General features: G+C 72.9%; 51 protein-coding genes and 1 riboswitch (2 of these 52 cut by a window edge). Of the genes, 27 read left to right on the top strand and 24 right to left on the bottom strand.

Features of this window, described 5'->3' with window-relative positions:
- The 11 genes from araD to ACIRPX_RS31650 all read left to right on the top strand — a co-directional run.
- On the top strand, nucleotides 1–1,432 hold the 3' portion of the coding sequence (gene araD, locus ACIRPX_RS31700; RefSeq protein ID WP_404201678.1) for an L-arabinonate dehydratase. It extends 305 nt beyond the left edge of the window; only the last 1,432 of its 1,737 coding nucleotides appear in the window; its start codon lies off the left edge, out of view; it ends in the stop codon at nucleotides 1,430–1,432.
- Nucleotides 1,433–1,527: 95 nt separating this feature from the next.
- Nucleotides 1,528–2,460: a carbohydrate ABC transporter permease gene (locus tag ACIRPX_RS31695; RefSeq protein WP_404201662.1), complete on the top strand. Its 933-nt coding sequence runs from the start codon at nucleotides 1,528–1,530 to the stop codon at nucleotides 2,458–2,460.
- Entirely contained in the window at nucleotides 2,457–3,341 is an 885-nt protein-coding gene (locus ACIRPX_RS31690; RefSeq protein ID WP_404201660.1) for a carbohydrate ABC transporter permease, read from the top strand. The genes ACIRPX_RS31695 and ACIRPX_RS31690 overlap by 4 nt, the downstream gene beginning before the upstream one ends.
- Nucleotides 3,338–4,483, top strand: a complete 1,146-nt coding sequence (locus tag ACIRPX_RS31685) for a Gfo/Idh/MocA family protein (RefSeq protein WP_404201658.1) — start codon at nucleotides 3,338–3,340, stop codon at nucleotides 4,481–4,483. The genes ACIRPX_RS31690 and ACIRPX_RS31685 overlap by 4 nt, the downstream gene beginning before the upstream one ends.
- On the top strand, nucleotides 4,483–5,328 hold the full coding sequence (locus tag ACIRPX_RS31680) for a PmoA family protein (protein ID WP_404201656.1): 846 nt from the start codon (nucleotides 4,483–4,485) through the stop codon (nucleotides 5,326–5,328). Before ACIRPX_RS31685 ends, ACIRPX_RS31680 begins: the two co-directional genes overlap by 1 nt.
- An 85-nt stretch (nucleotides 5,329–5,413) precedes the next feature.
- Entirely contained in the window at nucleotides 5,414–6,751 is a 1,338-nt protein-coding gene (locus ACIRPX_RS31675; RefSeq protein WP_404201654.1) for an ABC transporter substrate-binding protein, read from the top strand.
- A gap of 157 nt (nucleotides 6,752–6,908) precedes the next feature.
- Complete coding sequence (locus ACIRPX_RS31670; protein ID WP_404201680.1) at nucleotides 6,909–7,145, top strand: hypothetical protein; 237 nt, start codon at nucleotides 6,909–6,911, stop codon at nucleotides 7,143–7,145.
- 17 nt (nucleotides 7,146–7,162) lie between these two features.
- On the top strand, nucleotides 7,163–8,476 hold the full coding sequence (locus ACIRPX_RS31665; RefSeq protein WP_404201652.1) for a polysaccharide lyase family 1 protein: 1,314 nt from the start codon (nucleotides 7,163–7,165) through the stop codon (nucleotides 8,474–8,476).
- A gap of 82 nt (nucleotides 8,477–8,558) precedes the next feature.
- Nucleotides 8,559–9,686: a pectinesterase family protein gene (locus tag ACIRPX_RS31660; RefSeq protein ID WP_404201650.1), complete on the top strand. Its 1,128-nt coding sequence runs from the start codon at nucleotides 8,559–8,561 to the stop codon at nucleotides 9,684–9,686.
- 192 nt (nucleotides 9,687–9,878) lie between these two features.
- Nucleotides 9,879–10,676 (top strand): HAD family acid phosphatase, encoded by a 798-nt coding sequence (locus tag ACIRPX_RS31655; protein WP_404201648.1) that lies wholly within the window; start codon nucleotides 9,879–9,881, stop codon nucleotides 10,674–10,676.
- A gap of 303 nt (nucleotides 10,677–10,979) precedes the next feature.
- The gene (locus tag ACIRPX_RS31650) at nucleotides 10,980–12,431 is read left to right on the top strand and encodes an NCS2 family permease (protein WP_404201646.1); all 1,452 of its coding nucleotides are present in this window, start codon (nucleotides 10,980–10,982) and stop codon (nucleotides 12,429–12,431) included.
- 13 nt (nucleotides 12,432–12,444) lie between these two features.
- On the opposite strand, the gene ACIRPX_RS31645 is transcribed toward ACIRPX_RS31650, so the two are convergent.
- From ACIRPX_RS31645 to ACIRPX_RS31635, 3 genes are all read right to left on the bottom strand, one after another.
- Nucleotides 12,445–13,896 (bottom strand): peptidoglycan D,D-transpeptidase FtsI family protein, encoded by a 1,452-nt coding sequence (locus ACIRPX_RS31645; protein ID WP_404201644.1) that lies wholly within the window; start codon nucleotides 13,894–13,896, stop codon nucleotides 12,445–12,447.
- 367 nt (nucleotides 13,897–14,263) lie between these two features.
- On the bottom strand, nucleotides 14,264–14,734 hold the full coding sequence (locus tag ACIRPX_RS31640) for a GNAT family N-acetyltransferase (RefSeq protein ID WP_404201642.1): 471 nt from the start codon (nucleotides 14,732–14,734) through the stop codon (nucleotides 14,264–14,266).
- Between the two features lie 35 nt (nucleotides 14,735–14,769).
- On the bottom strand, nucleotides 14,770–15,543 hold the full coding sequence (locus tag ACIRPX_RS31635; RefSeq protein ID WP_404201640.1) for an IclR family transcriptional regulator: 774 nt from the start codon (nucleotides 15,541–15,543) through the stop codon (nucleotides 14,770–14,772).
- Between the two features lie 120 nt (nucleotides 15,544–15,663).
- Between ACIRPX_RS31635 and ACIRPX_RS31630 the strand changes: the two genes are divergently transcribed.
- Both ACIRPX_RS31630 and ACIRPX_RS31625 read left to right on the top strand, forming a co-directional pair.
- Nucleotides 15,664–17,193, top strand: coding sequence for an aldehyde dehydrogenase (NADP(+)) (locus tag ACIRPX_RS31630; protein ID WP_404201638.1), 1,530 nt, complete (start codon nucleotides 15,664–15,666; stop codon nucleotides 17,191–17,193).
- Between the two features lie 91 nt (nucleotides 17,194–17,284).
- On the top strand, nucleotides 17,285–17,893 hold the full coding sequence (locus ACIRPX_RS31625) for a DUF1349 domain-containing protein (RefSeq protein ID WP_404201636.1): 609 nt from the start codon (nucleotides 17,285–17,287) through the stop codon (nucleotides 17,891–17,893).
- Nucleotides 17,894–17,950: 57 nt separating this feature from the next.
- Here the strand turns inward: ACIRPX_RS31625 and ACIRPX_RS31620 are convergent, their stop codons facing one another.
- Complete coding sequence (locus ACIRPX_RS31620) at nucleotides 17,951–19,300, bottom strand: MFS transporter (protein ID WP_404201634.1); 1,350 nt, start codon at nucleotides 19,298–19,300, stop codon at nucleotides 17,951–17,953.
- Between the two features lie 70 nt (nucleotides 19,301–19,370).
- Between ACIRPX_RS31620 and ACIRPX_RS31615 the strand changes: the two genes are divergently transcribed.
- The 4 genes from ACIRPX_RS31615 to ACIRPX_RS31600 all read left to right on the top strand — a co-directional run bounded on the left by ACIRPX_RS31615 (nucleotide 19,371) and on the right by ACIRPX_RS31600 (nucleotide 22,812).
- Nucleotides 19,371–20,354 carry a GlxA family transcriptional regulator gene (locus tag ACIRPX_RS31615; protein WP_404201676.1) on the top strand — a complete coding sequence of 328 codons (984 nt, stop codon included), beginning with the start codon at nucleotides 19,371–19,373 and terminating at the stop codon, nucleotides 20,352–20,354.
- Complete coding sequence (locus ACIRPX_RS31610; RefSeq protein ID WP_404201632.1) at nucleotides 20,351–20,857, top strand: GNAT family N-acetyltransferase; 507 nt, start codon at nucleotides 20,351–20,353, stop codon at nucleotides 20,855–20,857. The genes ACIRPX_RS31615 and ACIRPX_RS31610 overlap by 4 nt, the downstream gene beginning before the upstream one ends.
- A 75-nt stretch (nucleotides 20,858–20,932) precedes the next feature.
- Nucleotides 20,933–21,649 carry a DsbA family oxidoreductase gene (locus ACIRPX_RS31605; RefSeq protein ID WP_404201630.1) on the top strand — a complete coding sequence of 239 codons (717 nt, stop codon included), beginning with the start codon at nucleotides 20,933–20,935 and terminating at the stop codon, nucleotides 21,647–21,649.
- Nucleotides 21,650–21,762: 113 nt separating this feature from the next.
- Nucleotides 21,763–22,812, top strand: a complete 1,050-nt coding sequence (locus ACIRPX_RS31600) for an aminotransferase class V-fold PLP-dependent enzyme (RefSeq protein WP_404201628.1) — start codon at nucleotides 21,763–21,765, stop codon at nucleotides 22,810–22,812.
- A gap of 188 nt (nucleotides 22,813–23,000) precedes the next feature.
- On the opposite strand, the gene thpD is transcribed toward ACIRPX_RS31600, so the two are convergent.
- The 4 genes from thpD to ectA all read right to left on the bottom strand — a co-directional run bounded on the left by thpD (nucleotide 23,001) and on the right by ectA (nucleotide 26,230).
- On the bottom strand, nucleotides 23,001–23,888 hold the full coding sequence (thpD, locus tag ACIRPX_RS31595) for an ectoine hydroxylase (RefSeq protein ID WP_404201626.1): 888 nt from the start codon (nucleotides 23,886–23,888) through the stop codon (nucleotides 23,001–23,003).
- Between the two features lie 6 nt (nucleotides 23,889–23,894).
- Nucleotides 23,895–24,299, bottom strand: coding sequence for an ectoine synthase (locus ACIRPX_RS31590; protein WP_404201624.1), 405 nt, complete (start codon nucleotides 24,297–24,299; stop codon nucleotides 23,895–23,897).
- Between the two features lie 51 nt (nucleotides 24,300–24,350).
- Nucleotides 24,351–25,622, bottom strand: coding sequence for a diaminobutyrate--2-oxoglutarate transaminase (ectB, locus tag ACIRPX_RS31585; protein ID WP_404201622.1), 1,272 nt, complete (start codon nucleotides 25,620–25,622; stop codon nucleotides 24,351–24,353).
- Nucleotides 25,623–25,714: 92 nt separating this feature from the next.
- Nucleotides 25,715–26,230 (bottom strand): diaminobutyrate acetyltransferase, encoded by a 516-nt coding sequence (gene ectA / locus ACIRPX_RS31580; protein WP_404201620.1) that lies wholly within the window; start codon nucleotides 26,228–26,230, stop codon nucleotides 25,715–25,717.
- A 548-nt stretch (nucleotides 26,231–26,778) separates the two neighbouring features.
- Between ectA and ACIRPX_RS31575 the strand changes: the two genes are divergently transcribed.
- The 5 genes from ACIRPX_RS31575 to ACIRPX_RS31555 all read left to right on the top strand — a co-directional run bounded on the left by ACIRPX_RS31575 (nucleotide 26,779) and on the right by ACIRPX_RS31555 (nucleotide 31,528).
- Nucleotides 26,779–27,627 (top strand): transporter substrate-binding domain-containing protein, encoded by an 849-nt coding sequence (locus ACIRPX_RS31575; RefSeq protein WP_404201618.1) that lies wholly within the window; start codon nucleotides 26,779–26,781, stop codon nucleotides 27,625–27,627.
- A gap of 5 nt (nucleotides 27,628–27,632) precedes the next feature.
- Nucleotides 27,633–28,466 carry an amino acid ABC transporter permease gene (locus ACIRPX_RS31570; RefSeq protein ID WP_404201616.1) on the top strand — a complete coding sequence of 278 codons (834 nt, stop codon included), beginning with the start codon at nucleotides 27,633–27,635 and terminating at the stop codon, nucleotides 28,464–28,466.
- Nucleotides 28,463–29,272, top strand: coding sequence for an amino acid ABC transporter ATP-binding protein (locus tag ACIRPX_RS31565; protein ID WP_404201614.1), 810 nt, complete (start codon nucleotides 28,463–28,465; stop codon nucleotides 29,270–29,272). Before ACIRPX_RS31570 ends, ACIRPX_RS31565 begins: the two co-directional genes overlap by 4 nt.
- Nucleotides 29,273–29,299: 27 nt before the next feature.
- A complete protein-coding gene (locus ACIRPX_RS31560; RefSeq protein WP_404201612.1) occupies nucleotides 29,300–30,391 on the top strand; it encodes an amidohydrolase family protein in 1,092 nt (363 codons plus the stop codon).
- Nucleotides 30,392–30,622: 231 nt separating this feature from the next.
- On the top strand, nucleotides 30,623–31,528 hold the full coding sequence (locus ACIRPX_RS31555) for an SCO1860 family LAETG-anchored protein (protein WP_404201610.1): 906 nt from the start codon (nucleotides 30,623–30,625) through the stop codon (nucleotides 31,526–31,528).
- A 57-nt stretch (nucleotides 31,529–31,585) separates the two neighbouring features.
- Here the strand turns inward: ACIRPX_RS31555 and cobC are convergent, their stop codons facing one another.
- From cobC to cobM, 6 genes are read right to left on the bottom strand one after another with little or no spacing between them, the layout of a single operon-like run.
- The gene (cobC, locus tag ACIRPX_RS31550; protein ID WP_404201608.1) at nucleotides 31,586–32,653 is read right to left on the bottom strand and encodes an Rv2231c family pyridoxal phosphate-dependent protein CobC; all 1,068 of its coding nucleotides are present in this window, start codon (nucleotides 32,651–32,653) and stop codon (nucleotides 31,586–31,588) included.
- Nucleotides 32,643–33,554, bottom strand: coding sequence for a sirohydrochlorin chelatase (locus ACIRPX_RS31545; protein ID WP_404201606.1), 912 nt, complete (start codon nucleotides 33,552–33,554; stop codon nucleotides 32,643–32,645). The genes cobC and ACIRPX_RS31545 overlap by 11 nt, the downstream gene beginning before the upstream one ends.
- On the bottom strand, nucleotides 33,551–34,141 hold the full coding sequence (locus ACIRPX_RS31540) for a precorrin-8X methylmutase (RefSeq protein ID WP_404201604.1): 591 nt from the start codon (nucleotides 34,139–34,141) through the stop codon (nucleotides 33,551–33,553). Before ACIRPX_RS31540 ends, ACIRPX_RS31545 begins: the two co-directional genes overlap by 4 nt.
- A complete protein-coding gene (cobJ, locus tag ACIRPX_RS31535) occupies nucleotides 34,138–35,829 on the bottom strand; it encodes a precorrin-3B C(17)-methyltransferase (protein WP_404201602.1) in 1,692 nt (563 codons plus the stop codon). The genes ACIRPX_RS31540 and cobJ overlap by 4 nt, the downstream gene beginning before the upstream one ends.
- Entirely contained in the window at nucleotides 35,826–37,064 is a 1,239-nt protein-coding gene (gene cbiE, locus ACIRPX_RS31530) for a precorrin-6y C5,15-methyltransferase (decarboxylating) subunit CbiE (protein ID WP_404201600.1), read from the bottom strand. Before cbiE ends, cobJ begins: the two co-directional genes overlap by 4 nt.
- Nucleotides 37,061–37,879, bottom strand: coding sequence for a precorrin-4 C(11)-methyltransferase (gene cobM / locus ACIRPX_RS31525; RefSeq protein ID WP_404201598.1), 819 nt, complete (start codon nucleotides 37,877–37,879; stop codon nucleotides 37,061–37,063). The genes cbiE and cobM overlap by 4 nt, the downstream gene beginning before the upstream one ends.
- A 95-nt stretch (nucleotides 37,880–37,974) precedes the next feature.
- On the opposite strand from cobM, the gene ACIRPX_RS31520 reads away from it, so the two are divergent.
- The gene (locus ACIRPX_RS31520) at nucleotides 37,975–38,703 is read left to right on the top strand and encodes a ZIP family metal transporter (protein ID WP_404201596.1); all 729 of its coding nucleotides are present in this window, start codon (nucleotides 37,975–37,977) and stop codon (nucleotides 38,701–38,703) included.
- Nucleotides 38,704–38,720: 17 nt separating this feature from the next.
- On the opposite strand, the gene cobI is transcribed toward ACIRPX_RS31520, so the two are convergent.
- The 10 genes from cobI to ACIRPX_RS31470 form a co-directional block, all read right to left on the bottom strand.
- Nucleotides 38,721–39,452, bottom strand: a complete 732-nt coding sequence (gene cobI / locus ACIRPX_RS31515; protein ID WP_404201594.1) for a precorrin-2 C(20)-methyltransferase — start codon at nucleotides 39,450–39,452, stop codon at nucleotides 38,721–38,723.
- A complete protein-coding gene (locus ACIRPX_RS31510; RefSeq protein WP_404201592.1) occupies nucleotides 39,449–40,798 on the bottom strand; it encodes a cobyrinate a,c-diamide synthase in 1,350 nt (449 codons plus the stop codon). The genes cobI and ACIRPX_RS31510 overlap by 4 nt, the downstream gene beginning before the upstream one ends.
- Entirely contained in the window at nucleotides 40,792–41,391 is a 600-nt protein-coding gene (gene cobO / locus ACIRPX_RS31505; RefSeq protein WP_404201590.1) for a cob(I)yrinic acid a,c-diamide adenosyltransferase, read from the bottom strand. The genes ACIRPX_RS31510 and cobO overlap by 7 nt, the downstream gene beginning before the upstream one ends.
- Entirely contained in the window at nucleotides 41,391–43,376 is a 1,986-nt protein-coding gene (locus tag ACIRPX_RS31500; RefSeq protein WP_404201588.1) for a putative cobaltochelatase, read from the bottom strand. The genes cobO and ACIRPX_RS31500 overlap by 1 nt, the downstream gene beginning before the upstream one ends.
- Nucleotides 43,373–47,026 (bottom strand): cobaltochelatase subunit CobN, encoded by a 3,654-nt coding sequence (gene cobN, locus ACIRPX_RS31495; protein WP_404201586.1) that lies wholly within the window; start codon nucleotides 47,024–47,026, stop codon nucleotides 43,373–43,375. Before cobN ends, ACIRPX_RS31500 begins: the two co-directional genes overlap by 4 nt.
- Complete coding sequence (locus tag ACIRPX_RS31490; RefSeq protein ID WP_404201584.1) at nucleotides 47,023–48,534, bottom strand: cobyric acid synthase; 1,512 nt, start codon at nucleotides 48,532–48,534, stop codon at nucleotides 47,023–47,025. The genes cobN and ACIRPX_RS31490 overlap by 4 nt, the downstream gene beginning before the upstream one ends.
- A complete protein-coding gene (locus tag ACIRPX_RS31485; protein ID WP_404201582.1) occupies nucleotides 48,531–49,472 on the bottom strand; it encodes a cobalamin biosynthesis protein in 942 nt (313 codons plus the stop codon). The genes ACIRPX_RS31490 and ACIRPX_RS31485 overlap by 4 nt, the downstream gene beginning before the upstream one ends.
- A gap of 100 nt (nucleotides 49,473–49,572) precedes the next feature.
- Nucleotides 49,573–49,715: riboswitch (cobalamin riboswitch) on the bottom strand.
- Nucleotides 49,716–49,852: 137 nt separating this feature from the next.
- A complete protein-coding gene (locus ACIRPX_RS31480) occupies nucleotides 49,853–50,080 on the bottom strand; it encodes a hypothetical protein (RefSeq protein ID WP_404201580.1) in 228 nt (75 codons plus the stop codon).
- Between the two features lie 34 nt (nucleotides 50,081–50,114).
- Nucleotides 50,115–51,365 (bottom strand): anion permease, encoded by a 1,251-nt coding sequence (locus tag ACIRPX_RS31475; RefSeq protein ID WP_404201578.1) that lies wholly within the window; start codon nucleotides 51,363–51,365, stop codon nucleotides 50,115–50,117.
- Nucleotides 51,366–51,517: 152 nt separating this feature from the next.
- The gene (locus tag ACIRPX_RS31470) at nucleotides 51,518–52,267 is read right to left on the bottom strand and encodes a lysozyme (RefSeq protein WP_404201576.1); all 750 of its coding nucleotides are present in this window, start codon (nucleotides 52,265–52,267) and stop codon (nucleotides 51,518–51,520) included.
- A gap of 196 nt (nucleotides 52,268–52,463) precedes the next feature.
- Here ACIRPX_RS31470 and ACIRPX_RS31465 point away from each other — a divergent pair, with 196 nt between their 5' ends.
- From ACIRPX_RS31465 to abc-f, 4 genes are all read left to right on the top strand, one after another.
- Nucleotides 52,464–53,195 carry a class II aldolase/adducin family protein gene (locus ACIRPX_RS31465; RefSeq protein WP_404201574.1) on the top strand — a complete coding sequence of 244 codons (732 nt, stop codon included), beginning with the start codon at nucleotides 52,464–52,466 and terminating at the stop codon, nucleotides 53,193–53,195.
- 113 nt (nucleotides 53,196–53,308) lie between these two features.
- The gene (locus tag ACIRPX_RS31460) at nucleotides 53,309–54,427 is read left to right on the top strand and encodes an alpha/beta hydrolase (RefSeq protein WP_404201572.1); all 1,119 of its coding nucleotides are present in this window, start codon (nucleotides 53,309–53,311) and stop codon (nucleotides 54,425–54,427) included.
- Nucleotides 54,428–54,618: 191 nt separating this feature from the next.
- Complete coding sequence (locus ACIRPX_RS31455; protein ID WP_404201570.1) at nucleotides 54,619–56,010, top strand: hypothetical protein; 1,392 nt, start codon at nucleotides 54,619–54,621, stop codon at nucleotides 56,008–56,010.
- Nucleotides 56,011–56,197: 187 nt separating this feature from the next.
- Nucleotides 56,198–56,361 carry the 5' end (the start) of a ribosomal protection-like ABC-F family protein gene (gene abc-f, locus ACIRPX_RS31450; protein WP_404201568.1) on the top strand. The gene runs 1,435 nt beyond the window's last position, so only the first 164 of its 1,599 coding nucleotides appear in the window; it begins with the start codon at nucleotides 56,198–56,200; its stop codon lies off the right edge, out of view.

The raw sequence follows: 56,361 nt of genomic DNA, 5'->3' as shown, positions 1-56,361 counted from the left end.
CTACCGCAACCTGCTCGCGATGGAGACGGAGGAGCTGCTGCGGTCGTATCCGGTGGACGCGGCCGTGCTGCTCGGCGGCTGCGACAAGTCGACGCCCGCGCTGCTGATGGGCGCGGCCTCCGCCGACGTGCCGTCGCTCTTCGTGCCCGCCGGGCCGATGCTGCCCGGGCACTGGCGCGGGCAGACCCTCGGGTCCGGCACCGACATGTGGAAGTACTGGGACGAGCACCGCGCGGGCAACCTCACCGACTGCGAACTGCGCGAACTCCAGGGCGGTTTGGCGCGTTCCCCCGGGCACTGCATGACCATGGGGACCGCGTCCACGATGACCGCGGCCGCGGAGGCGCTCGGCATGACGCTGCCCGGCGCCTCCTCGATCCCCGCCGTCGACTCCGGGCACGAGCGGATGGCCGCCGCCTCCGGGCGCCGCGCCGTCGACGTCGCCTGGAGCGGGCTGAAGCCGTCCGCGATCCTCACCCGCGAGGCGTTCGAGGACGCCGTCACCACCGTGCTCGGGCTGGGCGGCTCCACCAACGCGGTCATCCATCTGATCGCGATGGCGGGACGCTGCCAAGTGCCGCTCACCCTCGACGACTTCGACCGCATCGCACGGACCGTGCCGGTGCTCGCCAACGTCCGCCCCGGCGGCCGGACCCACCTCATGGAGGACTTCTGGTTCGCCGGCGGCCTGCCCGCCTTCCTGTCCCGGATCACCGACCTGCTGCACCTGGACCGGCCGACGGTGAACGGCACACTGGGGGAGCAGCTGGCAGGCGCCGTCGTCCACGACGACGACGTCATCCGCACCCGCGAGAACCCGGTCGCGGCGGAGGGCGGAGTCGCCGTCCTGCGCGGCAATCTCTGCCCGGACGGCGCCGTGATCAAGCACATCGCCGCCGAGCCGCACCTGCTCGAGCACACCGGCCCCGCGGTCGTCTTCGACGACTACAGGACCATGCAGCGCACCGTCGACGACCCCGGGCTGGGCATCACCGCGGACAGCGTGCTGGTGCTGCGCAACGCGGGGCCCAAGGGCGGACCCGGCATGCCCGAGTACGGGATGCTGCCCATCCCCGGCCACCTGCTCAAACAGGGCGTGCGGGACATGGTGCGGATCTCCGACGCCCGGATGAGCGGCACGAGTTACGGCGCCTGCGCGCTGCACGTGGCGCCCGAGTCGTACGTCGGCGGGCCGCTGGCGCTGGTCCGCTCCGGGGACCTGATCACCCTCGACGTCGAGGCACGCTCCCTCCATCTCCACGTGGACGACGCGGAGCTGGAGCGGCGCAGGGCGGACTGGACGCCGCCGCCGGCCCGTTACGAGCGCGGCTACGGCGCGCTCTACAACGAGCAGATCACCCAGGCCGACACCGGCTGCGACTTCGCGTTCCTGGCCCGCCCGGGCAAGGCCGCGGACCCGTACGCGGGCTGACCCCACCGACAGCGGAACCGCGCGTCACCACGTACCCGGAGAAAGCGCTTCACCCCAGACCGCACACGACCCACCGCAAGCGAACGGAGAAAGTCATGGCCCAAGCCGCAGCCGTGGCGAAACCGCCCGCGCCGGCCCGGCGGCGCCGTGCCTCCGGCTCACTACGCAGGCTCCCGTACCTGCTGATCGCACCGGCCGCCCTGCTGATGCTGGGCTTCATCGCCTACCCGGTCCTCAGCGTCTTCTACTACAGCCTGCAGAACTACAACCCCACCAAGCCGTGGCGCAACGGCTTCGCGGGCCTCGCCAACTTCACCGGGATCTTCACCAGGGACCCGCAGTTCTGGGACACCCTGACCTTCAGCGTCAAGTGGGTCCTCGTCGAGGTCGGCCTGCAACTCCTGTTCGGTCTCGCGCTCGCGCTGATCGTCAACCAGACCTTCGCCGGGCGGGCGCTGGGACGCGCCCTGGTCTTCTCCCCGTGGGCCGTCTCCGGCGTGCTGACCTCCGCGATCTGGGTGCTGCTCTACAACTCCCAGACGGGCATCACCCGTTACCTCGCCGACGCCGGGATCGGCTCGTACGGCACCAGCTGGCTCTCGGACACCTCGACCGTCTTCCCCGCGGCGATCGTCGCCGACCTGTGGCGCGGCGTCCCCTTCTTCGCGATTCTCATCCTCGCCGACCTCCAGTCCGTCTCGAAGGACCTGTACGAGGCCGCCGAGGTCGACGGGGCGAGCCGCCTCCGGCAGTTCTGGCACATCACGCTGCCGCACCTGAAGGACGCGATCGTGCTGTCGACCCTGCTGCGCGCGGTGTGGGAGTTCAACAACGTCGACCTGCTCTACACGCTCACCGGCGGCGGACCCGCGGGAGAGACGACGACCCTCCCGCTCTACATCGCCAACACCAGCGTCGACGCCCACAACTTCGGCTACGCGTCCGCCCTGACCACGGTGGCGTTCGTGATCCTGCTCTTCTGCTCGCTCGTCTATCTGCGGCTGAGCAAGTTCGGAGGCGAGAAGTGATCACCGAGATCGCACCCGCGCCGGAGCGCGTGGCCGCCGCGCCCGCCCGGCCGAGGCGCAAGCGCCGCGCCTGGGACGAGGTCCCCCGGTGGCACATCTACCTCCCGCTCACCGTCTACCTGCTCTTCACGCTGGTCCCCTTCTACTGGATCCTGCTCTTCGCGCTCCGCCCGGCGGGCTCGACCTCGCTCGTGCCCTGGCCGATGACCTTCGACCACTTCGCGAAGGTCTGGAACGAGCGGGCCTTCGGCACCTACTTCCTCAACAGCGTGCAAGTCGGCCTCGCCACCCTGGTGATGACGACCCTGGTCGCGCTGGCCGGCGGCTACGCCCTCGCCCGGTTCGACTTCCGGATCAAGAAGGCGTTCCTGCTCGCCCTGCTCTGCACGCAGTTCGTGCCGGGCGCGCTGCTCCTGGTGCCGCTGTTCGAGATCTTCGCCCACCTGCGGCTGATCAACTCGCTCGGCAGCGTCGTCCTCGCCGAGACCGTCTTCCAGCTGCCGCTGTCGATGATCCTGATCAGCGGGTTCATCCGGAACGTGCCGTACTCCCTGGAGGAGGCCGCCTGGGTCGACGGCTGCAACCGGCTCGCGGCCTTCCGCATCGTCGTCCTGCCGCTGCTGCGGCCCGGGCTGATCGCCGTCGGCTCCTTCGCCTTCGTGCACGCCTGGAACCACTTCCTGTTCGCCCTGATGTTCCTCAGCGACCAGGGCAAGCAGACCATCCCCGTCGGCCTCAACACCCTGATGAGCGCCGACAGCGTCGACCTCGGCGCGCTCGCCGCCGGCGGCATCGTCGCGGCCGTACCCGTCGTGATCGTCTTCGCCTTCATCCAGAAGTGGCTGATCACCGGCTTCAGCGCGGGGGCGGTGAAGGGATGAGCACCCTACCCGTCGTGCTGGCGGGCGCCCGCGGTCACGGCCGCCGGCACCTGGACAACATCCGCCGGCTCCAGGACCAGGGCGTCGTACGCCTCGCCGGGATCTGCGAGCTGACCCCGCTGAGTGCCGACGAGATCCCCGAGGGCCTCGGCGCGCCCGAGCAGTCCGCCGACCTCGGTGCGCTCCTCGACTCCACCGGCGCCCGGATCGCCGTCGTCTGCACCCCGATCCCGACCCACGCCGACCTGGCGCTCACCGCCGCCCGCAGGGGCGTGCACCTTCTCCTGGAGAAGCCGCCCGCGCCCTCGTACGCCGAGTTCCGGCGGATCGCCGACGGCGTCGCCGCGGCGGGAGTGGCCTGCCAGATCGGCTTCCAGTCGCTGGGTTCGCGGGCCGTCCCCGCGATCCGCGGGCTGGTCGCCGAGGGCGCGGTCGGCGACGTGGTCGGCATCGGCGGAGCGGGCGCCTGGGCGCGGCCCGAGTCCTACTACCGGCGCGCCCCCTGGGCGGGCAGGCGCCGGCTGGACGGCGCGGACGTCGTCGACGGGGTGCTCACCAACCCCCTCGCGCACGCCGTCGCCACCGCTCTCGCGCTGAACGGCACCACGCGCGCAAAGGACGTCGACGGCATCGAGCTGGAGCTGCTGCGCGCCAACGACATCGAGTCCGACGACACCTCCTGCGTGCGCGTCACGACCACCCGGGGCGTCCAGGTCACCGTCGCCGCGACCCTGTGCGCCGAGGACCCCGGCGAGCCGTACGTCGTGGTGCACGGCACCAGCGGCCGGATCACCTTCTGGTACAAGCAGGACCGCGTCCTGCTCCAGCGCGCCGGCCACGGCCCCGAGGAGTACGAGTACGCCCGCACCGACCTGCTGGAGAACCTGGCCGGCCATCTCACCGACGGCGCCGGCCTGCTGGTCACGCCGGCCTCGACCGGCGCGTTCATGAGGGTCGTCGAAGCGATCCGGCAGGCGCCCGACCCGGTCCCGCTGCCGGACGGCGCCTGGCGCCTGATCCCCGGCGAGGGCCGCAGGACCGTCCCCGGCATCGACGGCCTCGTCGCCGCCTCGGCCGACACCCTCGCCCTCTACTCCGAACTCGGCGCCACCTGGGCGCTGCCGAAAGAGGTGAGCACCTGATGACGACCAACGACTCGCCCGTCCTGCGCGTCGCGGGCCGCCCGGTCGGCCGCTACGTCACCCGGCCCGAGCTGCCGGCCCGGCTCTCCCCGCGGCCGTATCTGCATCCGGTCACCACCCTGGCCGGCACGGCGGTCACCGAGCTGAGCCCCGCCGACCACCCCCACCACCTCGGCGTCGGTGTCGCCGTTCCCGACGTCGAGGGGCACAACTTCTGGGGCGGGCGCACCTTCGTCCGCGACCAGGGCCCGATCGAGCGGGACAACCACGGTGCCCAGCGCCACAGCTCCTTCCAGCTGCGCGACCCCGGCGGCTTCGTGGCGGAACTGCGCTGGGTGGCGGCGGGCACGGAGCTGCTGCGCGAGCGGCGTACGGTGGCGGCCGCCGAACTCACCGGCACCGCCTGGGCGCTGGACCTCACCTTCGCCCTGACCAACGTGGCCTCCGGACCGCTCTCCCTCGGCAGCCCGGCCACCAACGGGCGCCCCGGCGCGGCCTACGGCGGCTTCTTCTGGCGGGCCCGCACGGAGCGCGAGGCGCCCCGCGTCTTCACCGCGGACGACGAGGGCGAGGAGCGGGTGCACGGCTCCCGGTCCGACTGGCTCGCCCTCGCCGGCGCCACCTGGACCCTGGTCTTCGCCGGTGCGACGGACGCCACCCGGCGGGACCCGTGGTTCGTGCGCACCGCCGCATACCCGGGCGTGGGCTCGTCGCTGGCGTGCGCCGAGCGGCTGGCGATCGCGCCGGGCGACACCGTCGTACGGCGCGTGGTGACCGTGGTGGCCGACGGCCCGCTCAGCCGTGCCGAGGCGGCGGCGCTGGTCCGCAAGGCGGTGGGCCGGTGACGGCGTGCACCAGGTCCCGCACCCCGGTGGGCGCTGCCGAGCTCCCCACGACTTCGTCCGTCCGTCCGAAAGAAGGAGCCGACCAATGAAGAGCAGCATCCGCACAAGCAGGCGCGCGGCCCTGGCCGTCGCCGTGGGCTCCGTGCTCGCGCTGACCGCCACCGCCTGCGGCGACGACGGCAGCGGCAGCGCGGGGGACAAGGGCAACGAGGGCTCCGGCAAGGGCGAGATCACCTTCTGGGACAACAACGGCGGTGTCCGCACCGACATCTGGAAGCAGATCATCGCCGACTTCGAGAAGAAGAACCCGGACATCAAGGTCAACTACGTCGGCATTCCCGCCGCGAGCGCCCAGTCCAAGTACGACACGGCCATCCAGGGCGGCGGGCTGCCGGACGTCGGCGGCGTGGGCACCGCCATGCTCGCCGAGGTCGCGGTGCAGGGCGCGCTCGAACCGCTGGACGGCCGGCTGGCGAAGAGCCCGCTGAAGGGCAGGCTCAGCCAGAACCTGCTGGACAGCAGCAAGGCCGCGGGCGGCGGCGACCAGCTCTACCAGATCCCGACCTCGTCGAACAACGGCACCCTGTGGTACCGCACCGACCTGTTCGAGAAGGCTGGCCTGGACGCGCCGACGACGTGGGACACGTTCTACGCGGCCGCCGACAAGCTCACGGACAAGGGCAGGAACGAGTTCGGGTTCACCATTCGCGGCGGTGAGGGCTCGATCGCCCCGGCGCTGGACGCGGCGTACGGCCAGAGCGGGATCACGTCGTTCTGGAACGGTGACAGGACCACGGTCAACGACCCCAAGAACATTGCCGCGTTGGAGAAGTACGTCGCGCTCTACAAGAAGGACACGCCGTCCGCCGACGTCAACAACGACTTCACCAAGATGGTCGCCCAGTGGGACAGCGGCACCATCGGAATGCTCAGCCACAACCTGGGTTCGTACCAGGACCATCTGAAGGCGCTGGGCGCGCGGAAGTTCCGGGGGCTGCCGAACCCGGCGCAGGCCGACGGCACGCGCGTGCAGATCTCCAACCCGGTCGACGGGCTGAGCCTGTTCAAGTCCGGCAAGAACAAGGCGGCGGCCTGGAAGTTCATCGAGTTCGCCGTCTCCCGTGCGGAGAACTCCAAGTTCAACGAGTCCGCCGGGCAGATCCCCGCGAACACGGATGCCGCGGGCGACGAGTGGATCCAGAAGGCGGAGCCCACGAAGCTGGCCGCCGCCGCACTGAACGGTGACGGCACGAAGATCGTGCAGCTGCCGTACTACCTGCCGGACTGGAACACCATTTCCAAGGCCGACAACGAGCCGAACTTCCAGAAGGTGCTGCTCGGGAAGATGAGCGTGCGCGACTTCCTGGACCTGCTGGCCGACCAGCTGAACAAGGCGCAGGCGGACTGGAAGGCGAACCACTGAGGTTCTGGGCGGGTTCGGTCGGTGGGGGACTGCCGGCCGGCCGTGGCCGGTCGCGCAGTTCCCCGCGCCCTCCGACAGCCTGAAGGGAGCACGGTCATGTCACTCACCCGCAGACGGGCCGCTTCGGCCGCTCCCGCCGCCGTTCCTCGCGGCGGACGTGCCGGCGGCGGGAAGCCGAACCCGCGGGAAGCGGACCCTTCATGTCGCCGCTGGTGCCACCGCAGCCCGCGCCGCTCCCGCGAGGACCGGCACCGAGCAGGACAGCACGCACGTCGATCCGCCGGGCGCGGTCGCCGTGGCGCGGCTCGCGCCGCGGGACGTCGTCCGGCTGCACGACTCCATTCCCCCGTCCTGGATCACCTGGACCGAGGCGACCGGCACCCCGGTCGCGTAACCGAGGAGAGCCGCACCATGCGTACACAGATATGTCATGCACGCGTCATAACGGCGATCGTGGGCTGCACCGCCCTGGTGCTCGGCGTCACGGGAACGGCCGCCGCGCACCCCCGGCCCCACGACACCGCCCGGCAGGTGCTGGGCACGAACGACGGCTGGGGCTCCTACGGCACCGGCACCACCGGAGGCGCGGCCGCCGACGCCGCGCACGTCCACACCGTCACCGACTGGGAGGGCTTCAAGGCCGCCCTCGCCGACGGCGGCGACGCACCGAAGATCATCAAGATACGGGGCGTCATCGACGCGGACGGGCCGAGCTGCGACTCGTTCGCGGTGCCGGGGTACGACCTCGATGCCTACCTCGCGGCGTACGATCCCGCCGTCTGGGGGCGCGACAGGACCCTGGACGCCGAGCCCGACGACAGCCCCGAGGGGCTGCGCCGCGCCTCCGCCGTCCACCAGGACGCGTACATCAAGGCGAACGTCCCGGCCAACACCACCCTCATCGGTGTGGGCAGGAACGCCGGCTTCAAGGGCGCCAGCCTGCAGATCAAGGGCGTCGACAACGTCATCGTGCGCAACCTGACCTTCGAGAGCCCCCTCGACTGCTTCCCGCAGTGGGACCCGACCGACACCGCCGACGGCAACTGGAACTCCGAGTACGACAGCGCGGTGGTCCACGGCTCCACGCACGTGTGGATGGACCACGACACCTTCACCGACGGCGCCCATCCCGACAGCACGCTGCCGTCCTACTTCGGGCGGATCTACGAACAGCACGACGGCGAGCTGGACATCGTCAAGGGTGCCGACTACGTCACGGCCTCCTGGAACGTGTTCGCGGACCACGACAAGACCATCCTGATCGGCAACAGCGACAGCGCCGCCACGGCCGCCGTCGACCGCGGCCACCTCAAGGTCACCTTCCACCACAACCTGTTCTCCAACCTGGTGGAGCGGGCGCCGCGCGTGCGCTTCGGGCAGGTCGACTCCTACGACAACCACTTCGTGGCGAAGGACGGCTACGGCTACAGCTACGGCATCGGCATGGAGTCCCAACTCGTCGCGCAGCACAACGCGTTCACGCTGCCGGACGGGATCGGCGCCGGGCGGATCCTCAAGCGGTGGAAGGACTCGCCGCTGACCGCCGACGACAACTACGTCAACGGCGTGCCGACCGATCTGATCGCCGTCCACAACGCCGAGGTGCCCACGGAGGTCCTGCGCTCGGGCGCGGGCTGGACGCCCACCCTGCGCACGAGGATCGACCCGGTACGGGCCGTACCGCGCATCGTGGACCACGGCGCGGGCGCCGGCCGCCTGCACTGACGCCCCTGCCGGCCGGGGCGCACCGTGCCCCGGCCGCCCTCGTCACGCACCGCACCCCACCGCACCGCGAAGGAGCACCCGCATGCCCTCGACGCACCCCCGACTCCCCTTGTCCCGACGGGGTTTCCTCGTCGCGGGCGCCGGCGCGGCAGCCGCCTTCGGCTCCGCCGCCGGGCCCGCGCGGGCCGCCACCCGTCCGCGTCCCTTCGGCCGCTTCGGCTCCCCGGAGCGCCGCCTGACCCCCACGACCCTCTACGTCGACCCGCACGCGCGCGGCGACTTCACCGGCGTCCAGGCCGCCGTCACCGCGGCGGCCGGCAGCGGCTGGACACTGGTCCTCGCGCCCGGCACCTACCGGGAGACGGTCGCCTTCGACACCACCCGCACCGAGGCGACCTGGATCGGCGCCTCGGAGGACCCCCGCGACGTCGTGATCGTCTACGACCACGCGGCCGGCACCGCCCGGCCCGGCGGCGGAACCTACGGCACCACCGGATCGGCCACCACCACCGTGCGGGCGGACGGCTTCACCGCCCGCTGGATCACCTTCGCCAACGACTGGCTGCGCGCCGACCACCCCGGCACCGGCGGGACGCAGGCGGTGGCGATCAAGGTGCAGGGCGACCGCAGCGCCTTCCTCCACTGCCGCTTCGTCGGCCACCAGGACACCCTGTACGCCGACTCCATGGCGCTCGGCACCTTCGCCCGCCAGTACTACGCCCACTGCTACGTGGAGGGTGACGTCGACTTCGTCTTCGGGCGCGCGAGCGCGGTCTACGAGCGGTGCCACTTCCGCACCCTGAACCGCACCGACCTGGCCGCCGCCCCGTACGGCTTCGTCTTCGCGCCCTCCACGGCGGGCGCCGACCCGCACGGCTTTCTGGTGACCAGGAGCACCGTGAGCAGCGCGGCCCCGGACGCGGCCTACAAGCTGGCCCGCCCCTGGGTGCCCAGCTCCGACAGCACCGCCCGCCCGAGCCTCGTCGTCCGTGACACCCGCCTCGGTCCGGGCATCGACGCGACCGCTCCCTACGCCGACATGTCCGAGGCCCATCCCTGGCAGGACCAGCGCTTCGCGGAGTACCGCAACACCGGGCCCGGCGCGGTGATCCGGGCGCCGGAGAACCGGCCGCAGCTGACGGCCGAGGAGGCGGCCGCGCACACCCCGCGCACCTACCTCCGCGACTGGAAGCCGTATGAACACCCCTGAGCCGGCGGGGCGTGCTCCCGTGTCGGGGTCCGGGCGGGAACCCCGAGGCGTCGCCGTCACGACGACGAACTGAGGGGCGCTGAAACGGAATCCGACTTTCCGGGGCGCTTGACCCGTTTTTTACCCGGCATGAAGATATCGATCGGGCAACGGCCCTCGCGCCCGGCGGCGTGACGCGCGTAGAAACCTGTCATGCATAAGCCATTGCGTAGCGCGGCGATCGCCGCAGCGTGTGCTCTCACCGGCGCCGCCCTCTACGGCGCCGGTGCGGCCACGGCCGGACAGTCCACGGCCAACTCCACCCACGAGCCCTACAACATCGGGCTCCTGGTGAAGGACATCGACACCTACTACGGCACGGCGGCGGACGCCGACGGCGTGTACCAGGCGTCGCCGACCAGCCCGTACGCCAAGGACCTGGCGCGAATCGACGCCTCGGCCAGGGCGTACATCGACAAGGCGGCGCGCAAGGCCCGCCACCACCGCGAGAAGCCCGCGGTCGTCTTCGACATCGACGACACGCTGCTGCTCAGCCTCGACTACGAGAAGCGGTACAACTACACCTACAGCTCGGCCACGTGGGCCGCGTACGTGAACAAGGCGGACCGGCCGGAGGTCTTCGGCAGCCCCGAACTCGTGCGCTACGCCCAGAAGAAGGGCGTCGAGGTCTTCTACAACTCGGGCCTCGGCGAGGCGCAGCGCGCGGCCGCGGTGGAGAACCTGAAGAAGGTCGGCGCGGATGTCAACCTCGACGCCGGCCACATGTTCCTCAAGGACGCGGCCAACCCGCCGTCCTACCTGAGCTCGTGCGCCACCCCGGGCGCCTGGACCTGCACGACCGTGCAGTACAAGTCCGGCACCCGCAAGCACATCGAGCAGGACCTCGGGTACGAGATCATCGCCAACTTCGGCGACCAGTACTCGGACCTCGACGGCGGCTACGCGAACCAGAAGTACAAGCTGCCGAACCCGACGTACTTCGTCGGATGAGCCCGCGCCGGCGGTGGATCGGCACCGGCGCCGGCACGACGGGCTGAAGGGTACCCACCGCGGCGAACCACAGCCGGTCGACGAGCGACCCTCGCCCCCACGACCGCGAAGCGCCCCCGCCGGTCCGGCCGGCGGGGGCGCTCTGTCGCCGCTGCCGCGGAAACGGTCGCCGGTTCCGCCCTCCGCGTCCCCGTCACGCGGATGACATTCCGTAACACGGGGAAAACCTGAAACCTGTTCAAGGGGGGAACAATCCAGCCAGCATCCGCACACTGATCCATCCGGCCACGAGGAGCACCCGCCATGACCGACACCGAGACGACGGCCGACCGGCCAAGCGCCGCACCACCGGCGGCGAACGGCGTCGACCGGTATTTCAGGATCTCCGAGCGGGGATCCACCTTCGGCCGGGAGATACGCGGCGGCTTCGCCACGTTCTTCACGATGGCCTACATCCTTGTCCTGAATCCCATCATCCTGGGCAGCGCGAAGGACAAGTTCGGCCACACGCTCGACACCGGTCAGCTCGTCACCGCCACCGCCCTGGTGGCCTGCGTGATGACGGTGATCATGGGCGTCGGCGGCAATCTGCCGCTCGCCATCGCGGCCGGCCTCGGCCTCAACGCCGTCGTCGCCTTCCAGCTCGCCCCGATCATGAGCTGGCCCGACGCGATGGGCCTGGTCGTCCTCGAGGGCATCGTGATCTGCGTCCTGGTCGTCACCGGGTTGCGCAAAGCGATCATGGACGCCATCCCGCAGCAGCTCAAGCAGGCCATCGGGGTCGGCATCGGCCTGTTCATCGCCTTCATCGGCTTCGTCGACGCGGGCTTCGTCAGCCGTATCCCGGACGCCGCCGACACCACCGTGCCGGTGCAGCTCGGCGCCGTCGGGCGGCTCACCGGCTGGCCCGTGCTGGTCTTCTGCGTGGGCGTGCTGCTCACCATCGCGCTGCTGGCGCGCAAGGTGAAGGGCGCGATCCTGATCAGCATCGTGACCATGACGGTCGTCGCGATCGTCATCGACGCGATCGCGGACATCAAGAGCTGGGGCCTGACCACCCCGCACGTGCCCGACAAGATCGTCGCCACCCCCGACTTCGGGCTCATCGGTCACTTCAGCCTGTTCGGCGGCTTCGCGAAGGCCGGTGTCCTCACCGCGGTCCTGCTGGTGTTCACCCTGATCCTGTCGGACTTCTTCGACGCCATGGGCACCATCGTCGGCATCAGCGCCGAGGCCGGACTGCTCGACGACAAGGGGCAGGTGCCGGGCATCGGCCGCGTGCTGTTCATCGACGGCGCGGCGGCCGTGGCCGGCGGAATGGGCTCGGCCTCCTCCAACACCGCCTACATCGAGTCCGCGGCCGGCGTCGGCGAGGGCGCCCGCACCGGGTTCGCCAACCTGATCACGGGCGGCCTCTTCGGGCTGGCGCTCTTCCTCACCCCGCTGCTGACGATCGTCCCGCTGCAGGCCGCGGCGCCCGCACTGATCGCGGTCGGCTTCCTGATGATGACCCACGTCAAGCACATCGACTGGGACCGCTACGAGATCGCCATCCCGGCGTTCCTGACGATCGCCACGATGCCGTTCACCTACTCGATCACGGACGGCATCGGCGCCGGCTTCCTCGCCTACGTCGTCATCAAGTCGGTCCTCGGCAAGGCCAAGGAGGTGCACTGGCTGCTGTGGGGCGTGTCGGTGCTGTTCCTGGTGTACTTCGCGATCGACCCGGTGGAGCAGATCCTCGGCGTGAAGTAGGCGCCCGGGCCGCTCAGTTCTTCAGTGCCGCCTCCATCACGGCCTTGGCCACGGGGGCGGCCAGCCCGTTTCCGCTGACCTCCGAGCGGGCCGCGTCCGACTGCTCGACGACCACCGCCACGGCCACCTCCTTGCCGCCCGCCTCGCCGTAGGAGGTGAACCAGGCGTACGGCGTCTTGCTGTTGTTCTCGCCGTGCTGGGCCGTGCCGGTCTTGCCGCCCACGGTCACGCCCGGGATCTGCGCGTTGGTGCCCGTGCCGTCCTCCACGACCGTCCGCATCGCCGACTGCAGCTGCCCGGCGGTCGAGGCACTGACGATCCGCCGGGTGCTCGTGCTGTCGTCGTAGTTCTTCAGCACGTCGCCGCCGCTGTCGGTGATCCGCGAGACCATGTGCGGCGACACCAGCGTGCCGCCGTTGGCGAGGGCCGCGGAGACCATGGCCATCTGCAGCGGGGTCGCCGTGACGTCGTACTGGCCGATGCCGGTCAGGGCGGTGGAGGAGCGGTTCATGTCCGAGGGGTAGACGCTGGGGTAGGCGCGCACCGGCACGTCCTGCTCGCTGTCGTTGAAGCCGAACTTCTCCGCCATCGACCGCACCTTGTCCTGGCCGAGATCGACGGCCATCTTCGCGAAGACGTTGTTGCAGGAGTACTGCAGCGCGGTGCGGATCGAGGCGTCCTCGCAGGGTGCGCTCGGGTTCTCGTTGGACAGGTCGGTGGTGGTGCCGGGCAGGGTGTACGGGTCCGGGCTCTTCGTCCGCTGGTCGACCGTGGAGTACAGACCGTCCTCCAGCGCGGCGGCCGCGACGACCAGTTTGAACGTCGAGCCCGGCGGGAGCGGCTGGCGCAGCGCGCGGTTGGTCAGCGGCTTGTCCGGGTCGGCGTTGAGCTTCTTCCAGGCGCTGCCGGCGGTGTTGGCGTCGGTCAGCGTCGAGGGGTCGTACGAGGGGGTGGAGACCACCGCCAGGATCCTGCCGGTCTTCGGGTCGATCGCGACGGCCGCGCCCTTCTTGGTGCCGAGCGCGTCGTAGGCCGCCTTCTGCACGTCCGGGTCGATCGTCGTGATCACGTCGCCCGGGTCGGCGCGCTTGCCGGTGACCGTGTCCATCAGGGTGTTCAGGCGGGTGTCCGTGCCGTCGAGCAGGTCCTGGTAGATGCCTTCCAGCTGGGTCGGGGCGTAGGCCTGCGAGGCGTAGCCCGTCACCGCCGCGTACAGCGCGCCGTCCTGGTAGGTGCGCCGGTACTTCAGGTCGCCGTTCTTCGTCGGCGCCGAACCGGTCACCGACCGGCCGCCCACGATGATGTTCCCGAGCGGCTCCGCGTACGTCCTGATCGCGTTGCGCCGGTTGTCCTTGTCGTCCGCGAGGGCCTGGGCGTCGTAGAACTGCACCCACGTCGCCCTGATCAGCAGAGCGAACACGAGTACCAGTGTGAAGACGGAGGCCCGCCTGATCGTCTTGTTCATCCCGCACTGGATGACGAGCGAAACCGAGTGGATCGTTCCCTTCCGCCCCGGTTTCTCATCGTGTGCTCATGAAGCCGGCCATGTCGGCCGCGACCGCCGCCTCGCGGCGGGGTCGTCGGCGCCGGTCCACCCCCGCGCGCAGGACGTTCTACGCGGGGGAGTCGTTCTCGAACGTCGTCACGACGACGATCCACCCCTCCCGCACGACGGCCACCGATGCCCCGCAGCCCGTGACCCCCCGGCCGGCAGGGGGCGGGGGCCACTGCCGTGCGGGGGCGACGCGGACCACGGGGCCACCCCGGGGTACGGAGGCACGCGCGCGTCCTGCCCGGCGACGGTCCGGCTCCGCCGCCGGGGCAGCCGGAGGTCATCCGTCCAGCGTCAGCACCACTTCGTCGATCTCGGCGCCCCGCGCGTTCGCGAACCCCGACGCCTGCGCCGTGACCTTGAAGCCGCACTTCTCCAGCACGCGCCGCGACGCGGCGTTGTCCGCCGCCGCGCGCGCGTACAGCGGGCGTTCGGGCACCTCGGCCAGCAGTTCCCGCAGCGCGGCGGTGGCCACGCCGCGCCCCCAGTGGGCGCGGTCCACCCAGTACGTCACCTCACGCTCGCCCGGCTCCCCGTACACGCTCGCGCTGCCGACCACGTCCCCGTCGGCCAGGATCGCCCGTGCGACGGCGCCCGAGGAGCGGATCCGTTTCCACAGGGACTGGAAGGCGGCCCAGTCGGCCGGGTCCTCGGCCGTGAACGCGGCCATGTGGACCGCCTCGGGGTCGTTCATCTGCCGGAAGAAGACCGGCAGATCGCTGTCATGCACTGCGCGGAGTACGACGTCCATACGGTCAGAGCCTAGGGGGTGTCCGACGTCCCGGATCAGAGCCTGCGGGTTGCCAGGGTCAGCCGGTCGCGGGCGTCGAACAAGGCGTCCTTCACCATCTGTTCGTGCGCCGGAGTCAGCCGCGCCACTGGCACCGAGCAGCTGATCGCGTCCCGCGCCGGGGTGCGGTACGGGATCGCCACGCCGAAGCAGCGCAGCCCCAGCGTGTTCTCCTCGCGGTCCACCGCGAAGCCCTGCTCGCGGATCTGGTGGAGCTCCTCGATGAGCTTCTCCCGGTCCGTGATGGTGTTCTCGGTGAGGGCCGGCAGCGTCTCCGGGAGCAGCTTGCGCACCTGCTCGTCGGTGTACGTGCTCAGCAGCGCCTTGCCCAGCGAGGTGGAGTGCGCGGGCAGCCGGCGCCCCACCCGGGTGAACGGGCGCAGATAGTGCTGCGACTGGCGCGTGGCCAGGTACACGACGTTCGTGCCGTCCAGACGCGCCAGGTGGATCGTCTCCGTGGTGTCGTCCGAGAGCCGGTCCAGCGTCGGCCGCGCCGCCGCGACCACCTCGTCGCCGTCGATGTAGGAGGTGCCGACCAGCAGCGCGCGCACCCCGATGCCGTACCGCGTGCCCGTCGCGTCGGTCTCCACCCAGCCGAGCTCCACCAGGGTGCGCAGCAGCATGTACAGGCTGGACTTGGGGTACCCGACGGCCTCCTGGACCGAGGCGAGGGAGTGCATGCCGGGACGGCCGGCGAAGTACTCCAGCAATTCAACGGTCCGCACCGCGGACTTGACCTGCGCCCCGCCGCCTGTCTCGACTGCCGACATCGCCCTTGACCCCTTCGTTGGACGGGAAATAGTCTCCGACAGCATATTCATCATCAGAGACGGCGTTCAGCATATCGAACAACCCTGGTGGATGACCCAGCAATGCGTGGAGGGACCGCGGTGGCAGCAGCACCAGTCTGGAGTGTCGACCCCCGAACCGGGAAGCAGCGTGAGCAGGTTGCGGTGGAGGCCACAGCCCAGGAGGTGGACGCCGCCGTCCGTGCCGCGTACGGGAGCAGGGACGCCCTCGCCGACCGCGCCGTCCGCTCTGCCTTCCTGCGCACCGCCGCCGAGCAGCTGGAGGCGGCCAGGGACGGGCTGGTGGAGACCGCCGACGCGGAGACCGCGCTCGGCCCGGTCCGGCTCACCGGCGAACTCGCCCGCACCTGCTACCAGCTGAGGGCGTTCGCGGACATCGTCGACGAGGGCGCCTTCCTCGACGTCATCATCAACCACCCCGACGACACCGCGACCCCGCCGATCCCGGACCTGCGCCGCTACAAGGTGCCGCTGGGCGTCGTCGCCGTCTACTCCGCCTCCAACTTCCCCTTCGCCTTCTCCGTCGCCGGCGGCGACACCGCGAGCGCGCTGGGCGCGGGCTGCCCCGTCGTGGTCAAGGCCCACCCCGACCACCCGGCCCTGTCCGAGCTGGTCGCCAAGGTGCTGCGCAGGGCCGCCGCCGCGCACGGCATCCCCGCGGGCGTCGTCGGCCTGGTGCACGGCTTCGAGGCGGGCGTCGAGCTGGTCCGGCACCCGCTGGTGGCCGCCGCCGGCTTCACCGGTTCCGTGAAGGGCGGACGGGCGCTGTTCGACGCCGCCGCCGCGCGCCCGAACCCGATCCCCTTCCACGGCGAGCTGGGCTCGCTGAACCCCGTCGTGGTCACCGAGGCCGCCGCGGCCGAGCGCGCGGAGGCGATCGGCACCGGGCTCGCCGGGTCGATGACGCTGGGCGTCGGGCAGTTCTGCGTGAAGCCCGGCCTGGTGCTCGCGCCCGCCGGCGCGTCGGGCGACCGCCTGGTGAAGTCCCTGACGGACGCGGTCAGCGACACCGACGCGGGCGTCCTGCTGGACCGCCGTATGCGCGACAACTTCATCGCCGGGGTCGCCGAGCGCGCCGGGCTTCCGGACGTGGACTCCCCGGTGACCCCGGGCGCGGGCGGGGACCACACGGTGAGCGCGGGCTTCTTGACGGTGGCGGCCGACAAGCTGGCCGCCGAGGGCGCCTACGACCTGCTCCTGGAGGAGTGCTTCGGGCCGGTCACGGTGGTGGCCCGCTACGAGGACGAGGCGGAGGTGGGGTCCGTGCTGTCCCGGCTGCCCGGGAACCTCACGGCGACGGTCCACCTCTCGGCCGAGGAGGCGGCCGGCGAGGGCCGGGGCGCGGAGCTCCTCGCCGAGCTGACCCCGCTCGCGGGCCGGGTCCTCGTCAACGGCTGGCCGACCGGCGTCGCGGTCGCCCCCGCCCAGCACCACGGCGGCCCCTACCCGGCGACCACGTCGACGTCGACCTCCGTCGGCGGCACGGCGATCGAGCGCTGGATGCGGCCGGTGGTGTACCAGGGCGCGCCCGAGGCGATCCTTCCGCCGGAGCTGCGCGACGACAACCCGCTCGGCCTGCCGCGGCGCTACGACGGCCGCCTCGAGCGCTGAGGCGTGCTCCGAAACTGCGGCGACCGGCCCCGGAGCGGGCGCCCGACACCCCAGGACCGCACCGCCCGCTCCGAGGTGCCACACTCACGGGATGGACGTGGAACTCCCCGAACTGCCCTTCGCTCTGCGCACGTACGGCCCCGAGGGCAACTGGTCCTACGAGGACGGCATCCTCACCGGCTGGGCCGGTCCCCGGCAGGACCGCTTCGTACCGCCCACCGGTGAGGCCCTGGAGCCCGCCTCGGACGCGCCCCGGCTGCTCGGGGCGCCCGCGGGGGACTTCCAGCTGATCGCGCGGGTCACGGTGGGCTTCGCCGGGGCGTTCGACGCCGGTGTGCTCTACGTCCATGTCGGCGAGCGGGCCTGGGCCAAGCTCTGCCTGGAGTACTCCCCGGACGTGCCCACCGTCTGCACGGTGGTCACCCGGGGCCACTCCGACGACGCCAACTCCTTCACCGTGGAGGGCAGTTCGGTGTGGTTCCGGGTGAGCCGCACCGGCCGCGCCTTCGCCTTCCACGCCTCCCGCGACGGCCGCCGCTGGACCTTCGTGCGCCTGTTCACCCTCGGCACCGAGAAGGAGACCGGTGACGCCCTGGTCGGCTTCATGACCCAGTCCCCGATGGGCGAGGGCTGCGTGGTCACCTACGACCACCTGGAGTACCGGCCCACCTGGCCGAGCGATCTGCGGGACGGCAGTTGAGCGGTTGCCCGCCGTCGGCCCCGCGCGGCGGCCGGGCCTGTGTCCGGCAGTCACGCCCTACGCGGCCGCACGGCCCGGGAGGCGGGAGCTGAGGGCCGCCGTCACGGTGAGCAGGGCCGCGCCGATCAGCAGGCTCAGCCGCATTCCGGAGACGAAGTCGCCGGCCACCAGCCGCCCGAACACCGCGATTCCGAGGCCGCCCGAGACCTGGCGGGCCGCGTTGAGCAGGCCCGCGGCCACGCCCGCGCGTTCGGCGGGCACGGCGTCCATCATCGTGGCGGTCAGCGGCGGCACCGCCAGGGCGCAGCCCAGCGCGAGCGGGATCAGGAGCACGGCCACCAGCACCGGAGAGGTGCCGGCGTCGACGAGGAGGAGCACGAGCAGCGCGACCGCGGCCAGTGCCTGTCCCACCGTCATCGGCAGCCGGGCGCCGTGGCGCCCGGCGAGCTTGCCCGCCACCACGTTGGTCACCGCGATCAGGCCCGTCATCGGCAGGAAGAGCAGACCCGCGAAGAGCGGTGAGAGCCCCTGCACCCGCTGGAAGAAGAGCGAGAACACGAAGACCACGCTGTAGAAGGCGACGCTGACCGCGGCCCCCGCCGCGACCGTCACCGCCACGGTGCGCTCACGGAAGAGGGAGAGCGGCACGACCGGGTGCGGCCCGCGCGCCTCGATCCGCAGGAAGGCGGCCGCCGCGACGACCGCCAGGGCCGGCGCCGCCCACCCCGCGCGCCCGCCCTCGATCACCGCGAAGGTCAGCGCCGTCAGGCTCACCACCGCGGTCGCCTGACCGGGCAGGTCGAGCGGGGCCGGACGCCGCTCGGAGCGCGGGGCGCGCGCCGTCAGCAGCAGGATCGCCGCTCCCACCGGCACGTTCACGAAGAAGACCGCCCGCCAGTCCCAGGCGGTGGTGAGCAGCCCGCCCGCCACCGGCCCGAGCGCCACCGCACGGGCCCGCCGCCCCGGATCGGCGTACGCCTGCCGCACCAGCGCCAGCGACGCCGGCAGCACGACCGCCGCCGCGACGCCCTGCGCCACCCGCGCGCCGATCAGCGCCGGCAGCCCGGGCGCCAGCCCGCAGGCGACCGAGGCGAGCGTGAACACGGCCGTGCCGAGCGCGTACGCGCGGCTCGCCCCCGCGCGGTCCGAGAACGCCCCGGTGGACAGCATCAGGGCCGCGAACGGCAGCGTGTAGGCGTCCACCACCCACTGCAGCCCGGACATCCCGCCGTCGAGCGAGGCACCGATCGAGGGCAGTGCCACGTTCACCACGGAGGCGTCCAGGCAGATCAGCGCGAATCCGAGCAGGGCGGCGGTGAGGGTGACGGCGGGAGCAGGGCTCTTGGGCGCCGACTCGGGCTTGATGACGGGGAGTTGTCCGCTCCCGAGGGTCTGGTCGTTCGGCATGCCCCCATGCTGCGGATTCCCCGCGCCGTACAGTAGTGGCCTGAATGCCATGCACCCGGAGGTTCTGGCCATGCCCGCGCACCGCATCGCCGTCGTCGCGCCCTCGCCCGTCTCGATGTTCAACCTGGCCATCCCCGAGCTGCTCTTCGGCAAGGTCGAGGTGGACGGCGAGCCCGGCTACGAGATCGTCATCTGCGCCGCCGAGCCGGGTCCGGTGCCCACCTCCGGCGGGCTCGACCTGTACGTGCGGGACGGACTGGAGGCCGTGCGCGCGGCGGACACGGTCGTCGTCGCGGGCACCGGCGCACCCTACGAACCCGACCCGCGCATCGTGGCCGCCGTCCGCGAGGCGGACGCGGCCGGCAAGCGGATCGCCTCGCTGTGCACCGGCGCCTTCCAGCTCGCCGAGGCGGGCCTGCTGCACGGCCGCCGCGCCACCACCTACTGGGCGCACGCCGAGGAGCTGCGCCGCCGCTACCCGCAGGTCGACCTCCAGGGAGACGTCCTCTACGTGCAGGACGGCCCCTACGTCACCTCCTCCGGATACGCTGCCGGCATCGACCTGTGCCTGCACGTCATCCGCACCGACTACGGCGCCGCCGTCGCCAACGAGGTCGCCCGGCTCGCCCTCGTCGCCCCCGTGCGCCCCGGCGGCCAGACCCAGTTCACCCACACCCCGCTGCCGCCCGAGCGCGGCGTCGTCTGCGCCGACACCCGCGGCTGGGCCATGCGCCACCTCGACAGGCCGCTCACCCTCGCCGACCTGGCCCGGCACGCGGGCGTCTCGGTGCGCACCCTCACCCGCCGCTTCCACGCCGAGAGCGGGGTCAGCCCACTGCAGTGGCTGCTCCACCAGCGCATCGAGCGCGCCAAGGAGCTGCTGGAGACGACCACCCTGCCGATGGACCAGGTGGCCCGCGCCTGCGGCCTGGGCACCGCCGACTCACTGCGCGCCCACGTGGTCCGCCGCACCGGTCTGACGCCGAGCGCCTACCGCGCGCACTTCACCCGCCTGGGAACCGGGGCCGCCGGGGACACGTCCTCCGCTGCATGATCGAAGCGAACCGGACCGCCGGCCCCCTGCTGATCAGGACCGCCCTGCCGGCCGAGGCGAGGGCCGTCGCCGACCTGCACGGACGCGCCCGCGCCACCTACTACCCGGACGGCCCGCCGGACGACGGCCTGGACTGGCCGGAGCTGTGGGCGCAGGCCATCGCCCGCCCCGAGGGCCAGGTGCTGTGCGCGGTCCGCGAGGGCCGGATGGTCGCGGTCGCCTCCTTCCGCACCCCGGAGGGCGCCGGTGCCCGGACGGTCAAGCTGTTCCAGTTCCATGTCGACCCCGGCCACTGGCGCACCGGTGTCGGCACGGCGCTGCACACCGCGTGCGTCGAGCAGTGGCGGGCCGACGCCCGGCGCACCGCCGTCCTCGACGTGCACGCCGGCAACCGCCGCGCCCAGGCCTTCTACGCCCGCCTGGGCTGGGTCCCCGACCCCGAGAACCCGCCTGCCGAGGACGACCACCACCTCTTCCTGAGTTTCACGGTGCCGGGGGAATGACCGCCGCTGCTTGAACGTTCATGCAACGGGCGGAGGGTGTCTCCGTGTCCCTGCGAGCGGGAGTGAGCCAAGAGCATGAAGGTCGAGATCTGGTCGGACATCGCGTGTCCCTGGTGCTACGTGGGCAAGGCCCGCTTCGAGAGGGCGCTGGCCGCCTTCCCGCACCGCGACCGGGTCGAGGTCGTGCACCGGTCCTTCGAGCTGGACCCGGGCCGCGCCAAGGGCGACGTCCAGCCGGTGCTCACGATGCTCACCAGGAAGTACGGCATGAGCCAGGCGCAGGCGCAGGCCGGCGAGGAGAACCTGGGCGCGCAGGCCGCCGCCGAGGGGCTGGAGTACCGCACCCGCGACCGGGACCACGGCAACACCTTCGACATGCACCGCCTGCTGCACCTCGCCAAGGAGCGGGGCCGGCAGGACGAGCTGATCCAGACCCTCTACCGGGCGAACTTCGCGGAGGAGCGCTCCGTCTTCTCCGAGGGCGACGAGCGGCTCGTCGCCCTCGCCGTCGCGGCCGGCCTGGAGGCCGAGGACGCCCGCACGGTGCTCGCGGACCCCACCGCCTACGCCGAGGAGGTCCGCGCCGACGAGCGCGAGGCCGCCGAGCTCGGTGCGACGGGCGTGCCGTTCTTCGTCCTCGACCGCGCCTACGGCGTCTCCGGCGCCCAGCCCGCCGAGGTCTTCACCCAGGCGCTCACCCAGGCCTGGGGCGAGCGGTCCCCGCTCACGCCGGTCGGCGAGGACGGCGCTCAGGCGTGCGGGCCGGACGGGTGCGAGGTTCCGCGGCAGTGATCGCGCGACGCGTGGAAGAACCCCAGGTGACGCCCTATATATAAGCGTTGCTTGGCAAAACCACGTAGAAATCGGCAATGGACTATGGGTTCGCGGGGGACCACAGTGGATCCATGGACACCTTCGAGAGCCTCGTCCGCGCCGAGTTCGCCCCGAAGAACACCTATCTGAACACCGCGAGCACCGGGCTGCTGCCGGCCCGCACCGTGGCCGCCATGCGCACGGCCGTGGAGGCGGCCGCGGCCGGTGCCCCGACCGACATGTTCGCCGACGTCGAGGCGAGCCGCGCCTCGTTCGCACGGCTCGTCGGGGTGCCCGAGCGCCGGGTGGCGGCCGGCGCCTCGGTCGCCGTCTACAGCGGACTGATCGCCGCCTCCCTCCCGGCCGGCGCCGAAGTCCTCACCGCCGAGGGCGACTTCAGCTCGGTGGTCAACCCCTTCCACGTCCGCTCCGACCTCAAGGTGCGCAGCGTGCCGCTGGAGCGCGTCGCGGAGTCCGTGCGGCCCGGCACCGCGCTGGTCGCGGTCAGCGCCGTCCAGTCCGCCGACGGCCGCGTGGCCGACCTGGCCGCGATCAAGGAGGCGGCGCGGAGGCACGGGGCGCGTACGTACGTCGACGCGTCCCAGGCCGCAGGATGGCTGGACTTCGACGCGGACGCCCACGACTTCTCCGCCTCCGTCGCCTTCAAGTGGCTGGTCTGCCCGCGCGGCGTGGCCTTCCTCGTCGTCCCGGAGGACCTCGGCGGACTCACACCGCTGTTCGCCGGCTGGGTGGCGGGGGAGCACCCGTGGGACGCCTGCTACGGCCCCATCGACGAACTCGCCCACTCCGCACGGAGGTTCGACGAGAGCCCCGCCCTCTTCTCCTACGCGGGCGCCCGCCACTCCCTGGAACTGCTGGAGGAGGCGGGCCGGGACGCCGTGCGCGCCCACGACCTCGCCCTGGCCGACCGGTTCCGCGCCGGTCTCGCCTCCCTCGGCCGCGAGCCCGTCCCGTCCCCCGGCGCGCCGATCGTCTCCGTGCCCGGCCTCGGCCACCGCCAGGGCGATCTGAGCGGTGCGGGGGTGGAGGTCTCCAACCGCGCGGGCCGGCTGCGTGTCGCCTTCCACCTGTACAACACGGCCGCCGACGTCGACCGCCTGCTGGACGTCCTCTCCGCCTGAACCCCTGGCGCGGGCCGCGCCGCGCCGCCGGTGCACGCCGAACTCGCCCTGGACCCGGTCGAGTTCCGCCCCCCTGCCGGCGGTCGGGTCGGGCGTACGGGAGCGGTCGGGCACGTACGGGAGCGGGCGGCGTCACTGTCGTGGCCGTGAGCCAGTGACGCCGCCCGCTCCCGTACTGCCGGGTCCGGCTACTTCACCGGGGTGAAGTCCCGCGCCCCGATGAACTCGGGCCGCCGCACGGGAGCCGCGAACGGCTCGACCGCGGCGTTCTCCACGCTGTTGAACACGATGAAGACGTTGCTGCGCGGGAACGGCGTGATGTTGTCACCCGAGCCGTGCATGCAGTTGCAGTCGAACCACGTCGCCGAACCGGCCTTGCCGGTGAACAGCTTGATGCCGTAGTTGCTCGCCATGGCGGTCAGCGCCTCGTCCGAGGGCGTGCCCGCGTCCTGCATCTGCAGCGACTGCTTGTAGTTGTCCTTGGGCGTCTCGCCGGCGCAGCCCAGGAACGTCCTGTGCGACCCCGGCATGATCATGAGGCCACCGTTGGTGTCGTAGTTCTCGGTCAGCGCGATCGAGACGGACACCGTACGCATGTTGGGCAGGCCGTCCTCGGCGTGCCAGGTCTCGAAGTCCGAGTGCCAGTAGAAGCCGCTGGCCCCGAAACCGGGCTTGACGTTGATCCGCGACTGGTGGACGTAGACGTCCGAGCCGAGGATCTGCCGCGCCCGGCCGACGACCCGCTCGTCGCGCACCAGTTGCGCGAACACCTCGCTGATCTTGTGGACCTCGAAGACCGAGCGGATCTCCTTGGACTTCGGCTCGACGATCGAGCGCTCGTCCTCGCGGATCCGCGGGTCGGCGACCAGACGGTCCAGTTCCTGCCGGTACGTCGGGACCTCGTCCGGGGCGATCAGCTGGTCGATGGCGAGGAATCCGTCGCGCTCGAACGACTGGAGCTCGGCCGCCGCGATCGGGCCCGGGGTGTCCGGGGAACCCCAGACGACCGGGTCCTTGCGGGGTACGGACACCTCGGCGGGACCGCGGCTGGGATAGAGATCAGTGATGGTGGTCATGTGATGTCACACCTCCTCGGGCTCGGTGAGCAGTGGGTAGACGCCGTTCTCGTCGTGGTCCTCCCGTCCCGTCACGGGCGGGTTGAAGACACAGATGCAGTGGAAGTCCTCCTTGACCTTGAGCGTGTGCCGCTCGTGGCCGTCGAGGAGGTACATCGTGCCGGGCGTGATGTGGTACGTCTTCCCGGTCTCACGGTCGGTCAGCTCGGCGTCGCCCCGGGTGCAGACGACGGCCTCGATGTGATTCGCGTACCACATGTCGGTCTCGGTACCCGCGTACAGGATCGTCTCGTGGACCGAGAAGCCGACCCTTTCCTTGGCGAGGACGATCCTTTTGCTCTCCCAGGTGCCGGACGCGGACTTCACATGCCGGTCGGTGCCTTCGATCTCCTTGAACGAACGGACGATCACGGTGTTGCCTTGCCTCCTAGTTGATGCCCGGAACGGGGCTTTCTCGGTTGTTCAGGCGGTCTCGCGCACGGCGCGGGCGAGGATGCTGAGCCCCTCGTCCAGTTCGTCGGCCGTGACGGTGAGCGCCGGGAGGAGTTTGACGACCTCGCTCTCCGGGCCCGAGGTCTCGATGAGCAGCCCCAGCTCGAAGGCGCGCCGGGCGATCCGGCCCGCGCGCTCCTTGTCGTGGAACTCCATGCCCCAGACGAGACCGCGGCCGCGGTACTCCTTGACGGCGGCGGGGTTCTCCTCGGTGATGGCGGCGAAGGCCTGCTCGACCTGCTCGCCGCGGGCGCGGGTCTGCTTCTCCATCACGGACCCGTCCGCCCAGTACGCCTCCAGCGTGGCCGTGGCCGTGACGAAGGCGGGGTTGTTGCCGCGGAAGGTGCCGTTGTGCTCGCCCGGCTCCCAGACGTCCAGCTCGGGCTTGAACAGGCACAGCGACATCGGCAGTCCGTAGCCGCTGATGGACTTCGACACGGTGACGATGTCCGGCGTGATGCCGGCCTCCTCGAAGGAGAAGAAGGCACCGGTGCGGCCGCAGCCCATCTGGATGTCGTCGACGATGAGCAGCATGTCCTGGCGCTCGCACAGCTCGGACAGCGCGCGCAGCCACTCGGGGCGCGCGACGTTGATGCCGCCCTCGCCCTGCACGGTCTCGACGATCACGGCGGCGGGCTTGTTGAGCCCGGAGCCCTGGTCCTCCAGCAGCCGCTCGAACCACAGGAAGTCCTGGACCTGGCCGTCGAAGTAGTTGTCGAACGGCATGGGCGTGCCGTGCACCAGCGGGACGCCGGCGCCGGCCCGCTTGAAGGCGTTGCCGGTGACGGCGAGGGAGCCGAGCGACATGCCGTGGAAGGCGTTGGTGAAGGACACGATGGCCTCGCGGCCCTTCACCTTCCGGGCGAGCTTCAGCGCCGACTCGACGGCGTTGGTGCCCGTGGGGCCCGGGAACATGACTTTGTACGGCAGGTCGCGCGGCCGTAGCACCAGGTCCTGGAAGGTCTGCAGGAAGGACCGTTTGGCGGTGGTCGACATGTCGAGCCCGTGCGTGACGCCGTCCCGCTCCAGGTAGTCGATCAGCGCCCGTTTCAGGACGGGGTTGTTGTGCCCGTAGTTGAGTGAGCCGGCCCCGGCGAAGAAGTCCAGGTACGCATGGCCGTCCTCGTCGTACATGCGGCTGCCCAGCGCACGGTCGAAGACGGCGGGCCAGCCGCGGCAGTAGCTGCGCACCTCGGACTCGAGAGTCTCGAAGACGCTGAGGTCGGGCTGGGTGATGGTCACGACGATTCGCTCCTCGTTACGTGGGGGGTCGGCAGGGTCTGTGGGAAGTCCGCGTCGACTTCGCCGAGGTCTTCGGTGGCTTCGCGGGGAGTTCAGAGGGAGAGGGGGCCGATGCGGTACAGGACCTCGGGGTCGTGCGGTCCGTCGGGGAACAGGCCCTCCCCGAAGAGCACCTCGCGCTCCACCGCGGCGCCATGCCGCTCGGCGAACGAGGTGAACAGTCGCTCGGAGGCGGTGTTGCCGGGCGTGATGGTGGTCTCCAGGGCGGTGATCCGGTGCTCGCCGGAGCTGCGCGCCACCAGCCCGTCGAGGAGCGTGGCCGCGAGCCCGCGTCCCCGGTACGCCTCGTCCACCGCCACCTGCCAGACGAGCAGGGTGCGCGGGCGGTCCGGCCTTACGTATCCGGTCACGAAGCCGACCGCCTCGCCGCGCTCGTCGCGCGCCACGGCGGTGGTGCCGGCGAAGTCGCGGCACCACAGCAGATAGCTGTACGACGAGTTCAGGTCGAGCGTCTTCGAATCCCGGGCGATCCGCCACAGCGCGGCGCCGTCCGTCACCGACGGACGGTCTATTTGCAGTTCTGCTCGGTCTGCGTGTGCGGCAGTCATGTGAATTTAACTTACCGATGGAAAATGCAAAATGCATGGCGGAGTGGGGTTACACCTGGACATGCGATGTGTTATCACGCGGGCGCGAGATCCGGCGCGGCGGCGGGGCGATTGCGCCCATTTTGCGGGGTAAATAGGGGGCGAATCGGGCGCGCTGTGGAACGCGTCACAGAGGTCTAATCCTCACGACATCCGCCCGAAATGCACCCGTTGGTGATCGTAGAAATCTTTACGTTTAGGGCCGGGAAAAGCGGGCAGAAGAATACGGGAAGCTGCCCCCGGTAAAACTTCGAAAATAATAGCAGCTATAGCGTCGAATTCAGTCTCTGTTCTGCTCTGTTCTGCTCTGTTCTGCTGCCGGACACTGTGGACGAGATCCGGCGGCCCCTCCTCCGCCGGTACCGCGCCCGCCCGCGCCACCGCGCCCGCGCGGGCGGGTCGGGGAGAGACTTCGTAGGCCGTACGCTCCTGAGACCATGGGTTTGGTTTGAGGGACTCAAACTTCTCCTTATAATCGGAACCTACAGTTCCCTCACAGGAGGCCCCCCGTGCAGATCCTCTCCGGGCGCCGGACCCGCGTTCTGGCCGCCACCACCGCGACGGCCGGGCTGGTGCTCGTGGCCGCCTGCACGTCGAGCGGCAGCGGCGGCAGCGGGAGCAAGACGGCCGCCGGCGGGGTCGAACTCGTCAAGGCCGGACAGCTCACCACGTGCACGCACCTGCCCTACCCGCCCTTCCAGTCGGAGATCGACGGCACCGTGCAGGGCTTCGACGTGTCGATGATCGACCTCGTCGCCAAGGACCTGGGCGTCAAGCAGCAGATCCTCGACACGCCCTTCGAGAACTTCAAGACCGGTGCCTTCCTCAACTCCGGCGAGTGCGACCTGGCCGCGGCCGGCATGACGATCACCGCCGAGCGCAAGAAGAACGTCGACTTCTCCGTCCCGTACTTCGACGCCACCCAGGCCCTGATGGTGGCCAAGGACAGCGGCATCACCTCGCTCGCCGACGCGAAGGCCAAGAAGGTCAAGCTCGGCGCCCAGGCGCAGACCACCGGCGAGGACTACGCCAAGAAGCAGGGCTTCGACCCGGTCTCCTTCGAGTCCTCCGACGCGGTCCTCAACGGCCTGCGCACCGGCCAGGTCAAGGCCGTCGTCATCGACTACCCGGTGGTCCAGGGCTGGCTCAAGGACAAGGCCAACGCCGCCTACGAGGTCGCCGACAACATCAACACCGGTGAGCAGTACGGCTTCACGGTGAAGAAGGGCAACACCGAGCTCCTCGCCGCCGTGAACAAGGCGATCAAGGACGCCAAGGCTGACGGCACCTACAAGAAGCTGTACGAGAAGTGGATCGGCCCGTACGGCCCGTCCGCCGCCTCCCCTGCCGCATCCTGAACCCCATGACCGACACCGACGTACGACTCCAGCCGAGGAAGAAGGGCCTGACCCGACGGCAGCGGCGCAGCCTCTCGCGCGGCGCGCAGTACGTGGTCTTCGTCGCGGCCGTGATCGCCTTCGCGGTCTCGGCCGACTGGGGACGGCTCAAGAACCAGTTCGCGCAGGGTGGCATCGCCCGGCAGATGTTCCCCGACGTCATCACCCTGGCGCTGAAGAACACCGTGCTCTACACGCTGTCCGGCTTCGTAGTCGGACTGGCGCTCGGCATGCTGATCGCGCTGATGCGGCTGTCGTCGGTGGGGCCCTACCGCTGGCTGGCCGGCATCTACATCGAGATCTTCCGCGGCCTGCCCGCCCTGCTGATCTTCATCTTCATCGGGGTCGCGGTGCCATTGGCCTTCCCCGGCACGGAGATCGTCGGCGGCACCTACGGCAAGGTCGCGCTCGCGCTCGGCCTGGTCGCCGCCGCGTACATGGCCGAGACGATCCGCGCGGGCATCCAGGCGGTGCCCAAGGGCCAGCTGGAGGCGGCCCGTTCCCTGGGCTTCTCGCCCGCCCGCGCCATGGTCTCGATCATCATCCCGCAGGCGTTCCGCATCATCCTGCCGCCGCTGACCAACGAACTGGTCCTGCTCTTCAAGGACTCCTCGCTGGTGCTCTTCCTCGGCGTCACCCTGGAGGAGCGCGAACTGTCCAAGTACGGCCGGGACCTGGCCAGCACGACCGCCAACTCCACGCCGATCCTGGTCGCCGGCCTGTGCTACCTGCTGGTGACCATCCCGCTCGGTGTCGTCGTGCGCCGTATGGAGGCGAAGGCCCAGGAGGCCGTGAAATGAGCGAGAAGCCGCTCGCCGCGGGCCCGGAGATCGAGGTACGCGGCCTGCACAAGTCGTTCGGCGACAACGAGGTGCTGCGCGGCATCGACCTGGAGATCGGCCGGGGCGAGGTGGTGTGCGTCATCGGCCCGTCCGGCTCCGGCAAGTCGACGCTGCTGCGCTGCGTCAACCTCCTGGAGGAGCCGACCAAGGGGCAGGTGTTCGTCGGCGGCACCGAACTCACCGACCCGGACGTCGACATCGACGCCGTACGCCGCCGTATCGGCATGGTCTTCCAGCAGTTCAACCTCTTCCCGCACCTGACGGTGACCGAGAACCTCACGCTGCCGCAGCGCCGGGTGCTCCGGCGGGACAGGGCGACGGCCGCGCGGGTGGCCGCCGAGAACCTGGAGCGCGTCGGCCTGTCGGAGAAGGCGGACGCCTACCCGGCCTCGCTCTCCGGCGGCCAGCAGCAGCGCGTGGCGATCGCGCGCTCGCTGTCGATGGGGCCCGAGGTGATGCTCTTCGACGAGCCCACGTCGGCGCTCGACCCGGAGCTGGTGGGGGACGTGCTCGCCGTGATGCGCCGGCTCGCGCAGGAGGGCATGACGATGATGGTCGTGACCCACGAGATGACCTTCGCGCGCGAGGTCGCCGACCGGGTCGTCTTCATGGACGGCGGCGTGATCGTCGAGGACGGCGCCCCCGCCCGGGTCATCGGCGACCCGCGGCACGACCGCACCCGCCACTTCCTCTCCCGGCTCCTCGACCCGGCGATGGCGGAGGTCGAGGAGGGGACACCGGACCGGGTGGGCAAGGACGACTAGTCCATGGCCGGTCATTAGGGTGCAGGCATGAGTGATCGCGCGGTGCTGCACGTGAAGGGCCGGATCCTGGCCGGGCCCGACGACGTCCGGGACGAGCTGTGGGTGGTCGGCGGGCGGATCTCCTACGACCGCCCCGCGGGCGCCCGTGACGTCCGTGCCGTGGAGGGCTGGGCGCTGCCCGGCCTCGTCGACGCGCACTGCCACGTCGGTCTCGGCCCGCACGGCCCGGTCGAGCGGGACGTGGCCGAGAAGCAGGCGCTGACCGACCGGGACGCGGGTACCCTGCTCATCCGCGACGCCGGCTCGCCCTCGGACACCCGCTGGGTGGACGACCGCGAGGACCTGCCGGCGATCATCCGGGCCGGCCGGCACATCGCCCGCACCCGCCGCTACATCCGCGGCTACGCCTGGGAGATCGAGCCGGAGGACCTCGTCGCCCACGTCGCGCGGGAGGCCCGCCGCGGCGACGGCTGGGTGAAGCTGGTCGGCGACTGGATCGACCGCGAGGCCGGCGATCTGTCCCCCAGCTGGCCGCGCGACGCGGCCGCGGCGGCCATCGCCGAGGCCCACCGCCTGGGCGCCCGCGTCACCGCGCACTGCTTCGCCGAGAACTCGCTCGAGGACCTGGTCGAGGCGGGCATCGACTGCATCGAGCACGCCACCGGCCTCACCGACGAGCTGATCCCGCTGTTCGCCGAGCGCGGTGTGGCGATCGTCCCGACCCTGGTCAACATCGCGACCTTCCCGCAGCTCGCCGACGGCGGTGAGGCCAAGTTCCCGCGGTGGTCGGCCCATATGCGCCGGCTCCACGAGCGCCGCTACGACACCGTGCGGGGCGCCTACGACGCCGGCATCCCGGTGTACGCCGGCACCGACGCCGGCGGGCACCTCGCCCACGGGCTGATCGCCGGCGAGGTGGCGGAGCTGGTCACGGCCGGCATCCCGCCCGTCGAGGCGCTCTCGGCGGCGACCTGGGGCGCGCGGCGGTGGCTCGGCAGGCCGGGACTGGAGGAGGGGGCACCCGCCGACCTCGTGGTCTACGAGGACGATCCGCGGGCCGACGTGCGTGTGCTCGCCGTCCCCCGCCGGGTGGTGGTCAACGGGCGGCCCCTGGCGTAGCCGGCCGCCGGGTTGACGCGGTCCGCGCCGTCCGCGCGCCGGTGCGTCGGCCGTCGTACGCCCGCAGAGGGCGGTGCGGCGGTGAAGAAGTGGAACGCGTGTGCCGCACGATTCGAAAATGTTCACGGAGAACGCACGATGGGGTGAAGTGGCGCCGGAATGCCGCCGGTTCACTCCTGGTGCGTAATTCTTGGCGGGTCCCGAGCAAGTCTCCTCCGAGGGGTCCCCACCTTGAACGGCAAGAACTTCCGCCTGCCCGCACGCCGTCTCGCGACCGTCGCCGCGGCCACGGCCCTCGCCGCCGGTCCCGCGGTCCTGGCCGGCGCGGGCTCCGCGCACGCGACCGGTGACCAGGGTCACGCGAGCGCCGTGGTCCTGCGCACCGGGCTCGACGTGTCGCTGCTCAACAAGACCGTGAACGTCCCGCTCACCGTCTCGCTCAACCAGGTCGAGGCGCCGCGGAGCGCCGAGAAGACCGCGCTGTCGGCCACGCTGGACGGCGTCGACGGCGGCAAGCCCTTCAACGTGCTGGCCGCACAGGCGGCCTCGTCGAGGGCGACCGTCACCGCCGGCCGGGCCGAGGGCCGCACCAGCCTCGTGCACGCCGACATCCATGTCCCCGGTCTGCCGCTGCTGTCCCTCATCGAGATCGAGAAGGTCACCTCCGAGGCGACCTGCGCGGCCGGGAAGACGCCGGTCGCCACCTCGAACCTGCTCGGCTCGGTGAGCGTGCTGGGCAAGAAGGTCACCCTGACGACCGGTGGTACGACGGACGTCAAGGTGCCCGGCGTCGGCGAGGTCCGGCTCGACCTGTCGAAGCGGGAGACCACGTCCCGCACGGCGGCGGCCACCGCGCTCGAACTCAAGGTCTCCGTGAACCCGTTGAAGCTCAACGTGGCCGACGTCGAGGGCACGCTGACACTGGCGAAGGCGACCTGCGAGGCACCGGCGGCGCCCTCGCCGCGCTCGCCCTCGCCCTCCGCCCCCGCCGGTGACGTCGAGCCGCAGGGCGGCGAAGGGGCGGGCCTGGCCGAGACCGGCGGCAACTCCATGACGCCGTACATCGCGGGCGGCGCGCTCGCGCTGCTCGTGGCCGGCGGCGGCGCGGTGGCCCTGGCCCGCCGCGGCCGCGGCTGAACCGACGGTCGCGACCGGGGCGGCAGCTCGGCGAACACCCCTCGGCGCAGGGCGAGTTCAGTGGTGCGAGGCCAGCGTCAGGGCGCGGTCCAGGGCCTGCAGGAAGGAGTTGACCGTCGCCCGGTCCCGCACCGCCAGCCGCAGCCACGGCTCGCCCAGCCCGGGGAAGGTGTCGCCGCGCCGTACGGCGAAGCCCAGGTCGCGCAGATGCCGGCGTACCGCGCCCGCCCGGGGCAGGCGTACGAGGACGAAAGGGCCCTCGGCCGGTTCCACCAGACGCAGGCCGTCCGAGGCGAACTCGCTGAGGCCGGCGACGAGATGGGCGCGGTCCGCGGCGACGCGGTGGGCCGCGTGCCCCGCCTCGGCGAGGGCCCGCGGCTCCATGCAGGCCTCGGCGGCGGCCAGCGCGGGCGTGGACACCGGCCACAGGGGCTGGGCGCGCTCCAGCGCGGCGATCGTCTCCGGGCCGGCCAGGACGTAGCCGATCCGGAGTCCCGCCAGCCCCCAGGTCTTGGTGAGGCTGCGCAGGACCACCAGGCCCGGTACGTCCGTCCGCCCGGCGAGCGCCTCCCGCTCGCCGGGCACCGCGTCCATGAACGCCTCGTCGACGACCAACGTCCGCCCGGGACGGGCGAGTTCGGCGACGGCCTCGGCCGGGTGGAGGACGGAGGTCGGATTGGTCGGGTTGCCGATGACCACCAGGTCCGCGTCCTCGGGGACCGCCGCCGGGTCCAGGCGGAAGCCGTGCTCCTCGCGCAGCAGCACCCGGTCCACCGAGTGACCCGCGTCCCGCAGCGCCGCCTCCGGTTCCGTGAACTGGGGGTGCACCACGACCGGTCTGCGGACCTTCAGGGCCCGCGCCACGAGCACGAAGGCCTCCGCCGCGCCCGCCGTCAGCAGGACCCGCTCCACGGGCAGCCCGTGCCGCGCCGCCACGGCCGCCCGCGCGGCCCGCCCGTCCGGGTAGGCCGCGAGCGAGCCGAGCGCACCGGTGACGCGCTCACGCAGCCAGACCGGAGGCGTGCCGGTGCGGACGTTGACCGCCAGGTCGACGAGCGCCGAACCGGCGTCCCGCACCTCGGCGTCGCCGTGGTGGCGCAGATCGTGCTCGTGGTCAGTGTGCATGGGCGTGTCCGCCGTGGTGATGCCCGTGGTGGTGACCGTCGTCGTCCGGGTGGAAGTGCGGCTGCTGCGGCATCCCCACCTTGTCCTCGAAGCCCGGCAGCGCGATGCGGTACACGCAGGCGTCGCAGTTCATCCGCAGATCGCCCTTCACCGCCTCCTCGTAGCGCTCCATCACCAGGTCCAGCAGCTCCGGCTCCGGGCCGATGACGTCCGCGCAGCGCACCTCGGTCTCCGGGTGCGCGGCCGCCCAGTCCTCGGTCTGCCGCCGCACCCGGTCCGGCAGGATGCCGGTGAACAGGAAGTACGGCAGGACGACGACGCGCCGCGCGCCGAGCCTGGCGCACCGGTCCAGGCCGCCGGGCACGTCCGGCGCCGCGAGCGAGACGAAGGCCGTCTCCACGCCCGCGTAGCCGCGGCCCTCCCACAGCAGCCGCGCCGCCTTGTGCACCTCGGCGTTGGCGTCGGGGTCGGTGGAGCCCCGGCCGACCAGCAGCACGGTCACGTCGGCACGGTCCTCGCGCGCGCCGCCCAGGGCCTCGTCGAGGCGCCGCTCCAGGACGGAGAGGATCCGGGGGTGCGGGCCCAGCGGGCGCCCGTAGGTGTACGAGACCCCCGGGTGCCGCTCCTTCTCGCGGGACAGCGCCGCCGGGATGTCGCCCTTGGCGTGCCCGGCGGACACCAGCATCAGCGGCACGGCGGCGAACCGCCGCACCCCCTGGCGCACCAGCTCGGTCACCGCCTCGCCCAGCGGCGGCGGGGACAGCTCGATGAAGCCGCCCGCGACGGGCAGCTGGGGGTGGCGCTCTCCCAGCTGCCGTACGAAGGCGCGGAACGCCTCGGCTCCGGCGTCGTCCCGGGTGCCGTGGCCGGCGATGAGCAGGGCGGGCGCAGGGGTGGTCACGATGGCTCCTCGGAGTGTGCAACGGGGTGGTACAGCAGGGCGTTGAGCGCGGCGGCCGCCACGGCCGACCCGCCCTTCTCGGACACGTTGCTCACGGCGGGCAGCCCGCTCGCGCGCAAGGCGGCCTTGGACTCGACCGCGCCGACGAAGCCGACGGGCAGGCCGATGACGAGCGCCGGAGCGGCGTCCAGGGTGAGCAGCTCCTCCAGGGCGGTCGGCGCGTTGCCGATCACCCACAGGGCGCCCGGGCCGACCTGCTCGTGGGCCAGCCGTATCGCGTGGGCCGAGCGGGTCAGGCCCGGTCCGGCCACGGCGTCCGCCAGGCGGCAGACGGTCTCGCGCCGGGTGATGCCCGCGCCGACCATCTCCACGTCGACGACCACGGGCGCCCCGCCGTGCAGGGCGGTGTGGGCCGCCGCCAACTCGGCCTCGTCCAGGACGAGATCGTCCGCGTACGCGAGGTCGGCGGCGGAGTGGATCACCCGTTCCACCACCGCCCGCGTCAGGGGCGGGAAGCGCGAGGTGTCCAGGCGGGCGCGCAGCCGCCGGTACGACTCCTGCTCGATGGGGTGGACCACACGGTTCACTCGGCGCCCTCCTGCCAGCGGTAGCCGCGCGGCGTCACCATGCGCCCCGCGATCTCACGGGTCGCGGTGTTGCCGACGGTCACCACCGTCATCATGTCGACCGTCGCCGGGTCCAGGCAGGCCAGTGTCGTCAGGCGGCTGGATTCGTCCGGTCGCGAGGCGTTGCGTACGACACCGACGGGCGTGGCCGGCTCCCGGTGCCCGGCGAGGATGGCGAGCGCCTTCGGCAGCTGCCAGTCGCGTCCCCGGGAGCGGGGGTTGTAGAACGTGACCACGATGTCCGCCTCGGCCGCCGCGCGCACCCGCCGCTCGATGACCTCCCACGGGGTGTGCAGGTCGGAGAGGCTGATCGACACATGGTCGTGCCCGAGCGGCGCGCCCAGGATCGCCCCGGCCGCGAGCGCGGCGGTCACACCGGGCACGCCGACCACGTCGATGTCGTCGGAGGCCTCGGCGAGGGCGGGGGAGGCCATGGCGTACACGCCGGCGTCCCCGCTGCCGATCAGCGCGACGGCCCGGCCGCGCCGGGCCTCGGCCACCGCGGTCCGGGCCCGCTCCTCCTCGGCGCCGAGCCCCGACTCGAGGATCCGGGTGCCGGGCCGCAGCAGATCGCGGATCTGGTCGACGTACTGGTCCAGCCCCACCAGCACGGCGGCGCGCCGCAGTTCGGCCGTGGCGCGCGGGGTGAGCAGGTCACGGGCGCCGGGCCCGAGCCCGACCACCGCGAGCCGCCCGCGCGCCGGCCGCCGTACGACGGCACAGGTCGCCATCGCGGCACGCCCGTCCGCCCGTGCCGACTTCCTTTTGGGGACCAGGAGTTCACCGCCGCGGGCGAGCGCGGCGGCCTCGGCGACCGACGGGGTGCCCACGGCGCCGAGCGGGGCCTGGGACGGGTTGGGGACCTCGACCCGCGCCAACTCCTCGGCCGGGTAGGTCACAACGGGCACCCCGAGCCGCTCGGCCGCCGCCACGATCCCGGGCTCGTCGCGCTTGGCGTCCACGGTGGCGAGGGCGGCGACGCTGCGCGGGGACAGCCCCGCGTCCCGCAGCGCGTCCTCGACCAGCCCGGACACCTCCTGAGCCGGGGCGCCCCCGGAGGCGCCGACACCGACGACGAGGGACGGCGGGCGCAGCCACACCTCACCGTCGGCCGGGCCGCCCGCGCGGTCCGTCAGCCGGACGGTGCGGGTGCCCCGCGCGGCGAACGGCAGCGGCGGCAGCGGCCACGGCACCTCGGTCTCCAGCGCGACCGGCTCCCCGTCCAGCAGGGCCCGCGTCACCGCGGCGACGTCGCCCTCCACGGGCAGCCCCAGCGTGTCCAGGCCCGGGACGCCGACGGCGTCGGTCGCCGTGGTCACCACGGGCTCGGCCCCCAGCAGCGCGCCGACCCGCCCGGCCAGTTCGTTGGCACCGCCCCCGTGCCCGCCGACCAGCGACACGGCGAACCGCCCGCCCTCGTCGACGCACACCACACCGGGGTCGGACGCCTTGTCGCCCAGCAGCGGCGCCACCAGGCGTACGACGGCACCGGTGGCCAGGAAGCACACGAGCTGCTCGCACTCCGCGAACGCCGCCCGTACGGCGTCCCCGACGGGACCCTCGTACACGCGCGTGCGGTCCGGCCACGCCGCGGCCAGCCGGTCGCGCGCCACCGCCCCCGCCGCGGTGGCGGAAATGAGGCCGATCACAGGGCTACTCCTTCGTCAGCGGCGGCGTGCGGCCGCACGCCCCAGAGCAGGAAAACGGGATTGGCCGCCGCCAGCCGGGTCACGTCCCCCGGCAGCGGCGCGAGCCGGGACGACTGGAGCAGCACCCCGTCGCAGCCGAACCCGGAGCCGGTGAGCGCGGCGCGCACCGCGGGCACCCGGTCCAGCGCGGCCAGGGCGACCACGACCGTCCGCCGGGCCCGCCGGGCGCACTCGGCGACGATGCCGGGCAGCTCACGTCCGCCGCCTCCGACGAACACCGCGTCGGGCGCGTCGAGCGCGTACAGCGCGGCGGGCGCCTCGCCGTGCACCACGTGCACGTCGACGCCGTGCGCACCGGCGTTGGCGCGGATCCGCGCCGCCCCGTCCGCGGCCTTCTCGACCGCGCTCACGGCGGCGCCGAGCCGTGCGCACTCCACGGCGACGGAACCCGAGCCGGAGCCGACGTCCCAGACCAGGTCGCCGGGGCGCGGTCCGAGCCGGGCCAGCGCCAGGGCCCGTACCTCGAACTTGGTGATCATCGAGTCGCGGTGCGCGAAGCCGTCCTCGTCCAGTGCCCATCCGGGGGGCCGGGCGGCCCCCGCGAGCGTGCGCGCGGGACCCTGTGCCCGCGTCTCGTCCAGGCACAGCACGACACTCACCGCCCTGCCCCAGTCGCGGCCCGCGGCCTCGGCGGGGGAGACCCGCTCCAGGCGCTCCTCGGGGGAGCCCAGCGCGGAGGCGACGAACAGGACCCGGCCGGGCGCGGTGCGGGCGAGGGCGGCGCCCAGCTCCGCGGGACCGGCCCCGGGCCCGGTGAGCACGGCCGCCTTCGGGTGCGCGCGGCACACGTTGACGGCCGTCCGCGGATCCCGCCCGTGCGCGCTGACGACGACCGCGTCGTCCCAGGCCAGCCCCAGCCGCGCGAAGGCGGTGGCGACGGAGGAGACACCGGGCCGCACGTCCAGGCGCCGGGCGCCGAACCGCTCGGCCAGCGCCCGCACGATCCCGAAGAACCCCGGGTCCCCGGAGGCCAGCACGACCACGCGCCGGTCCTTGGCGACGTACTCCTCGATGGCGTCCAGGGCGGGTGCCAGCGGCCCGAGCACGATCCGCTCGGCGGCCGCGGGCAGCCGTACGGCGTCCAGATGCCGGCGCCCGCCCACCACCAGCTCGGCCTCCGCGACCACGTCGAGGGGGGCCGGCGCGCCCGTCCCGGTGCCGACGACCGTGATCACGTACTCGCCCCGCGCTCGCGCAGGGCCCGGCGGGCCTCCGGGTCGGCCTTGCGGTAGCCGTGGAAGTGGCCCGGGTGGTAGAGGTGCGAGCGGGTGCCCTCGGCGTCGAGTGCCGGTCCGACCAGGAAGAGCGTGTGCTTCCAGAGCCGGTGCTCCTTGACCGTCTCCTCCAGCGTCCCGACGGTGCACCGCACGACCAGTTCCTCGGGCCAGGTCGCCTGGTGGGCGACGACGACCGGCGTGGAGGTCGGATAGCCGCCCTCCAGCAGCTCCCGCACCAGCTGCCCGCTGCGGGCGGCCGACAGGAAGATCGCCATGGTGGTGCCGTGCCGGGCGAACTCGCGGACCTCCTCCCCGGGCGGCATCGGCGTCTTGCCGCCGCCGAGCCGGGTGAGGATCACGGACTGCGCGACCTCCGGAACGGTCAGCTCGCGCCGCGCGAGCGCGGCGACGGCGGAGAAGGCGGAGACACCGGGCACGACCTCGGTCCCGATGCCGATCCGCGCACACCGGTCGAGCTGCTCCTGGGTACCGCCCCAGAGCGCGGGATCGCCGGAGTGGATACGGGCGACCCGCAGGCCGTCCGCCCGGGCGCGCTCGTAGACGGCGACGACGTCCTCCAGCGCCATCGTCGCCGAGTCGAGGATCTCCGCGTCCTCGCGCGCGTGCTCGAGGACCTCGGCCTGCACCAGGCTCGCGGCCCAGATCACCACGTCGGCCTCGGCGATGGCGCGCGCGGCACGGAACGTCAGCAGGTCGGCGGCGCCGGGGCCGGCACCGACGAAGGTCACCTTGCCGGTGGGGGCATCGGCCATGAAAATCGGTCCTCTCTGGACAAAAGGTCTTACAAGGGGTTCCGGCGGGGCCGCACGATGTGCGCGAACGGCCGTTGATCGGATAACAAGGCCCCATGGCGGTCTTCGTCGCGCTCGGCGCGTTCCTGATGACGCTGGCCGGCGGCTGGACGGCACAGCGGGTGACCGACCGCCGCCATCTGGTCCTCGGGCTGGCCGGCGGACTGATGCTCGGTGTCGTCGGCCTGGATCTGCTGCCGGAGGCCCTGAAGGCGGCCGGCGGCGAGGTCTTCGGCGTTCCGGCGGCCCTGCTCCTGTTCGTGGCCGGCTTCCTGCTGGCCCACCTGGTGGAACGGCTGCTCGCCGCCCGCCAGGCCTCGCACGGCGGGGAGGAGAGCAGCGGCCGGGCCCCGGAGGTGGGTCTCACGGCGGCCGCGGCGATGGTCGGCCACAGCGCCATGGACGGAGTGGCGATCGGCGCGGCCTTCCAGGTCGGCGGCGGCATGGGCGCGGCGGTCGCGCTGGCGGTGGTCGCGCACGACTTCGCGGACGGCTTCAACACGTACACGATCACGAGCCTGTACGGAAACGCCCGCCGCAAGGCGCTGACCATGCTGTTCGCGGACGCGGTGGCGCCGGTCGCGGGCGCCGCCTCGACCGCGTTCGTCACCATCCCGGAGGGCCTGCTCGGCGGCTATCTCGGTCTCTTCGGCGGCGTACTGCTCTACCTCGCCGCGGCCGAGATCCTGCCCGAGGCGCACCACGAACACCCCGCCCGCTCGACGCTGCTGTTCACTGTCGCGGGCGTGCTGTTCATCTGGCTCGTGGTGGGCCTCGCCGGCTGAGGGCCCGCTGCGGGACGTCACAACTTGCCGCCCCGCCCGCCGTCGCGCCGCGCGGGCGCGATCAGCGTGGAGAGGTACGGCAGCGGGGCGCCGTCGAGCTCGGCGGCCGGCCGGATCGACTCGGCCGCCAGCCCGAGCGCGGAACCCCACACGGCGTCGTCGAGGCGCCCGGTCTCGCGCAGCGCCTCGGCGACCTCGGCGGCCTGCCGGCCGAACTTGTAGGCCACGACGGTGCCGGGCCCGGCCAGCGCGTCCTTCAGCACGGCCGCCCCGGCCGTGACGGGCACCAGGGTGAGCGGCTCGGTCCCCTCGGTGAGCACGGCCCCGGAGCGCGCCGCCAGATCCTGCATGGCGGTGATCCCGGGCACGGTCTCCACCACGCTCCCCGGCACCAGCGCGGCGATCGTGTGCGCGAGATAGGTGAAGGTCGAGTACACGTTGGGGTCGCCGATGGTGGCGAACGCGACGGTCCCGCGCTCCCGCAGCAGCTCGGCGACCCGCGCCCCGGCCGCGTCCCAGGCGGCCTCGCGCCGGGCGTGGTCGCTGCGCTCGTTGAGCGCGAACACCACGCGCACGACCTTCTCCCCGGGCACGTAGTGCAGCACGGTGGCCTCGGCCCGCCCGCGCTCACCGGTGTCCATCACCGGTACGACGACGACGCCGGCGTCCCGCAGGGCGTTGACCCCCTTGACGGTCACCAGCTCCGGATCGCCCGGGCCCACCCCGACTCCGATCAGCCTGCTGCTCATGACGTCCGGCACCTCTCCACGAACCGACGGGCGACACCGGGCTCGGACGCCCAGTGCGTGTGCAGATAACTCGCGTGCACGCCTTGTTGTACGAAGCCCTCGACGCGGCGTTCAGGAGCGCGCACCCCCCAGGCGGGAGCCGCCCCCGCCCCGGGTTCGACGACCGTCCGGTGGAACTCGTGCCCCCGCATCCGGGTCCCGGCGGCCGCCAGCGCACTGTCGCCGACGGCGACCGCGTCCCGGTACCCGAGCGTGAGCCGCGGCGACATGCGGGCGGTCGCGTCGATCACCCCGCACATGGGCAGCCCGTCCAGCTCCCGGCACAGGTACAGCAGCCCGGCGCACTCGGCGGCGACGGGAGCGCCGCTCTCCGCGAGGCTCGTGACGGCCTTGCGCAGGCTCTCGTTGGCGGACAGCTCGGCGGCGTACTCCTCGGGGAAACCGCCCCCGACGACCAGACCGCGCGTGCCGTCGGGCAGCCGCTCGTCACGGAGGGGGTCGAAGACGACGACCTCGGCACCGGCGGCGGCGAGCAGCTCGGTGTGCTCGGCGTAGGAGAAGGTGAACGCGCTTCCGCCGGCGACGGCCACCACCTCACCGCTCTTCGCGCCGGCCGGGGGCGGTTCCCACGGGGTGCACGACAACGCTCCCGCGCCGCGCGCCAGCGCCATCAGCTCCTCCAGATCGCACCCCTGCTCGACCTGCGCCGCCATCGCGGCCACCGCGGCCACGGCCGCCGACCGCCGTTCGGCCACCGGCACCAGCCCCAGGTGCCGTGAGGGCGTGTCCACCTGGGGAGCGCGCCGCAGCACACCGAGGACGGGCACGCCCGCCTGGTCCAACGCCTCCCGCAGCAACTCCTCGTGCCGGTCGGACGCCACCTTGTTCAGGATCACGCCGCCGACCCGCACCTGCGGGTCCCACGAGGCGAACCCGTGCACCAGCGCCGCCACCGACCGCGACTGCGAGGACGCGTCCACGACGAGCACGACGGGTGCCCGCAGCAGCTTGGCGACGTGGGCGGTGGAGGCCAGTTCGCCCTCCCCGGCCGCGCCGTCGAACAGCCCCATCACGCCCTCGACGACGGCGACGTCGCACCCGCGCGCCCCGTGCGCGAACAGCGGCCCGACCAGCTCCGGCCCGCACAGGTAGGCGTCGAGGTTGCGCCCGGTGCGCCCGGTGGCGAGTGCGTGGTACCCGGGGTCGATGTAGTCCGGCCCGACCTTGTGCGGGGAGACGGCGAGCCCCCGCGCGGCGAACGCGGCCATCAGCCCGGTGGCGACGGTGGTCTTGCCGCTGCCGGACGACGGCGCGGCGACGACCAGCCTGGGCACGGCACTCACCACTCGATGCCCCTCTGGCCCTTCTGGCCGGCGTCCATGGGGTGCCTGACCTTGGACATGTCGGTCACGAGGTCGGCGAAGCCGACGAGCTCCTCCGGCGCGTTCCGCCCGGTGATCACCACGTGCTGGGTCCCGGGCCGGTTCCGCAGCACCTCGACCACCTCGTCGGTGTCGACCCATCCCCAGTGCATCGGGTACGCGAACTCGTCGAGGACGTAGAGCCGGTACGTCTCGGCGGCGAGATCCCGCTTGACCTGCTCCCAGCCCTCCCGGGCCTTCTCCTCGTTGTCCGTCTGGGCGTCCCGCTGGACCCAGGACCAGCCCTCGCCCATCTTGTGCCAGTCGACCGTCCCGCCCTCCCCGGACGCCCCCAGCACCCGAAGCGCGTTCTCCTCGCCGACCTTCCACTTGGCCGACTTCACGAACTGGAACACCCCGATCGGCCACCCCTGGTTCCAGGCCCGCAACGCGAGCCCGAAGGCGGCGGTCGACTTGCCCTTCCCGATCCCGGTGTGCACGACCACGAGCGGACGGTTACGGCGCTGACGGGTCGTCAGCCCGTCGTCCGGCACGGCGCTCGGCTTCCCCTGCGGCATTACGCGGCCCTCCTCTGCACGTCCTTCACGAGCCCGGCGATCGAGTCCGCACGCAGCTCCTCCAGCGTCACGGCGGCGCCGCCGAGCTCGCCCGCGAGCTGCCCCGCGAGCCCGAGCCGCACGGGCCCCGACTCGCAGTCGACGACCACGGAGGCGACGCCCTCGGCCGCGAACAGCCGGGCCGCCCGCCCGGCGAGCACGACGGGCTCGGGCCCACCGGTGGCCCTCCCGTCGGTCACCACGACGACCAGCGCGCGCCGGGCGGGGTCCCTGAGCCGCTCCACCCGCAGCACGTCGTGCGCCTTGAGCAGCCCGGCCGCGAGCGGGGTGCGCCCGCCGGTCGGCAGCGACTCCAGCCGGGCGGCCGCGGTGTCCACGGAGGAGGTCGGGGGCAGTGCCACATCGGCGTCCGATCCCCGGAACGTCACCAGCCCCACCTTGTCCCGCCGCTGGTAGGCGTCCAGCAGCAACGACAGCACGGCGCCCTTCACGGCGCTCATCCGCTGCCGCGCCGCCATCGACCCGGAGGCGTCGACGACGAAGAGCACGAGGTTGCCCTCGCGCCCCTCGCGGGTCGCCTGCCGCAGATCGTCGCGCCGGACCACCAGCCCGCGACCGGAGCGTCCGCGCGCCCGCTGGTGCGGCGCGGCGGCCTGCACGGTCGCCGCCAGATGCAGCTTGGTGAGGGCGCCGCGGGGCCGCCGCGCCCCCGTCGTCCGCCCGTGCTCGGTCCGGGCCCGCGAACGCCGCCCCGCGGCGCCCTCCCCGATCCCGGGCACCCGCAGCACCTTGGTCCGGAAGGGCTCGGCGGCGCGCACGGCGGACCGTTCCCCGGCACCGGAGGGCTGCGGCGCGCCGTCCTCGCCGGACTCGGGACGGGCGCCGCCGTCATCGCCCCGCGGCCCCTCGTCCGGCGCCGGCTGCCCGCCGCCCCCGCCGGGACCGCCGTCCGGGCCCGGGTCGTCGTCCTGCGGCCCGGAGAACTCCTCCAGCGTCTCGTCCAGCTTGTCCTCGTCCAGGCCCGGCGCGTCGAAGGGGTTGCGGCGGCGCCGGTGCGGCAGCGCGAGCAGCGCCGCCTGCCGTACGTCCTCGGCGAGCACCTCGGTGCGCCCGGCCCAGGCCGCGAGCGCGGTGGCCGTACGGGCCATCACGATGTCGGCGCGCATGCCGTCCACCTCGAAGGCGGCGCAGGTCGCCGCGATCTGCCGCAGCGCCCCGTCACCGAGCCGCACCGACGGCAGCAGCTCCCGTGCCGCGACGATGCGGTGGCGTACGGCGGCCTCCTCGCCGGCCCAGCGGGCCGCGAAGCCGGCCGGATCGTCGTCGTAGGCGAGCCTGCGCCGTACGACCTCGACCCGCCGGTCCGGCTCCCGCGAGGCCGCGACCTCGACGGTCAGCCCGAACCGGTCGAGCAACTGCGGCCGCAGCTCGCCCTCTTCGGGGTTCATGGTGCCCACCAGCAGGAAGCGGGCGGCGTGCCGCACGGAGACACCCTCGCGCTCCACGTACGAGGCGCCCATCGCGGCGGCGTCCAGCAGCAGGTCGACCAGGTGGTCGTGGAGGAGGTTGACCTCGTCGACGTAGAGGACGCCGCGGTGCGCGTCGGCGAGCAGGCCCGGCTCGAAGGCCTTCACCCCCTCGGCCAGCGCCCGTTCGATGTCCAGGGCGCCGACCAGCCGGTCCTCCGAGGCGCCGACCGGCAGCTCGACCATCCGCGCCGGCCGGGTCTCGAACGCCCCCGGCTGGTGCGGGCCGTCCGGGCAGGCCGGGTCGGGGGCGGCCGGGTCGCAGGAGAAGCGGCACCCGGAGACCACGTCGAGGTGCGGCATCAGCGCCGAGAGCGCGCGCACGGCCGTCGACTTGGCGGTGCCCTTCTCGCCGCGCACCAGTACTCCGCCGACCGCCGGTGAGACGGCGTTCAGCAGCAGCGCGAGCCGCAGGTCGTCCTGGCCGACCACGGCCGTAAAGGGGAACGGGGTGGTCACTTCTCGCCCTCCAAGTCGCCTTCCAGCTCCAGATACGTGGCGCGCAGCCGCTGCAGCGTCTCCGCGTCCGGCTCGGCCCACAGCCCCCGGTCCGCGGCCTCCAGCAGCCGTTCGGTGATCCCGCGCAGCGCCCACGGGTTGGACTTCTTCATGAACTCCCGGTTCTCCGGGGCGAAGACGTACTCGGCGCTGAGCTTCTCGTACATCCAGTCGTCGACGACCCCCGCCGTCGCGTCGTACCCGAAGAGGTAGTCGACGGTCGCCGCCATCTCGAAGGCGCCCTTGTAGCCGTGCCGCCGCATCGCCGCCATCCAGCGCGGGTTGACCACACGCGCCCGGAAGACGCGGTGCGTCTCCTCGCCCAGCGTGCGGGTCTTCACCTGGTCGGGGGTGGCGGAGTCGCCGACGTACGCCTCGGGGCTCTCGCCGGTCAGATGGCGCACCATGGCGACCATGCCGCCGTGGTACTGGAAGTAGTCGTCGGCGTCGACGAGGTCGTGCTCGCGGGTGTCGACGTTCTTGGCGGCGACCGCGATCCGCCGGAACGCGGTCTCCATGTCCTCGCGCGCGGCCCGCCCGTCGAGCCCGCGCCCGTAGGCGTAACCGCCCCACACCGCGTACACCTCGGCGAGGTCGGCGTCGGAGCGCCAGTTGCGGGCGTCGATCAGGGGCAGCAGGCCGGCGCCGTACGCGCCCGGCTTGGAGCCGAAGATGCGGGCCGTCGCGCGCCGCCGGTCGCCGTGCCCGGCGGTGTCCCGGTCGGCGTGCGCCTTCACGAAGTTGCGCTCGGCGGGCTCGTCCAGCTCGGCCACCTGGCGCACCGCGTCGTCGATCAGCCCGACGACGTGCGGGAAGGCGTCCCGGAAGAAGCCGGAGATGCGGACCGTGACGTCGATGCGCGGGCGCCCGAGCTCCTCGAGCGGGACGATCTCGAAGCCGGTGACCCGGCGCGAGGCGTCGTCCCACACCGGCCGGCAGCCCAGCAGCGCCAGGACCTCGGCGATGTCGTCGCCCTGGGTGCGCATCGCGGACGTGCCCCAGACCGTCAGGCCGACGGACTTCGGGTACTCGCCCGTGTCCTGCAGATACCGCTGCACGAGCGAGTCGGCGAGCGACTGCCCGACCTCCCAACTCAGCCTGGACGGAATGGCCTTGGGATCCACCGAGTAGAAGTTGCGGCCGGTCGGCAGCACGTTGACCAGACCGCGGGTGGGGGAGCCGGACGGCCCGGCCGGGACGTAACCGCCGTCGAGCGCCTTGAGGATGTGGCCGATCTCGTCGGAGGTGCGGGCGAGCCGCGGGACGACCTCGGCGCACGCGAACTCCAGCACCGCGACGGCGTCCGGGAGTTCGGTGCCCAGCACCTCACGCACGAGCGGGCCGCTCTCGGCGACCGCCCAGCCGCGCTCCTCCATGCCCTCGGCGAACCGCCGGCACAGCTGCTCCAGCAGGTCGATCGCGTCGGCGGCCGACCGGGAGGGCCCCTCCACGAGATCCGTGAGCTCCGCCGGCACCTTCACCGGTGCGCCCGGCTCGGCCAGCAACTCCTTCTCCACCAGCCCGAAATGGGCGGCCAGCGAGGCCCTGAGCCCCGGCAGCGCGTTCGCCTGCCCGCCCCACACCTGCGAGGAGCGCAGCACGGCGAGCACGAGGTTCACCCGCGGCTCGCCGACCGGGCCGCCGCCCAGGATGTGCAGGCCGTCGCGGATCTGCACGTCCTTGATCTCGCACAGATAGCCGTCGATGTGCATGACGAACTCATCGAAGTCGCCGTCGTCCGGCTGCTCGTCCACGTGCAGGTCGTGGTGGAGCTCGGCCGCCTTGACCAGGGTCCAGATCTGCGCGCGCACCGCCGGGGCCTTCGCCGGGTCCAGGTCGGAGACGAGCGCGTACTCGTCGAGCAGCTGCTCCAGCTTGGCCAGGTCGCCGTAGGTGTCGGCGCGCGCCATCGGCGGCACGAGGTGGTCGACGACCGTGGCGTGCCCGCGCCGCTTGGCCTGGGTGCCCTCACCGGGGTCGTTGACGATGAAGGGGTAGACCAGGGGCAGTTCGCCGAGCACGGCGTCCGGCGCGCAGCCGCGGCCGAGCCCGAGTCCCTTGCCGGGCAGCCACTCCATCGTGCCGTGCTTGCCCATGTGGACGACGGCGTCGGCCCCGAAACCGTTCTCCAGCCAGCGGTAGGCCGCCAGGTAGTGGTGCGACGGCGGCATGTCCGGGTCGTGGTAGATCGCGATCGGGTTCTCGCCGAAGCCGCGCGGCGGCTGGATCATCACCACGACGTTCCCGAACTGCAGGGAGGCGAGCACGATGTCGTCGCCGTCGACGTACAGCGAGCCCGGCGGCTCGCCCCACGCCTCGGTCATCGCGTCTTTCAGACCGGGGTCGAGCTGTTCGAACCAGGCGCGGTAGTCGGCGAGCGGCACGCGCGCGGGCGCCGCCGCGAGCTGGTCCTCGGTCAGCCACTCGACGTCGTGCCCGCCCGCCTCGATGAGCCGGTGGATCAACTCGTCGCCGTTGTCGGGGTATTCGCTCACCCCGTATCCGGCGTCCCTCAGCGCGTCCAGGACGCGCACCGCCGACGCGGGCGTGTCCAGGCCGACCGCGTTGCCGACCCGGGAGTGCTTGGTGGGGTACGCCGTGAAGACGAGCGCCAGCTTCTTCCCGGCGTTCGGCGTGTGCCTCAGCCGCGCGTGCCGTACCGCGATTCCGGCGACCCGCGCGGCCCGCTCCGGGTCGGCCACGTACACGGGCACGTCGTCGGGGCCCGGCTCCTTGAAGGAGAACGGGACGGTGACGAGCCGCCCGTCGAACTCCGGGATCGCGACCTGCATCGCCGCGTCCATGGGGGACAGGGCGGCGTCGGACGCGTCCCAGGCCGCCCGCGAGGACGTCAGGCAGAGCCCCTGCAGCACCGGGACGTCGAGGTCGGCGAGCGCCCCGACGTCCCACGCCTCCTCGTCGCCGCCCGCCGACGCCTGCGAGGCGTGGGTGCCGCCCGCGGCCAGGACGGTGGCGACCAGCGCGTCGGCCTTCGCCAGCAGCCCGTACAGGCCCGCGTCGGCGCCGCGCAGCGAACCGCAGTACACGGGAAGGGCGTTGGCGCCGCGCGCCTCGATCGCGTCGCACAGGACGTCCACGAAGGCGGTGTTGCCGCTCAGCTCGTGCGCCCGGTAGAAGAGCACGCCGACGGTCGGCCGTCCCTCCACGAGCGCCCGCCCGCCGTGGACGCCGTACTCGGGCATCTTCTGCGGCTCGACGAACCCCTCGCCGGTGAGCAGCACCGTGTCGGACAGGAACCGGGCGAGTTCGGTGAGGTTGGCGGGCCCGCCCTCGACGAGGTATTTCAGCGCCTCCGCCACCACGCCCGCGGGCACGGACGACTCGGCCATCAACTCCGCGTCCGGTACCGCCTCCCCGCCCAGCAGCACGGTCGGCACGCCGGACGCCCTGAGCGCGGCGAGCCCGTCCTCCCAGGCCCGCTTCCCGCCGAGCAGCCGTACGACGGCGATGTCGGCGCCCGCGAGGAGAGCGGGCAGCTCCCCGGCCACGTCCAGCCGGGTGGGGTTGCCGATCCGGTACGAGGCACCGGACGCGGCCCGCGCGGCCAGCAGATCCGTGTCGGCGGTCGACAACAACAACACTGTGCTCATGCGGGTGCTCCCGGTGGGATGAAGGGCAGTCCTTGCGGCGCGCCGGACTCGATGAGCCGCCACAGCGCGTCCGTGTCCGCGTGCTGTTCGATCAGGTCGCCGAGCCGGTCGAGCTGCTCCTCGCGCAGCGCGGCGAACGAGGTGTCGGGGGCCGGCACGAACCGGCGGCCCGCGGCGGCCGCCACCTCCCGCAGGAAGGCCCGCCGGAACCCGTCCGACTCCAGCGAGCCGTGCCAGTGCGTGCCCCAGGTCCGGCCGACCCGGCAGCCGTCGAGGAAGGCCTCGCCGCCGCTGATCGAGGCGACCCCGTGATGGATCTCGTACCCCTCGACCGGTTCGCCGAGGGCCCGCCCGGCCGGACGGGTCAGGGTCTTCTCGCGGGCGAACCGCACCCGCACGGGCAGGACCCCGAGCCCCGGGACCGCACCGGCCCGTGACTCGACCTCGTCCTCGATGTGCTCGCCGAGGATCTGGAAGCCGCCGCAGATGCCGAGGACCGGGCGCCCCTCCGCGGCCCTGGCGACCAGGGCGTCGGCGAGCCGGCGCTCCCTGAGCCACTCCAGCGCGCGGACCGTTCCCCTCGTGCCCGGGAGGACGACGAGATCCGCGTCGGCCAGTTCCTCCGGCCGGTCCACGAACCGCACCACGACGCCGGGTTCGGCCGCCAGCGCGTCCACGTCGGTGAAGTTGGACATGAGCGGGACCGCGCACACGGCCACCCGCAGCACGTCCGCGCCGACCGGGGCAGCGGTGTGCGACTCCCGGACGGTCCCGCGCAGCGAGACGCGCAGTCCGTCCTCCTCGTCGATCCCGAGCCCGTGCCGGAAGGGCAGCACGCCGTACGTCCGCCGTCCGGTGAGCCCGTGCAGCATGCCGAGCCCGGGCTCCAGCAGACTCACGTCGCCCCGGAACTTGTTGACGAGGAACCCGGCGACGAGTTCCTGGTCCTCGCGCGAGAGCAGCGCGACGGTCCCGAAGAAGGACGCGAAGACGCCGCCGCGGTCGATGTCGCCGACGACGAGCACGGGGAGCCGCGCGTTGCGCGCGATCCCCATGTTCACGATGTCGGTCCGCCGCAGATTGATTTCGGCGGGGCTGCCGGCCCCCTCGCAGATCACCGCGTCATACGTGCCCCGCAACTCGGCGAGGCAGTCGAGCACGGTCCCGAGCAGCTCCCGCTGCCGCCCGCCGTGATAGCCGCGCGCGCTCAGCTCGCCGACGGGCTTGCCCATCAGCACGACCTGGCTGCTGCGCTCCCCGCCGGGTTTGAGGAGCACGGGGTTCATGAGCGCGGTCGGCTCGACCCGGCACGCCTGCGCCTGCATCGCCTGCGCCCGCCCGATCTCGGCGCCCTCGCGCGTCACGAACGAGTTCAGCGACATGTTCTGCGCCTTGAAGGGCGCGACCTTGACGCCCTGCCGCACCAGCCAGCGGCAGATCCCGGCGGTCACCACGCTCTTGCCGGCGTCGGAGGTGGTACCGGCCACGAGAAGCCCGCCACCGCTCATGAGGTCCGTCCCTTCACCACGAGGCGTGCGGCGGCACTGACGCCGAGGGCGAGCAGGGCGACACGCCTGGAGAGCCGTACCGCCCGCTCGATGTCGCGGACCTCGGCCAAGCGGCCTTCCCGGTTCAGGACCGGCCGGTGCTCGACCCGTCCCCCGTACGACAACGTCCCGCCGAGCCGCACGCCCAGGGCGCCCGCGAAGGACGCCTCGACGGGCCCGGCGTTGGGGCTCGGATGCCGGCCGGCGTCGGCACGCCAGGCGCGTACCGCCCCGCGGGGGTCGCTTCCGGCGGCCGTCGCCAGCAGGGCGGTCAGCCGGGCCCCCGGCCACCCGGCGACGTCGTCCAGCCGGGCGGAGGCCCAGCCGTAGCGCCGGTACCTGGCCGACTTGTGCCCGACCATGGCGTCAAGGGTGTTGACGGCCCGGAACCCGAGCAGCCCCGGCACTCCGCCGACGGCGCCCCACACCAGCGCCCCCACCACCGCGTCGGAGGTGTTCTCCGCGACGGACTCGACGACGGCCCGGGCGATCCCGTCGGCGTCGAGCGCCTGGGGGTCCCGCCCGCACAGATGCGGCAGCCGCGCCCGCGCGGCCTCCACGTCCCCGGACTCCAGGGCCCGTCCGACGGCCCGGGCCTCGCGGGCGAGCGAAGTCCCGCCCACCACGGCCCAGGTGGCGGCCGCGGTCAGTGCGAGGGAGGCGGCACGGGAGGGACGCAGCCGGGACTCCGCCACCGCGCCGAGCGCGACCGCGCCTCCGGCGCACACGGCGGTGTGCAGCGCGCCCCACCCGCGGTGGTCCCGCCACAGCACCTTCTCCACGGCAGCCGCGGCGCGTCCGAAGACGGCGACCGGATGCCCGCGGCGCGGATCGCCGAGGAGCTGGTCGCCGAGGAGTCCGGCGGCGGCGCCGTACGCGAAGACGCGACCGGCACGCATCGCGCTCAGCCGGCCGCGGGGACGGGCAGACGTCGGGCGTCGGGTCTCAACAGGCAGCCGCGCATGGCGATATGTCCTCACTCAGGGTGTCCACGCCCTGGTTCGACGAGACCGGCGGTGGGAGTTCCTGGCTCCCGGGGCTACCTACCCCGGTGACAGTGGCGGGACCGCGCCGGACTCGCACCGGCTTCCTCCCTTGCCGCCGTAAATGGCTCCGGCAGTCCACCACGCGCCCGAACGGCAGTCAACTTGCCGTTGACCTGCGGCGGGGGAGTGTGCTGAGGCCCACACGCGGGAGGTCACGGGTGTCACGCACACGCGTGGTGCCGGGACGGATCACCGGCCCGCCACCACGCGTGCGTCGGTCTTCGGCCCGGGCCTCAGCCCTTCGCCGTGATCAGATGGATGCCGTACGCCACCGCCGCCGCGCACGCCGCGAAGCACACGTACGCGCCGGTGACCGCGAGGGTGGCCGAGTTGCCCTGGGCCGTGGCGCGTTCGCGGCGGGACAGGCCCATGATGCCGAGGGTGAACAGGACGACGAGGCCCACGGTGACCGCGAGGCTGACGCCGAAGACGGAGCCCAGAGCTGCCCAGTCGATCTTCATGCTGCTTCTCTTCCTTCGTACCGGGTGCGCCGGCTCAGACGGTCGCGGCCGGCGGGGTCGCCGCCGCCGGGTCGGTGGCGGGGGCCGGGGCCGCGATCGTGGACGTGAGCTCCTCGGCCGCCGCGCCGGTCGGGGGCGGGGTGACGGCGGCGATGGCCGTGGTGACCACACCGGCCGGCTCGTCGACGTCGTTGACGTTCGCGGCGTTGACGACCTGGCGGCGGGAGAGCACCCAGATCCCGGCGCTCGCGGCGACCAGGAAGACGGCGATGGCGGCCGTGCCCCCGTCGCCGAGCTCGGTCACCTTCTCGGCGCCCGCGCCGACGAGCGCGGCGGCCGGCAGGGTCAGCACCCAGGCGAGGGACATCCGGCCCGCGGTGGACCACCGCACCACGCCGCCCTTGCGGCCCAGGCCCGCGCCCATCACCGAGCCGGTGACGGCGTGCGTGGTGGAGAGCGAGAAGCCGAGGTGGGAGGAGGCCAGGAGGACGGTCGCCGCGCTGGTCTGGGCGGCGAAGCCCTGCTGCGGCTGAAGGTCGGTCAGGCCCTTGCCCATCGTGCGGATGATGCGCCAGCCGCCGATGTAGGTACCGAGCGCCATGGCGAGGCCCGCGGAGAGGATGACCCAGGTGGGAGGGTTGGAGCCCGGGGCGAGGGTGCCCCCGGTGATCAGGGCGAGGGTGACGATGCCCATGGTCTTCTGGGCGTCGCCGGTGCCATGGGCGAGCGAGACCAGGGCGGCGGAGGCGATCTGGCCGACGCGGTAGCCCTTCCTGGCGGCCCGGGTGTCGGCGTTGCCGCGGCCGGCGGTGTAGGTGAACCGGGCGGCGACCGCGGCGGCGATGCCCGCGACCAGCGGGGCGGCGACCGCCGGGATGATCACCTTGGTGACGAGCACGCCGGAGTGGACGGCGCCGGTGCCCGCGGTGGCGACCGCGGCGCCGATCAGACCGCCCATCAGGGCGTGCGAGGAACTGGAGGGGAGCCCCACCAGCCACGTCACGAGGTTCCAGAGGATCGCGCCGACCAGCGCCGCGAAGATGACCTCGGGACGGATGCCGGCCTCGTCGACGAGGCCCTTGGAGATCGTGTTGGCGACCTCCACCGACAGAAAGGCGCCGACAAGGTTGAGCACGGCGGACATGGCCACCGCGACCTTGGGCTTGAGCGCGCCGGTCGAGATGGTCGTGGCCATCGCGTTGGCGGTGTCGTGGAAACCGTTCGTGAAATCAAACGCGAGTGCGGTCACGACCACAATCGCGAGGATCAGCGAGAAGTTTTCCATTTACCCAGGCAATCGTTCGAAGTCATCGGTCGGTTGACCGTAGGAAACCTGAGTGAACGGAAGATGAACTGAGCAGGGCTTCGAGGTGACCTGATGAGGGGGTCGCCGCTCCGACCCGGCGCGGCGGCCCCCTGATCCCCTGCGCCCCTTGGTCAGTGGCCCCTGGCGAACTTCTTCAGCTGGGCCTGGGAGCCGTTGAAGAGATTCTGGTCACCCGGCAGGCTGCCCTTGCTGCCGTACTGCCAGAAGGTCCAGTACGACCACCCGGCGGGCAGCGAGCCCGAGGCCGCGGGGTTGCGGCCGGCCAGCCACAGCGCATGGTCCGGGGCGAACGCGCGACTGCGCCCGGTGCAGGTGTTCCACCAGCGGGCGGTCGTGTAGATCACCGGCCGGCGCCCGGTGCGCCGCTTCACCTCGTCGCTGAACGCGTGCAGCCAGTGGACCATGCCCGCCTTGCTCAGGCCGTAGCAGCGGTGCCTGGCGCTGTAGGGGTTGTATTCGATGTCGAGCGCCGGCGGCAGGGTCCGGCCGTCCGCGCGCCACTGCCCGCCGTGGCGGACGAAGTACGCCGCCTGGGCCGTGCCCGAGGACCGGTCCGGCAGCGCGAAGTGATAGGCCCCGCGGATGATGCCCGCGTCGCGGGCGCCGTTGTACTGCCGGGTGAAGTACGGGTTGCGGTACGTGGTGGACTCGGTCGCCTTGACGTAGACGAATCTGGCCCCCTTGGCCTTCGCCCGCGACCAGTCGACGTTCTTCTGGTGCGAGGAGATGTCGTGCCCCTTCGGCAGGCCGGCCGCCGAGGCCGGAAGCCCGGCGAGGGCGCTGCTTCCGACGGCGAGAGCCGCCACGGAGACCGCGACGGCGCGGCCGCGGCGGCGGAACGCCCGGTGATCACGAGCCATGTTTCCCCCCGGAATGGCGACGTGCACGGCGGTTCGACGGGAGGCTACTGGTCGCTCGTCGCCGGTGCGGTGAGCTCCGGCCAAGCATGGCGAGAGAGTGATTTGTCGTCATATGTGATCTTTCGGAGGCTCGGCCTCCGTCCTGAAGTGCCCCCGGTCCGACCGCGTGTCGGCCCGCGCCTGGCAGGATCGCGGCATGGCTGAGCAGCGGCGGGACCGGCGGGACGGACGGGGTGCCCGGGAGGGCGGACAGGATGGGCCGGAGGGGTGGCGGAGGGATGTGCTCCCCGAGGAGGCGCGCGCCTGGGAGGCCCTCGTGGCCACGGCCCGCCGCACCGTGTCCGAGGGGCTGGTCGTCGGCACCTCCGGCAACGTCTCGGTGCGCGTCGGCGAGACCGTGCTGGTCACGCCGTCGGGCGTGCCCTACGACCGGCTCACGGCCGAGGACGTGACCGGCGTCGGCCTCGACGGCCGGCAGGTGCTCGGCACCCTGGTCCCGACCAGTGAGCTGCCCATGCATCTCGCCGTCTTCCGCACCACCGAGGCCCGCGCCGTCGTCCACACGCACGCCGTGCACGCGACGGCCGTCTCCACCCTCGTCCCCGAGCTGCCGACGATCCACTACATGACCGCCGCCCTCGGCGGCCCCGTCCGAGTCGCCCCGTATGCGACCTATGGCAGCGACGAGTTGGCCGAGAACATGCTCCGCGCGCTGGCCGGCCGCACCGGATGCCTCCTGGGCAACCACGGCACGATCACCTACGGCGCCACCCTGGACCAGGCCTACGACCGCACCGCGCAGCTGGAGTGGATGTGCCGGCTGTGGCTCACGGCGTCGTCCGTGCCGGGCCTGTCGCCGTCCCTGCTCTCCGGCGGGCAGCTGGCGGAGGTGGCCGAGAAACTGCGGGGGTACGGGCAGCGCGGGTGACGCCGCGCGGTCACCGCACCAGGGGGAGCGGACCACGCGGTCACCGGGAGCCCGCGTCACCCCGTGCCGTCCTCCCGCTGGCCCGTCCCCGGGTCCGCCGGGACACTGGAGGGGTGCGCACAGTCAAAGCGACGGCCGCGGCCGTCACCGTAGCCCTGGCGGCCGGCGCGGCGAGCGTGGCGGCGGGCCGGTTCGCGAGCGACGCAGCGCTCAAGGCGCCCCCGGGCAGACCGCTGCCCACCGAGCCCCGGCTCACCGTGCACGCCACGGCCGCGGGCCAGATCGCCCTCACCCGCGACCTGGCCGCCCTGCGCCCCGGCGTCTACGGCCTCGCCGGCGACGGCACGCACGCGGTCGTCGGCGAGGTGCTCGACAGCACCACGCACTCCGCCGACTCCGTCGTGCGGCGCCTGGAGCGGGTCACGCGGGGCACGCTGCAGGCGGGCGACAAGGTGCGGCTGACCCCGGCCGTGCACGTCGGCGATCCCCGCTCCGCCCTCGGCCTCGACCACCGCGACGTCGAGATCCTCGGCGAACTGGGCGCCCTGCCCGCCTGGTTCGTGCCCGGCGTGCGCGACACCTGGGTGATCACGGTGCACGGCCTGGGAGCCACCCGCGAACACCCCATGAACGTCATGGAGTTCCTGCACCGCCAGCGCTTCCCGGTGCTCGACCTCGCCTACCGCGGCGACCGCGGCGCACCCCGCTCCCCGGACGGCCTGAACCACCTGGGCGAGACGGAGTGGCGCGACGTGGACGCGGCGGTCCGGTACGCCGTGGACCACGGCGCCCGGCAGGTGGTCCTGCACGGCTGGTCCACCGGTGCCACCATGGCGCTGCGCGCCACCGTGCGCTCCGCGCTGCGCGAGCGGATCACGGGGCTGGTCCTCGACTCCCCGGTCCTCAGCTGGCCGACGACGCTGCGCGCCCTCGCCTCGGCCCGGCGCACCCCGGGCGCCCTGCTGCCGCTCGCCGTACGGGCCGCCCAGGGGCGCACGGGGCTGGAGCGCGACGGCGCCGCCGAGGCCGAGCGGCTCACCGTACCGACGATGATCTTCCACGGCCCGGACGACACCCTGGCCCCCTGGGACCACTCGCGCCGGTTCGCGAACGCCCGCCCCGACCTGATCGCCCTGCACACCGTCGCGCAGGCCCAGCACGGCGCGATGTGGAACGCCGGTCCGCAGGCCTACGAGGAGCAGCTGCGCCGCTTCCTCACCCCGCTCATGTGACCCGCCGCCCGGCCGCGCCCGCGGGGCCGGCGAAGGCGCACCGGTACGGTCGGCGCGGTTCCGTTTAAGGCCGTACGACTGGCCTGTTCCCGGCCCCGAGGTGCCCGCCGGGCCCCGTGCGTTGGCCAGTCCCGTCGCCCGCCGTCACATTCCGTTTGGGTTTTCGGACCGTCAACCGGAAGACTGCACCCGTGACGTCCCGTATCCCGCGCGACTCCAGGCTTCGACTCGTCCGCCCGCGACCCCTGGCCGCCGCCCCCACAGCAGTGAACCAACGGCGCCCACGCCGCCCCGCGCCCCGCCCTCCGGAGGGCACACCGGCACCCGTGGAGCTGGCCAGAATGGCGCGCTCCGGACTGGCCGCCGCGGCCCGCGTCGCCCGCTGGGCCGACGCCGCGCTCGGCCCGGGCGGCGACGGCGCCACGGCGGACGGCAAGGCCACCCTCTCCGACGAGACCGCCGAACGCGCCTCGGCGGAACTGGGCCTGAGCCCGGCTCAGGTCCGCGCGGACTGGGACACCGCCCGCCTCGCCGGCCTCATCGAGGTGCACGGCGACCGCGCCCGCCCCGGCTGGCGGCTGCGCGCCTGGAACCGCGACGACAGCGCCGTGCTGCGCGGCTGGGTCGCCCTCTTCGACGCCTGGTCGCTCGCCCACCCCGAGCCCGCGGAGCACGAGCCCGCCGCAGTCGCCGAGGTCGTCTCGGCCATGCCCCAGGTGCTCTCCTTCCTCCAGCTGTCCGCCGGGCCCGTCCCGGTCGACCAGCTCCTCGACCTCCTGGAGCAGCGGGTCACCGAACTGCGCACCGAGCGCTGCGAGATCCCCTACGGCCCGCAGCCGGAGCCCGTACGGCAGCCCGCGGACACCCCGCTCGCCCCCCTCCTCGACTGGTCCCTGCACGCCCTCGCCGCCGTGGGCGCGCTGACCTACGACGCCGCGCACGCCACGCTCACCCCGCTCGGCAACTGGGCGGTCTGGGTCAAGCTGGAGCAGATCTGCGTCGCCGCGCAGAGCCCCGCCGGGAACATCGAGCAGGCGGCCGAGGACATGCTGCGCGGCTGCGCCCAGCTGCGTCCCAACGCCGCCCGCGCCGAGTACCGCGCCTGGCTCGCCGCCCGGCCGGTGGGCAGCGCCGTCACCGAGCTCATCGACGCGGCGCGCGGCGACGACGCCCTGCTGCGCGGCCTCGCCTTCGAGGCGCTGCGCGTGGTCGGCGCCCCCGCCGAGACCGACGTCAGCGCCGTCGTCGAGGAGCCCGCGCTGCGGCCGTACGCGCTGCTGTGGCTGGCCGAGCACGACGGGGTGGACCCCGAGGACGCCCACGAGGTGCTCACCCGCGAGGAGGCCACCTGGCTGTGGGTCGACACCGCTGCCGCCGTCGCCGACCACGGCGAGGCCCCGATGCTCGTGCGGCATCTGGAGTCGGCCGTGCAGGCGACCGTCCCCTCGCTGCTGGACGAGGTGCGCGCCGTCGGCCACCCGCGCACCGTGCAGGTCCTGGTCGCGCTCGCCGCGGCGCACCCCGACCCCGCCCTGGCGAAGGCCGTGCGCCGCGCCGCCTTCCAGGTGCACACCGGCGGCTGAGCCGGCAGGCGCACGCGCGCCCGGGCGTGCCCTTCGTCACGCCCGGGCGGCCGAACGCACGGACCCGGAAAAACTGGTTGCATCGCCCCGTTAGACTTGGCCCATGGCCATTCTCCTCGCGCATTAGACGGCGGGAACGTCCTCAGCCGCCCACACCCGCCACCCCTGTCTGCCCTGGAGCCTGTCCGTGATCTCCGCCTCCGGTATCGAGCTGCGCGCCGGCGCCCGCGTCCTCATCGAGTCCGCCACCTTCCGTGTCGCCAAGGGCGACCGCATCGGCCTGGTCGGCCGCAACGGCGCGGGCAAGACCACCCTCACCAAGTGCCTGGCCGGCGAGGGCATCCCGGCCGC

Source organism: Streptomyces sp. NPDC101225, assembly GCF_044767585.1.
Taxonomy (GTDB): domain Bacteria; phylum Actinomycetota; class Actinomycetes; order Streptomycetales; family Streptomycetaceae; genus Streptomyces.
The sequence above is the reverse complement of the archived record's forward strand: the minus strand, read 5'-3'. Positions and strand labels throughout refer to the sequence as shown.

What these genes read in the sequence shown, in the direction of transcription:
- ACIRPX_RS31570 (WP_404201616.1), top strand. Translation starts at nt 27,633, where the DNA reads ATGACCGACACCGACGTACGACTCCAGCCGAGGAAGAAGGGCCTGACC.
- ACIRPX_RS31640 (WP_404201642.1), bottom strand. Translation starts at nt 14,734, where the DNA reads ATGGACGTCGTACTCCGCGCAGTGCATGACAGCGATCTGCCGGTCTTC.
- ACIRPX_RS31610 (WP_404201632.1), top strand. Translation starts at nt 20,351, where the DNA reads ATGATCGAAGCGAACCGGACCGCCGGCCCCCTGCTGATCAGGACCGCC.
- cobO (WP_404201590.1), bottom strand. Translation starts at nt 41,391, where the DNA reads ATGCCGCAGGGGAAGCCGAGCGCCGTGCCGGACGACGGGCTGACGACC.
- ACIRPX_RS31665 (WP_404201652.1), top strand. Translation starts at nt 7,163, where the DNA reads ATGCGTACACAGATATGTCATGCACGCGTCATAACGGCGATCGTGGGC.
- ectA (WP_404201620.1), bottom strand. Translation starts at nt 26,230, where the DNA reads ATGACTGCCGCACACGCAGACCGAGCAGAACTGCAAATAGACCGTCCG.
- ACIRPX_RS31565 (WP_404201614.1), top strand. Translation starts at nt 28,463, where the DNA reads ATGAGCGAGAAGCCGCTCGCCGCGGGCCCGGAGATCGAGGTACGCGGC.
- ACIRPX_RS31685 (WP_404201658.1), top strand. Translation starts at nt 3,338, where the DNA reads ATGAGCACCCTACCCGTCGTGCTGGCGGGCGCCCGCGGTCACGGCCGC.
- ACIRPX_RS31680 (WP_404201656.1), top strand. Translation starts at nt 4,483, where the DNA reads ATGACGACCAACGACTCGCCCGTCCTGCGCGTCGCGGGCCGCCCGGTC.
- ACIRPX_RS31635 (WP_404201640.1), bottom strand. Translation starts at nt 15,543, where the DNA reads ATGTCGGCAGTCGAGACAGGCGGCGGGGCGCAGGTCAAGTCCGCGGTG.
- ACIRPX_RS31480 (WP_404201580.1), bottom strand. Translation starts at nt 50,080, where the DNA reads ATGAAGATCGACTGGGCAGCTCTGGGCTCCGTCTTCGGCGTCAGCCTC.
- ACIRPX_RS31490 (WP_404201584.1), bottom strand. Translation starts at nt 48,534, where the DNA reads ATGAGCGGTGGCGGGCTTCTCGTGGCCGGTACCACCTCCGACGCCGGC.
- cobC (WP_404201608.1), bottom strand. Translation starts at nt 32,653, where the DNA reads ATGCACACTGACCACGAGCACGATCTGCGCCACCACGGCGACGCCGAG.
- ACIRPX_RS31655 (WP_404201648.1), top strand. Translation starts at nt 9,879, where the DNA reads ATGCATAAGCCATTGCGTAGCGCGGCGATCGCCGCAGCGTGTGCTCTC.
- ACIRPX_RS31520 (WP_404201596.1), top strand. Translation starts at nt 37,975, where the DNA reads ATGGCGGTCTTCGTCGCGCTCGGCGCGTTCCTGATGACGCTGGCCGGC.
- ACIRPX_RS31560 (WP_404201612.1), top strand. Translation starts at nt 29,300, where the DNA reads ATGAGTGATCGCGCGGTGCTGCACGTGAAGGGCCGGATCCTGGCCGGG.
- ACIRPX_RS31465 (WP_404201574.1), top strand. Translation starts at nt 52,464, where the DNA reads ATGGCTGAGCAGCGGCGGGACCGGCGGGACGGACGGGGTGCCCGGGAG.
- ACIRPX_RS31470 (WP_404201576.1), bottom strand. Translation starts at nt 52,267, where the DNA reads ATGGCTCGTGATCACCGGGCGTTCCGCCGCCGCGGCCGCGCCGTCGCG.
- cobI (WP_404201594.1), bottom strand. Translation starts at nt 39,452, where the DNA reads ATGAGCAGCAGGCTGATCGGAGTCGGGGTGGGCCCGGGCGATCCGGAG.
- ACIRPX_RS31660 (WP_404201650.1), top strand. Translation starts at nt 8,559, where the DNA reads ATGCCCTCGACGCACCCCCGACTCCCCTTGTCCCGACGGGGTTTCCTC.
- ACIRPX_RS31605 (WP_404201630.1), top strand. Translation starts at nt 20,933, where the DNA reads ATGAAGGTCGAGATCTGGTCGGACATCGCGTGTCCCTGGTGCTACGTG.
- ACIRPX_RS31475 (WP_404201578.1), bottom strand. Translation starts at nt 51,365, where the DNA reads ATGGAAAACTTCTCGCTGATCCTCGCGATTGTGGTCGTGACCGCACTC.
- ACIRPX_RS31615 (WP_404201676.1), top strand. Translation starts at nt 19,371, where the DNA reads ATGCCCGCGCACCGCATCGCCGTCGTCGCGCCCTCGCCCGTCTCGATG.
- thpD (WP_404201626.1), bottom strand. Translation starts at nt 23,888, where the DNA reads ATGACCACCATCACTGATCTCTATCCCAGCCGCGGTCCCGCCGAGGTG.
- ACIRPX_RS31645 (WP_404201644.1), bottom strand. Translation starts at nt 13,896, where the DNA reads ATGAACAAGACGATCAGGCGGGCCTCCGTCTTCACACTGGTACTCGTG.
- ACIRPX_RS31695 (WP_404201662.1), top strand. Translation starts at nt 1,528, where the DNA reads ATGGCCCAAGCCGCAGCCGTGGCGAAACCGCCCGCGCCGGCCCGGCGG.
- ACIRPX_RS31485 (WP_404201582.1), bottom strand. Translation starts at nt 49,472, where the DNA reads ATGCGTGCCGGTCGCGTCTTCGCGTACGGCGCCGCCGCCGGACTCCTC.
- cobM (WP_404201598.1), bottom strand. Translation starts at nt 37,879, where the DNA reads ATGGCCGATGCCCCCACCGGCAAGGTGACCTTCGTCGGTGCCGGCCCC.
- cobN (WP_404201586.1), bottom strand. Translation starts at nt 47,026, where the DNA reads ATGAGCACAGTGTTGTTGTTGTCGACCGCCGACACGGATCTGCTGGCC.
- ACIRPX_RS31600 (WP_404201628.1), top strand. Translation starts at nt 21,763, where the DNA reads ATGGACACCTTCGAGAGCCTCGTCCGCGCCGAGTTCGCCCCGAAGAAC.
- ACIRPX_RS31620 (WP_404201634.1), bottom strand. Translation starts at nt 19,300, where the DNA reads ATGCCGAACGACCAGACCCTCGGGAGCGGACAACTCCCCGTCATCAAG.
- ACIRPX_RS31625 (WP_404201636.1), top strand. Translation starts at nt 17,285, where the DNA reads ATGGACGTGGAACTCCCCGAACTGCCCTTCGCTCTGCGCACGTACGGC.
- ACIRPX_RS31675 (WP_404201654.1), top strand. Translation starts at nt 5,414, where the DNA reads ATGAAGAGCAGCATCCGCACAAGCAGGCGCGCGGCCCTGGCCGTCGCC.
- ACIRPX_RS31650 (WP_404201646.1), top strand. Translation starts at nt 10,980, where the DNA reads ATGACCGACACCGAGACGACGGCCGACCGGCCAAGCGCCGCACCACCG.